Origin of the sequence: Dethiobacter alkaliphilus AHT 1, from assembly GCF_000174415.1 — a bacterium.
Taxonomy (GTDB): domain Bacteria; phylum Bacillota; class Dethiobacteria; order Dethiobacterales; family Dethiobacteraceae; genus Dethiobacter; species Dethiobacter alkaliphilus.
In genome coordinates this window covers 1-56,766 of record NZ_ACJM01000015.1, presented here as the reverse complement: position 1 = coordinate 56,766, position 56,766 = coordinate 1, and the positions used below count along the sequence as shown (strand labels likewise).

Annotated in this window: 59 protein-coding genes, 1 tRNA gene, 1 other RNA gene and 2 pseudogenes (1 of these 63 only partly in view); 6 read left to right on the top strand and 57 right to left on the bottom strand. The window is 49.7% G+C overall.

Annotated elements, in window-relative coordinates:
• The 6 genes from ispE to DEALDRAFT_RS12710 all read right to left on the bottom strand — a co-directional run.
• A protein-coding gene (ispE, locus tag DEALDRAFT_RS12735; RefSeq protein ID WP_008518126.1) for a 4-(cytidine 5'-diphospho)-2-C-methyl-D-erythritol kinase crosses the window boundary here: on the bottom strand, positions 1–468 show its 5' portion. 402 nt of this gene lie to the left of the window's left edge; only the first 468 of its 870 coding nucleotides appear in the window; it begins with the start codon at positions 466–468; its stop codon lies beyond the left edge, outside the window.
• Positions 469–503: 35 nt separating this feature from the next.
• Entirely contained in the window at positions 504–3,200 is a 2,697-nt protein-coding gene (cphA, locus tag DEALDRAFT_RS12730) for a cyanophycin synthetase (protein WP_008518125.1), read from the bottom strand.
• A gap of 3 nt (positions 3,201–3,203) precedes the next feature.
• On the bottom strand, positions 3,204–4,022 hold the full coding sequence (locus tag DEALDRAFT_RS12725) for a cyanophycinase (protein WP_008518123.1): 819 nt from the start codon (positions 4,020–4,022) through the stop codon (positions 3,204–3,206).
• Positions 4,023–4,160: 138 nt separating this feature from the next.
• On the bottom strand, positions 4,161–5,795 hold the full coding sequence (locus tag DEALDRAFT_RS16210; protein WP_008518122.1) for a two-component system sensor histidine kinase NtrB: 1,635 nt from the start codon (positions 5,793–5,795) through the stop codon (positions 4,161–4,163).
• A 15-nt stretch (positions 5,796–5,810) separates the two neighbouring features.
• Positions 5,811–6,845, bottom strand: a complete 1,035-nt coding sequence (locus DEALDRAFT_RS12715; protein ID WP_008518121.1) for a nicotinate phosphoribosyltransferase — start codon at positions 6,843–6,845, stop codon at positions 5,811–5,813.
• 235 nt (positions 6,846–7,080) lie between these two features.
• Positions 7,081–7,260 carry a small, acid-soluble spore protein, alpha/beta type gene (locus DEALDRAFT_RS12710; RefSeq protein WP_008518120.1) on the bottom strand — a complete coding sequence of 60 codons (180 nt, stop codon included), beginning with the start codon at positions 7,258–7,260 and terminating at the stop codon, positions 7,081–7,083.
• Between the two features lie 185 nt (positions 7,261–7,445).
• Here DEALDRAFT_RS12710 and DEALDRAFT_RS12705 point away from each other — a divergent pair, with 185 nt between their 5' ends.
• Complete coding sequence (locus tag DEALDRAFT_RS12705; RefSeq protein WP_008518118.1) at positions 7,446–7,964, top strand: L,D-transpeptidase family protein; 519 nt, start codon at positions 7,446–7,448, stop codon at positions 7,962–7,964.
• 240 nt (positions 7,965–8,204) lie between these two features.
• Here the strand turns inward: DEALDRAFT_RS12705 and DEALDRAFT_RS16205 are convergent, their stop codons facing one another.
• The 5 genes from DEALDRAFT_RS16205 to yabG all read right to left on the bottom strand — a co-directional run bounded on the left by DEALDRAFT_RS16205 (position 8,205) and on the right by yabG (position 14,339).
• Positions 8,205–9,080, bottom strand: a complete 876-nt coding sequence (locus DEALDRAFT_RS16205; RefSeq protein ID WP_008518116.1) for a CAP domain-containing protein — start codon at positions 9,078–9,080, stop codon at positions 8,205–8,207.
• Between the two features lie 189 nt (positions 9,081–9,269).
• A complete protein-coding gene (locus DEALDRAFT_RS17275) occupies positions 9,270–10,814 on the bottom strand; it encodes a LysM peptidoglycan-binding domain-containing protein (protein WP_008518114.1) in 1,545 nt (514 codons plus the stop codon).
• Between the two features lie 112 nt (positions 10,815–10,926).
• Positions 10,927–12,579 carry a DUF3794 and LysM peptidoglycan-binding domain-containing protein gene (locus tag DEALDRAFT_RS12690; protein ID WP_008518111.1) on the bottom strand — a complete coding sequence of 551 codons (1,653 nt, stop codon included), beginning with the start codon at positions 12,577–12,579 and terminating at the stop codon, positions 10,927–10,929.
• A 278-nt stretch (positions 12,580–12,857) separates the two neighbouring features.
• Positions 12,858–13,133: a Veg family protein gene (locus DEALDRAFT_RS12685; RefSeq protein ID WP_008518109.1), complete on the bottom strand. Its 276-nt coding sequence runs from the start codon at positions 13,131–13,133 to the stop codon at positions 12,858–12,860.
• Between the two features lie 354 nt (positions 13,134–13,487).
• Positions 13,488–14,339, bottom strand: coding sequence for a sporulation peptidase YabG (gene yabG / locus DEALDRAFT_RS12680; protein ID WP_008518108.1), 852 nt, complete (start codon positions 14,337–14,339; stop codon positions 13,488–13,490).
• A 135-nt stretch (positions 14,340–14,474) separates the two neighbouring features.
• Between yabG and DEALDRAFT_RS12675 the strand changes: the two genes are divergently transcribed.
• Positions 14,475–15,284: a glycosyltransferase family 2 protein gene (locus DEALDRAFT_RS12675; RefSeq protein WP_008518107.1), complete on the top strand. Its 810-nt coding sequence runs from the start codon at positions 14,475–14,477 to the stop codon at positions 15,282–15,284.
• 39 nt (positions 15,285–15,323) lie between these two features.
• Here the strand turns inward: DEALDRAFT_RS12675 and DEALDRAFT_RS12670 are convergent, their stop codons facing one another.
• The 6 genes from DEALDRAFT_RS12670 to metG all read right to left on the bottom strand — a co-directional run bounded on the left by DEALDRAFT_RS12670 (position 15,324) and on the right by metG (position 21,978).
• Positions 15,324–15,800, bottom strand: a complete 477-nt coding sequence (locus DEALDRAFT_RS12670) for a ribonuclease H-like YkuK family protein (protein WP_008518105.1) — start codon at positions 15,798–15,800, stop codon at positions 15,324–15,326.
• Positions 15,801–15,824: 24 nt separating this feature from the next.
• Positions 15,825–16,685, bottom strand: coding sequence for a 16S rRNA (adenine(1518)-N(6)/adenine(1519)-N(6))-dimethyltransferase RsmA (gene rsmA, locus DEALDRAFT_RS12665; RefSeq protein WP_050780825.1), 861 nt, complete (start codon positions 16,683–16,685; stop codon positions 15,825–15,827).
• A gap of 74 nt (positions 16,686–16,759) precedes the next feature.
• A complete protein-coding gene (locus DEALDRAFT_RS16195) occupies positions 16,760–17,842 on the bottom strand; it encodes a 3D domain-containing protein (protein WP_008518102.1) in 1,083 nt (360 codons plus the stop codon).
• 299 nt (positions 17,843–18,141) lie between these two features.
• On the bottom strand, positions 18,142–19,128 hold the full coding sequence (locus DEALDRAFT_RS17445; RefSeq protein ID WP_161598031.1) for a septal ring lytic transglycosylase RlpA family protein: 987 nt from the start codon (positions 19,126–19,128) through the stop codon (positions 18,142–18,144).
• Between the two features lie 115 nt (positions 19,129–19,243).
• On the bottom strand, positions 19,244–20,017 hold the full coding sequence (locus tag DEALDRAFT_RS12650) for a TatD family hydrolase (RefSeq protein ID WP_008518099.1): 774 nt from the start codon (positions 20,015–20,017) through the stop codon (positions 19,244–19,246).
• 2 nt (positions 20,018–20,019) lie between these two features.
• Positions 20,020–21,978, bottom strand: a complete 1,959-nt coding sequence (gene metG, locus DEALDRAFT_RS12645; protein WP_008518097.1) for a methionine--tRNA ligase — start codon at positions 21,976–21,978, stop codon at positions 20,020–20,022.
• A gap of 207 nt (positions 21,979–22,185) precedes the next feature.
• Here metG and DEALDRAFT_RS12640 point away from each other — a divergent pair, with 207 nt between their 5' ends.
• The gene (locus DEALDRAFT_RS12640) at positions 22,186–22,440 is read left to right on the top strand and encodes an AbrB/MazE/SpoVT family DNA-binding domain-containing protein (RefSeq protein ID WP_008518095.1); all 255 of its coding nucleotides are present in this window, start codon (positions 22,186–22,188) and stop codon (positions 22,438–22,440) included.
• 16 nt (positions 22,441–22,456) lie between these two features.
• Here DEALDRAFT_RS12640 and rsmI read toward each other — a convergent pair whose 3' ends face one another.
• Complete coding sequence (gene rsmI, locus DEALDRAFT_RS12635; RefSeq protein ID WP_008518093.1) at positions 22,457–23,281, bottom strand: 16S rRNA (cytidine(1402)-2'-O)-methyltransferase; 825 nt, start codon at positions 23,279–23,281, stop codon at positions 22,457–22,459.
• Between the two features lie 95 nt (positions 23,282–23,376).
• On the opposite strand from rsmI, the gene DEALDRAFT_RS12630 reads away from it, so the two are divergent.
• Positions 23,377–24,609, top strand: a complete 1,233-nt coding sequence (locus DEALDRAFT_RS12630; RefSeq protein WP_008518091.1) for a Mur ligase family protein — start codon at positions 23,377–23,379, stop codon at positions 24,607–24,609.
• A gap of 7 nt (positions 24,610–24,616) precedes the next feature.
• Here the strand turns inward: DEALDRAFT_RS12630 and DEALDRAFT_RS12625 are convergent, their stop codons facing one another.
• The 25 genes and pseudogenes from DEALDRAFT_RS12625 to pckA form a co-directional block, all read right to left on the bottom strand.
• A complete protein-coding gene (locus DEALDRAFT_RS12625; RefSeq protein ID WP_008518089.1) occupies positions 24,617–25,327 on the bottom strand; it encodes a PSP1 domain-containing protein in 711 nt (236 codons plus the stop codon).
• Entirely contained in the window at positions 25,299–26,183 is an 885-nt protein-coding gene (locus tag DEALDRAFT_RS16185; protein ID WP_008518087.1) for a DNA polymerase III subunit, read from the bottom strand. The genes DEALDRAFT_RS12625 and DEALDRAFT_RS16185 overlap by 29 nt, the downstream gene beginning before the upstream one ends.
• A 40-nt stretch (positions 26,184–26,223) precedes the next feature.
• On the bottom strand, positions 26,224–26,853 hold the full coding sequence (gene tmk, locus DEALDRAFT_RS12615; RefSeq protein WP_008518084.1) for a dTMP kinase: 630 nt from the start codon (positions 26,851–26,853) through the stop codon (positions 26,224–26,226).
• Positions 26,850–28,271, bottom strand: coding sequence for an aminotransferase class I/II-fold pyridoxal phosphate-dependent enzyme (locus tag DEALDRAFT_RS12610; protein WP_143753457.1), 1,422 nt, complete (start codon positions 28,269–28,271; stop codon positions 26,850–26,852). The genes tmk and DEALDRAFT_RS12610 overlap by 4 nt, the downstream gene beginning before the upstream one ends.
• 108 nt (positions 28,272–28,379) lie before the next feature.
• Positions 28,380–28,562 (bottom strand): sigma factor G inhibitor Gin, encoded by a 183-nt coding sequence (locus tag DEALDRAFT_RS12605; protein WP_008518081.1) that lies wholly within the window; start codon positions 28,560–28,562, stop codon positions 28,380–28,382.
• A 91-nt stretch (positions 28,563–28,653) separates the two neighbouring features.
• Positions 28,654–30,111, bottom strand: a complete 1,458-nt coding sequence (gene guaB, locus DEALDRAFT_RS12600) for an IMP dehydrogenase (protein WP_040379076.1) — start codon at positions 30,109–30,111, stop codon at positions 28,654–28,656.
• Between the two features lie 59 nt (positions 30,112–30,170).
• Positions 30,171–30,668, bottom strand: a complete 498-nt coding sequence (locus DEALDRAFT_RS12595) for a DUF523 domain-containing protein (protein WP_008518077.1) — start codon at positions 30,666–30,668, stop codon at positions 30,171–30,173.
• On the bottom strand, positions 30,669–31,067 hold the full coding sequence (locus DEALDRAFT_RS12590; protein WP_040379074.1) for a NusG domain II-containing protein: 399 nt from the start codon (positions 31,065–31,067) through the stop codon (positions 30,669–30,671).
• A 131-nt stretch (positions 31,068–31,198) separates the two neighbouring features.
• Positions 31,199–31,471: a 4Fe-4S dicluster domain-containing protein gene (locus DEALDRAFT_RS12585; RefSeq protein WP_008518073.1), complete on the bottom strand. Its 273-nt coding sequence runs from the start codon at positions 31,469–31,471 to the stop codon at positions 31,199–31,201.
• Positions 31,471–32,154: a 2-oxoacid:acceptor oxidoreductase family protein gene (locus DEALDRAFT_RS12580; RefSeq protein WP_008518071.1), complete on the bottom strand. Its 684-nt coding sequence runs from the start codon at positions 32,152–32,154 to the stop codon at positions 31,471–31,473. The genes DEALDRAFT_RS12585 and DEALDRAFT_RS12580 overlap by 1 nt, the downstream gene beginning before the upstream one ends.
• A 3-nt stretch (positions 32,155–32,157) precedes the next feature.
• Positions 32,158–32,910 carry a thiamine pyrophosphate-dependent enzyme gene (locus tag DEALDRAFT_RS12575; RefSeq protein ID WP_008518069.1) on the bottom strand — a complete coding sequence of 251 codons (753 nt, stop codon included), beginning with the start codon at positions 32,908–32,910 and terminating at the stop codon, positions 32,158–32,160.
• A 15-nt stretch (positions 32,911–32,925) separates the two neighbouring features.
• On the bottom strand, positions 32,926–34,014 hold the full coding sequence (locus DEALDRAFT_RS12570; RefSeq protein ID WP_008518067.1) for a transketolase C-terminal domain-containing protein: 1,089 nt from the start codon (positions 34,012–34,014) through the stop codon (positions 32,926–32,928).
• A 94-nt stretch (positions 34,015–34,108) separates the two neighbouring features.
• The gene (locus DEALDRAFT_RS12565) at positions 34,109–34,756 is read right to left on the bottom strand and encodes a hypothetical protein (protein ID WP_040379091.1); all 648 of its coding nucleotides are present in this window, start codon (positions 34,754–34,756) and stop codon (positions 34,109–34,111) included.
• Positions 34,757–35,037: 281 nt separating this feature from the next.
• Positions 35,038–35,310 (bottom strand): pro-sigmaK processing inhibitor BofA family protein, encoded by a 273-nt coding sequence (locus DEALDRAFT_RS12560; protein ID WP_008518063.1) that lies wholly within the window; start codon positions 35,308–35,310, stop codon positions 35,038–35,040.
• A complete protein-coding gene (locus DEALDRAFT_RS16570; protein WP_008518061.1) occupies positions 35,297–35,623 on the bottom strand; it encodes a DUF2508 family protein in 327 nt (108 codons plus the stop codon). Before DEALDRAFT_RS16570 ends, DEALDRAFT_RS12560 begins: the two co-directional genes overlap by 14 nt.
• A gap of 371 nt (positions 35,624–35,994) precedes the next feature.
• A complete protein-coding gene (gene recR / locus DEALDRAFT_RS12550) occupies positions 35,995–36,591 on the bottom strand; it encodes a recombination mediator RecR (RefSeq protein ID WP_008518057.1) in 597 nt (198 codons plus the stop codon).
• A gap of 21 nt (positions 36,592–36,612) precedes the next feature.
• Positions 36,613–36,933, bottom strand: coding sequence for a YbaB/EbfC family nucleoid-associated protein (locus DEALDRAFT_RS12545; RefSeq protein ID WP_008518054.1), 321 nt, complete (start codon positions 36,931–36,933; stop codon positions 36,613–36,615).
• A 14-nt stretch (positions 36,934–36,947) separates the two neighbouring features.
• A complete protein-coding gene (dnaX, locus tag DEALDRAFT_RS12540) occupies positions 36,948–38,525 on the bottom strand; it encodes a DNA polymerase III subunit gamma/tau (protein ID WP_008518052.1) in 1,578 nt (525 codons plus the stop codon).
• Positions 38,526–38,586: 61 nt separating this feature from the next.
• On the bottom strand, positions 38,587–39,450 hold the full coding sequence (gene ablB, locus DEALDRAFT_RS12535; RefSeq protein ID WP_008518051.1) for a putative beta-lysine N-acetyltransferase: 864 nt from the start codon (positions 39,448–39,450) through the stop codon (positions 38,587–38,589).
• Complete coding sequence (gene kamA / locus DEALDRAFT_RS12530) at positions 39,434–40,705, bottom strand: lysine 2,3-aminomutase (protein ID WP_008518049.1); 1,272 nt, start codon at positions 40,703–40,705, stop codon at positions 39,434–39,436. The genes ablB and kamA overlap by 17 nt, the downstream gene beginning before the upstream one ends.
• A 373-nt stretch (positions 40,706–41,078) precedes the next feature.
• An RNA gene (ffs, locus tag DEALDRAFT_RS16565) (signal recognition particle sRNA large type) lies at positions 41,079–41,342 on the bottom strand.
• A gap of 22 nt (positions 41,343–41,364) precedes the next feature.
• Positions 41,365–41,455, bottom strand: a tRNA-Ser gene (locus DEALDRAFT_RS12525).
• A 116-nt stretch (positions 41,456–41,571) separates the two neighbouring features.
• Positions 41,572–41,721 carry a hypothetical protein gene (locus DEALDRAFT_RS17585; protein WP_395858051.1) on the bottom strand — a complete coding sequence of 50 codons (150 nt, stop codon included), beginning with the start codon at positions 41,719–41,721 and terminating at the stop codon, positions 41,572–41,574.
• Positions 41,722–41,778: 57 nt separating this feature from the next.
• Positions 41,779–42,135 (bottom strand): annotated as a pseudogene (locus DEALDRAFT_RS17580) (peptide-methionine (S)-S-oxide reductase MsrA); the annotation flags it as partial.
• Between the two features lie 213 nt (positions 42,136–42,348).
• Positions 42,349–43,929 (bottom strand): phosphoenolpyruvate carboxykinase (ATP), encoded by a 1,581-nt coding sequence (pckA, locus tag DEALDRAFT_RS12515; protein WP_008518044.1) that lies wholly within the window; start codon positions 43,927–43,929, stop codon positions 42,349–42,351.
• A gap of 366 nt (positions 43,930–44,295) precedes the next feature.
• On the opposite strand from pckA, the gene DEALDRAFT_RS12510 reads away from it, so the two are divergent.
• On the top strand, positions 44,296–45,342 hold the full coding sequence (locus DEALDRAFT_RS12510) for an ammonia-forming cytochrome c nitrite reductase subunit c552 (RefSeq protein ID WP_008518043.1): 1,047 nt from the start codon (positions 44,296–44,298) through the stop codon (positions 45,340–45,342).
• A gap of 42 nt (positions 45,343–45,384) precedes the next feature.
• Here the strand turns inward: DEALDRAFT_RS12510 and DEALDRAFT_RS12505 are convergent, their stop codons facing one another.
• From DEALDRAFT_RS12505 to DEALDRAFT_RS12440, 14 genes and pseudogenes are all read right to left on the bottom strand, one after another.
• A complete protein-coding gene (locus tag DEALDRAFT_RS12505) occupies positions 45,385–47,082 on the bottom strand; it encodes an acyl-CoA dehydrogenase (protein WP_008518041.1) in 1,698 nt (565 codons plus the stop codon).
• Positions 47,083–47,244: 162 nt separating this feature from the next.
• Positions 47,245–47,544: pseudogene (locus DEALDRAFT_RS12500) on the bottom strand (arsenate reductase family protein); the annotation flags it as partial.
• A gap of 119 nt (positions 47,545–47,663) precedes the next feature.
• Positions 47,664–47,870, bottom strand: a complete 207-nt coding sequence (locus tag DEALDRAFT_RS12495; protein ID WP_008518037.1) for a YwbE family protein — start codon at positions 47,868–47,870, stop codon at positions 47,664–47,666.
• 110 nt (positions 47,871–47,980) lie between these two features.
• Positions 47,981–48,472, bottom strand: coding sequence for a YajQ family cyclic di-GMP-binding protein (locus tag DEALDRAFT_RS12490; RefSeq protein ID WP_008518034.1), 492 nt, complete (start codon positions 48,470–48,472; stop codon positions 47,981–47,983).
• A 74-nt stretch (positions 48,473–48,546) separates the two neighbouring features.
• Positions 48,547–49,566, bottom strand: a complete 1,020-nt coding sequence (locus DEALDRAFT_RS12485; protein WP_008518032.1) for an ABC transporter substrate-binding protein — start codon at positions 49,564–49,566, stop codon at positions 48,547–48,549.
• 94 nt (positions 49,567–49,660) lie between these two features.
• Positions 49,661–49,960, bottom strand: a complete 300-nt coding sequence (locus tag DEALDRAFT_RS12480; RefSeq protein ID WP_008518029.1) for a hypothetical protein — start codon at positions 49,958–49,960, stop codon at positions 49,661–49,663.
• Between the two features lie 129 nt (positions 49,961–50,089).
• Entirely contained in the window at positions 50,090–51,343 is a 1,254-nt protein-coding gene (locus DEALDRAFT_RS12475) for an FMN-binding protein (protein WP_008518027.1), read from the bottom strand.
• Positions 51,344–51,499: 156 nt separating this feature from the next.
• Complete coding sequence (locus tag DEALDRAFT_RS12470; protein ID WP_008518026.1) at positions 51,500–52,138, bottom strand: response regulator; 639 nt, start codon at positions 52,136–52,138, stop codon at positions 51,500–51,502.
• On the bottom strand, positions 52,122–53,528 hold the full coding sequence (locus DEALDRAFT_RS12465; RefSeq protein WP_008518024.1) for a sensor histidine kinase: 1,407 nt from the start codon (positions 53,526–53,528) through the stop codon (positions 52,122–52,124). Before DEALDRAFT_RS12465 ends, DEALDRAFT_RS12470 begins: the two co-directional genes overlap by 17 nt.
• A 135-nt stretch (positions 53,529–53,663) precedes the next feature.
• A complete protein-coding gene (locus DEALDRAFT_RS12460) occupies positions 53,664–53,993 on the bottom strand; it encodes a carboxymuconolactone decarboxylase family protein (protein ID WP_008518021.1) in 330 nt (109 codons plus the stop codon).
• Positions 53,994–54,004: 11 nt separating this feature from the next.
• On the bottom strand, positions 54,005–54,376 hold the full coding sequence (locus DEALDRAFT_RS12455) for a helix-turn-helix domain-containing protein (RefSeq protein WP_008518019.1): 372 nt from the start codon (positions 54,374–54,376) through the stop codon (positions 54,005–54,007).
• A 35-nt stretch (positions 54,377–54,411) separates the two neighbouring features.
• On the bottom strand, positions 54,412–54,828 hold the full coding sequence (locus DEALDRAFT_RS12450; protein ID WP_008518017.1) for a MarR family winged helix-turn-helix transcriptional regulator: 417 nt from the start codon (positions 54,826–54,828) through the stop codon (positions 54,412–54,414).
• A gap of 193 nt (positions 54,829–55,021) precedes the next feature.
• On the bottom strand, positions 55,022–55,495 hold the full coding sequence (locus tag DEALDRAFT_RS12445) for an FMN-binding protein (RefSeq protein ID WP_008518015.1): 474 nt from the start codon (positions 55,493–55,495) through the stop codon (positions 55,022–55,024).
• 147 nt (positions 55,496–55,642) lie between these two features.
• The gene (locus tag DEALDRAFT_RS12440) at positions 55,643–55,909 is read right to left on the bottom strand and encodes a hypothetical protein (protein WP_008518013.1); all 267 of its coding nucleotides are present in this window, start codon (positions 55,907–55,909) and stop codon (positions 55,643–55,645) included.
• 134 nt (positions 55,910–56,043) lie between these two features.
• Here DEALDRAFT_RS12440 and DEALDRAFT_RS12435 point away from each other — a divergent pair, with 134 nt between their 5' ends.
• Positions 56,044–56,544 (top strand): hypothetical protein, encoded by a 501-nt coding sequence (locus DEALDRAFT_RS12435; RefSeq protein WP_008518011.1) that lies wholly within the window; start codon positions 56,044–56,046, stop codon positions 56,542–56,544.
• Positions 56,545–56,766 lie beyond the last annotated feature (222 nt).

The following is a 56,766-nucleotide window of genomic DNA, read 5'->3' as shown; positions in this document are numbered from 1 at the left end:
CGGCTGCAAAATCTCGCCCCTCCCGCTTCCCAGTGCCGTACCGCCCTGCAGGCAAAAAGCCACATCTGAGCCCAGCTGCGCCGCCAGAGCATACAGTACCTCCGACTCCCATGGAAGGTGCCAGAAGCGGACCAGCCCCCGCAGCGCTGCGGCGGCATCGCTGCTGCCGCCTCCCAGGCCGGCAGCCACCGGTATACGTTTGTGCAGATGAATATGTACACCACCGGATACACCATAATGGCTCTGAAGCAAGTGCGCCGCCTGCCAGATAAGATTATCTTTGTTTAGCGGCAGGGCAGGGGCATTGCTGGATAACCCTATACCCTCAGACCTGCTTTCAAAGGTTAGCGTGTCTGACAGGTCCAGACTCTGAAAGACGGTGCTGATTTCATGGTAACCATCGTCCCGTTTTCCCAGGACATCCAAAACAAGATTAATTTTTGCATTCGCTTTTTCAGATTTCAACATATCATTCCCTACATTGGCATTTTTCTCGCTTTACTTTATGTATTCGCCCGGGAACCGGTGATTCCTGCCGGGGGAGGATGAATAGCAGACCTGTTTTCTTCTCCGGCAACACAGGCCTCCTGCACCGGCTGCTTCACGCTGCCCCGCTCCATGATTTCTGCCAGGACTGCAGCCAGGTCCTCATAAAAAATGACCACCAAATCACCGGGACGGCTTAAAGCCAAAGCTTTCTTTACCGCCCGGCGTTCATTCGGTTCCACTTTCAGGGCAGCTCTGTCCCTACCGGCATTTAAAGCCCCGCGCATTAAAAGCCCGGCCACTTCGCGGGGGCGCCTCCCCCGCAAATCATGATCCTCCTTTATAACTAACAGGTCAAAAAAGCCGGCCGCTGCCTGGCCTGCCTGCATAACCAGTTCATCACTGCGGTCTCCCGGCACCCCTACCACGCCAATAAGGCGCTCTGCCCCCAGCTTTTTGGCCAGCAGCCCGGTTTTTTCTATCCCGTCGGCGTTATGGCCGTAATCCACTAAAACACGGATATCCCCCACCTGGTACAAATTGCACCGCCCCGGATTATCCCCGGGTTGTGCCGCAAAAGTACGTAGATATGCTGCTGCCTGGCGGGGAGAAAGGCCAAACCCCCAGCAGGCAGCAAGGGCGCCAAGCAAATTTTCCACCTGATGCAGGGCTCGACCTCCATGGGTAACAACAAAACTGCGCACACGCCCCACCGGTACTACGCCACTGCCGTGGGCAGCCAGCACCAGTCCTCTCCGGACAAAAACGGCACGCCCGCCTTTACCCAAATGGTGCCGCACCACAATATTGTCACTTTGCATGCTGACATAAATCACTTCGGCCCAGACCCTGGCGGCCAGTTCATTAACATGGGGTTCATCGGCATTTAGCACAACACAGCCGGCGGGATAAACAGCTTCCGCCACCAGGCTTTTTACATGGGCCAGGTCATCCAGGGTTTCTATGCCGTCCTGGCCCAGATGGTCGGCTCGTATATTGGTAATCACCGCCACATCAGCCCGGTCATATCCCAACCCGCGGCGAATCAGCCCCCCGCGTGCCGTTTCCAGCACCGCCACCTCAATATCAGGATGGGCCAAAACGGTCCTGGCGCTGAGCGGCCCGGTTAAGTCTCCCTTCTTAACCTGTTGGCCGTTAAAATATATGCCGTCGGTGCAGCAAATTCCGGTATACAGGCCGTGGCGCCGCATGACAAACTCCAACATCCTTGCAGTGGTGGTTTTGCCGTTTGTGCCGGTAACACTAAAAACCGGGACCCGAACCGGACTTCCCGGGGGAAAGAGCATGTCTACAATGGCTTTGCCCACATCCCTGCTTTTTCCCCGGGAGGGATGCAGGTGCATACGCAGTCCCGGCGCCGCATTTACTTCAATAATACCCCCGGACTGCGACTCCGGGGAACTGGTAATATCCTCCATCACCACATCTACGCCGGCAATATCCAGACCCACTGCCTGCACCGCCGAAACAGCCAATGCTTCCTGCAGAGGATGGACTTCATCGGTCACATCAACGGCTGTGCCTCCGGTGGACAGATTGGCATTTTCCCTCAGCAGGATCTGTAAGCCCGCCGCCGGCACATCTTGGGGAGAAAAGCCCTGTTTCTCCAAAACACGCAGTGCAATCTGATCCAACACAATTTTAGTAAGCGGCTTTTCATGACCTTCACCGCGCAGGGGATCCTTGTTGGCTTGCGCTATTAACTGGTGTATGGTACTTAAGCCGTCTCCTGTGACGTGGGCAGGAATTCTTTCTGCAGCAGCCAACATGCTGCCGTTAACCACCAACAGCCGATAATGCCGGCCCTTAAGGTAGGATTCCACCATAACGGCTTTTGAGCAGACAGCTGCAGCCTGAAAAGCATTGGCCACCTCTTCTGCTGTCAGTAAATTCATGGAGACACCTTTGCCCTGATTGCCGTTATCCGGCTTAATCACCACCGGATAACCAATCCGCTCAGCTGCAGCCTGTGCATCCGCCAAAGTATAGACAACTTCACTTGCGGGGACAGGTAGCCCTTCATTTCTCAGCAAATCATTAGTCAATGGTTTGCTGCCGGCAATGTCCACAGCTACACAGCTGGTATGTTCGGTAATACTGGCCATGATTCTTTTTTGGTACTTACCGGTCCCCAGACGATAAAGACTGTTCTCTTCGGCCAAAGGCTGAATGGGGATGTGCCGCTTTTTTGCCGCAGCCAGAATTGCTGCGGTGCTGGGCCCGGGCATGTGCCGGTCCACCGCTTTTTTTGCCTCCGCCAGCCAATGGCCAACATCAGCAGAGGAGCCTTCCAACGCGGCCAAAACAGCGGCAACGGCGGCCTTGGCCAGCAACTCTGCCGCCGGGCGGCAGCGGTATTCACAAATAACTTCAGTCAGCCCATCCGGGGTGTTAATGGTCTTACCGTACTTTGTACCTACACCGGCCATGTTTTGCAGCTCGAGAAAAACATGCTCCACCACATGGCCAAGATAGGTTCCCTCTGCCATTCGTTCCAAAAATCCGCCGGGCACTCCCCGGGAACAATGGTGATCTGCCAAACCTGGAAGCATGTCCCGCAGGCGGCGGGCAAACTCAGGGTCGTTATCGGTACGAAACAGGCGTCGCTCCGTCAAATCCAGTATCATTTTCATCACCGGGCGGTGACTGTAAATATTTCTTCCGCAAAAAAATGATAATTCCCTGATTCTCACAGCTTAAGTATCCTCCTTCAAAGGATGTATCCTTATCTGCCGGCCGGTTATCTTAAAAGCATAGTTTCTGGAAAGAATATGCAATCTTACATTGGTTAAAACCAGCGGTTCTTCGGCAGTGGATTCCGATACGTTGGAACAGGCCACTTCCCGACCGTCAATGAGAGTGACAGACCCGGAACCCACAACTTCATACTCCCCCACAGGCTTATATATTATGGCGGTGTCCTCATCCAATCCGATGCCCAAAATAACGGGGTTATGCGCAACTGCAGCCAGGAGGCGGCCGATTCTGCCCCGCTGGGCAAAGTGCTGATCAATCACCGCTCCCTTTAAGAGCCCCAGACCGGGTGCCATACGGATGATTTCTTTTTTGGGTGTGGCATCATTTGCCCCTCCCACCAGCATGGTCTCACTCATTACAGAAGCACCGGCACTGGTTCCGGCAATGACCACTCCGTCCCGGTGGGCTTTAAACAGCGCTTCACCCAACAGGCTGCCACCCAGTATCCCGGTGATGCGCAGTTGATCTCCCCCGGTAAAGAAAATACCGGTACACTCCGCAAATATACGGGCATATTCCGGTGAATTTGCTTTTTGCCGGGACTGTACGGCAAGAACCCTTACCTCGGCTGCGCCCATAGCTGAAAAAATCTGCCGGTATTGCTCTCCGGCATCAGGATCGGTACTGGCCGTAGACAAAACCAGCAACCGGGCATCTCTGCCTTTGGCCAGTGAAAAAAAATGCTGCAAAATTTCACATTCCCCGTCCTTGTCTTCGGCACCGCCGATAATAACCAACTCACCTGCAGCTTGCTCCAAAAGTTATGCACCTCCGCAGAAAATTACGCAGATATTATAATTTCCCAAGCGCCAAATCCTATACAGATCAGGGGTCCTGGCACTTTGGGCAAAAAAAATAAACGCGCTGCTGCAGCGCGTCTTCTCGTACAAAAGGATTTATTTTTTCAGCCCAGGCAACTCCACATAAAATGTGGTCCCTTTGCCCGGCGTACTGTCGGCATGCAGCCGCCCACGGTGACCTTCTATAATACGGTAGGAAATGGTCAGGCCCAGGCCGGTTCCCTGTTCTTTGGTGGTAAAAAAGGGGTCAAACAATCGGGCTAACTGGGCTTCCTCAATGCCGCATCCGGTATCGGTAAAGCGCACAACTACGGTGCCGTTGGATACCGAAGTAGCAATGGTAAGCTCCCCGCCGGCGGGCATGGCCTGAATGGCATTGGTGGCCAGGTTTAAAAAGACCTGTTTAATCTGAGCCGGATCGGCCTCTACCAGCGGTAAACTTTTGGCATAGCGCTTATTTAGCTTTACATCTTCCAATAATGACTTGCTCTCAATAAGCATAAAAATTTCTTCCAGAATCACATGTAAATCACATTCACGCAAATTAGGTGCCGCCGGCTTAGTTAATAGTAAGAATTCCTTAATAATGGCATTGGCCCGGTCAATTTCCTCAATCATCAATTCACAATATTCGTAACCTTTGGTCCCTGACTTAAATTCTTTGGCCAGGATTTGCAAAAAACCGCGCATTGTGGTCATGGGATTGCGAATCTCATGGGCCGTTCCCGCCGCCAGTTCCGCCACCAGGGAAAACTTCTCCATCTGCAGCATCTCGGCTTCCAGGATTTTTTGCTCCGTAACATCCTGAAAAACACTGACCGCACCTGTAACTTCCCCATCTTCACCCAACAGGGGCGCTGTGTTAACGGAATAATAGCGGGTACCTTCAGGAAAAGGGACATTTAAAATATATTGGTTATGACGAGTATTTTCATGCAGTGTTCCAGAAAGCAGTCGCTGAAACTCCTGAGTTACGGCGGTATCCCAGTGATTTTCCGCATGCAAAAGATTCTGTGCCGTTTTGTTCATATAGGTTATTTTTCCGGAAACATTGACGGTCAGTACGCCCAGCTTCAGGTCGGAGAAAATCTCGTCCCTTAACTGATTATACTCAGTCTCCATTTCACGGTGGATTGTTTGCAGGTTTTCCAGGCTCTGGACATAATTTCTATAGACATTGCTGGTGGAAACGGCGTCTTCACTCATAGCCTGAATTTCATTTCTTGTCAGCATATATGCCCTGGGTTCATTGGGGAAAAACGTACCCTCCGCCTCCGCAGCGTCCTGGGTCTCCTTGATATAAACAGTGATTGTACAGTCACATGATTTATGAGCAACGGAGCGCTCCGGACTGACTTTGCTGTAGCTGAAATTTCTTGCTGCCATACCGCCCAGCACACCGGCAGAAACCTCGCAAAGAGCAGGAGTTTTTAAGACCATATGCCCAAAAGGGCACTTGCGGCAGGTAAAAATCACTTTCTCCCGATCCCATGAGGACACCTTATATTCTCCGCCCAAACTGCTGAAAAAATCTGTTACCAGCTGTGCATACTGCTCAACGGATAGTTCTTTTTGGTTTTCCTGCTCAGACCTGAACTGATCTTCAATTTGCATACCATACTTGATGCCAATCTTTTGCAGGCACTGCTTTGTTTGGGGACCGGTGAGAATCTCATTTAGCAGCACAAAGTCCCCGAAAAATTGCAGCAAAACATCTTCTTTGAGATCCATAACTTCATCCCCTGGTTATAGAATTTCTTTCAGGCGCAGGGATTCCGTGATGCCGGGAATACGGCCGCGCTTGGCAATGGGCTTACCGTCCAGTTCCTTAATATCCATGGTCATATCAATGGCCGGTGCACGGGAGATAAAACTTCCCACACCAAAGGCATCGGTTCCTGCCTCCATCAGTGCAGGCATGCGCTCTTCGTCTATCCCTCCCGACACAAACAGTTTAACATGGTTATAACCGGCCTGATCAAGCCGGGCCCGGATTTCCCGTACCAACCCCGGCCTCACTCCGCCCCGCTCACTGGGCGTATCCAGCCGGACACCGGTTAACTTATCCTGCAGAGCCTCGGCTACCCGCAGCGTTTCCTCCGCCTCGTCCTTAAAAGTATCCACCAGCACAATCCGGGGATCTTCTGTGGGCATAATGCGGTCATAAGCCAAAGCTACTTCAACGGTATCACCTACGATAAGCATCACCGCATGGGGCACAGTACCGGACGGCTTGCGGCCGGCCAGCTTTGCGCCAAGAATACAACTGCACCCGTCGGCGCCGCCAACAATGGCGGCACGCTCCATTACCGGCGCCACTGCAGGATGAACATGACGGGCGCCAAAACAAAATACAGCTCTGTCACCGGCAAGCTCCTTACAGCGCCGGGCTGCAGTTGCCCAACCGCTGGAACTGGCCAGCATACCAAGGATTCCCGTCTCATAAATGCCAAAATCGCTGTAGCGGCCTTTAATGCGCAAGACCACTTCTTTTTGTGCAAATTCTTCGCCTTCTTCCAAAGCCCATACCTTCACATCTTTGGTTTTTAAAAGCTGCACAGCTTCTTCAATTCCGCAAAGTACTCCGGGACGGCTGGCAAAAACCTCTGCGGTGACAACGGCGTCACTGCGGTTGGTAGCATTAAGAATCTCCAGGGTGCGGATAAAATAAATATCAGTGGTAGCCCCGGCCAACACCTCTTCATGGGTAGCTGAATTCAGCTTACGGCCCGAATTAACCTCCATATTCTGAACATCCTGTAAACTTCTAAGCTCTTTCATATGTACCCTCCATAACTAATCGGCATCTGTCACAACATATTCTGCCCAAATTCTACAAATCTAAATTTATGCTTAACTATTCCACATTCGGTTTAGAATTCCTTTATAATCGGCAAATTTCTCCAAAACAGCCCTTAAATTGGTAGGTTATCCAGCGTAGCAGTGTCAAATCGCCAGGAGTTATAATTTCCGGCCCAAAAAAACAGGCATGCTTTTTTAAGCATGCCTGTTTTCCTTACTGTCCATTCATCAGAGCTTTTTCTGCACGTTCAATGGCCATCTTCACCAAGTTACCACAGTCCCTGGAAGAAACACTGCCCCAACCATCCTGACGCACCACATTAGCTACTCCCAGCTCTTCGGCTATTTCCTCTTTAAGAGCATCGGACATAATCGGTTTACGCCTCGGACTCATATAGCCTCAACTCCTTGTTTTTTTTTAAACAATGAAGAGACATTTATAATTTGCCCGAAAAAAACAGGACTATAGCTGTTAATTTATTTATAATTCGATAATTTTTAATAAAATATACCACTAAATTAACAAAAAAATTTCCGCCACATATGATGTTATACCAACTAATGTACGGAGGCTTTAAAATGACACGCATAGAAATAAACCGGCTGATGAAGAAATTAACTTTCTACCATCAGGGCCAGTATTACAAAACATACCCCATCGCCATCGGTAAACCTGACACACCCACCCCTCTGGGCGAGTTCAGTGTTTACGAGAAAAACCCGCGTCCTCACCAAATGCTGGGAACCCGCTGGATGGCATTTACATACCAGCGGCACGGAATCCACGGCACCTTTAACCCCTGGACCATCGGCACAGCAGCCACCGCCGGATGTGTCCGCATGTATAACGAAGACGTGGAAGAGCTGTTCCCGCTTACCCCCATCGGAACACCGGTCATCATCTTTGAAAAAGAAGAAAAAGTCAAAATTCCGGAGCATATCGGCAAAGAGGTTTACCAGGTCCGCCCCGGCGACACGGTGGAAACCATTGCCCGGCGCTTCCGAATCACCCCGGAACAATTAATCCACTTCAACAAAATCAAGTTCCCCAAATACCTGCACCCCGGCAAATTGCTGGTCATCCCCAAGTTTGAATAAGAAAAAAGAGATAACGCCTTCTAACCGGCATGTCTTTAGTTTAAGCCGGCAAGATTGAATCAAGAAAAAAGCACGCTTATTTCAGGTGTCTACTCAAAGGGGAGCATATCATCCCTTAACGCGTGCTTTTGATACTGGTTTCCTTAGCAGCTTTGCTAACTGCAAAGCGTTATAATTTCCAGTAGAACAAAGAAAAGTGCCTGAGTCGCTAAGATTCAGGCACTTTTTGTATTTCTACGCTTATCTGCCCACAAACATCTGGGTAAACATCTTACCATAGCGGCCGCCGGTGATGATGCCTATACCGATATGGGTGAAATCAGGGTTTAGGATATTTGCCCGGTGTCCGGGAGAATTCATGAGAGCGGTATGGGCTCTCTCCACCGACGAGTTTCCGGCCAGGTTCTCTCCTGCGGTACGGTAGCTAACCCCGGCATTGCGCATCATATCAAAGGGGGAACCGTATGTGGGAGACTGATGTGAAAAGTAGTTGTAATCAATCATATCCTGACTTTTCAGCCTGGCAAGCCGGGTCACCTCCAGATCGGCCTGCAGTGCCGGCAATCCCCGGCTTGTCCGTTCGTGATTTACCAAATCCAGCATCTGCTGTTCTTCTTGGGTCAGACCGCTTACCGGCTGCTCAACGGGATCCGGTTGTGGCTCCGGCTTAGGCTCGGGCTTGGGCTCAGGTTGTGGTTGTGGTTCGGGCTGCGGCTCCGGCTGCGGTTCCGGTTGTGGTTCCGGTTGTGGTTCCGGCTGCGGTTCCGGTTGCGGTTCCGGTTGCGGTTCCGGCTTGGGGTCAGGAGTCCGGACAGGAACCAATAACAGCTGCCTGGCACGAATGCCAGTGCCGGAGAGACGATTTAAGCGCATAAGCTCTGTTACGGTGGTATCATGCCTTTTGCTGATGCGGAAGAGATTTTCACCGCGTTCTGCCTGGTAAAAAGCATATGTAACCCGGTTGTTATTTTGGGCCGGTGAAGAAATTCGCTGCCATCCGTTGGATGTGTAACGGAAAACAAAACGGGTGGTGGTTGCTTCCGCCACAGAGGAGAAACCAATCATCAAGGTGATAAATAGTGCCAGGGAAAAGATGCTTGTCCATTTCTTGTGCAAAACAATACACTCCTTCAGGCTAAGATGTTAACATAACTTAATATTGTTATGATTTCATTATAATTAGTGATGCGTTTTTCTTCAAAACCCATTGCGGAGTGCAGCGCGGCAACAAATTATGTTAATTAGAAAAACAGCGGCTTCATCAGCCGCTGTTTCCTAAATTCGCACAGATGGTCAAATCTGCCATTAGCGGGGGATAATCAATTGCTGGCCGGGAAAGATCAGATCGGGGTTTTGCAGATTGTTGGCTCTGATGATGGACTCCATGGAAACACCAAACATATTGGCAATCTTCCAGACCGAGTCGCCGGAGCGAACTGTATAAACTCTTTTCTCAGGCTTTGCCGGAGGCTTGACAGGCTTGTGCGGCGGGCTTATGGGGCTTACCACCACATCCTTTTTCACCGGACGGGTCACCTTGACCCGAATCTCGATGATGGTTACCTGGCGGGCAGTCTCTCCCCCCGGATGAATATCTACTTTTACAAACTCTACCCTGGCGTCCACGTGGGCTCGCATGCCCGGAGAGGCACCGGGTACGTCTACAAAATGAACAAAATCCTCACGGACATCCTGGGAAAATACCACACTGGTTTCTGCATCCACAGCCATTATCTGCTTATGCAGTACGCCCCGGACGATGACTTTGTTGGGGATAATTTCATGGCGCAGGTTTCGGACTCTGGCATCCACCGGCTCCCGTACTTTTCTGGCCCGCCTGACAAAAATAATTTCCCGCTGAATCAAAGTCTGCGAAGAACCGGTGCCCACCACCTGCTCTAACCAGAAAGGTTTATCATGGGGGTACTGGTGAGGTTTATGGCCATGGTAAAAAGACTGATGACTGCGAGCCTGCAGAGCAACATTAAGGGGTTCAAGCCGTGACAAACGTCCCTGGATATGCAGCAAACCGCGCAGTGTCCCTGCTTTTTCCCCGTCTTCATGCTGGCAGGTAAATATCTCCACCCTGCCACCGGGCGCAACCTCCATATCCGGCCGCGCTTCAGGCACCTCCAGATATTGTTTTACAGGATAGACAACCATCTCCTCACAGGGCTGGCCCTCATTGTTTAGGTAAGGTAACTGAGCTACCACTTCCCCCTCCACTTTAACCCAGGCAAAGAGACTGGTTGCTTTAACATTAACCAGTTCTGCTTCAATTTTTGCCAAACTGGCGGGTGCTTCTGTAAACTCTGCCGGAATTGCCAAATCGATGGTTCGCGCAAACCGGCTGTGGATGGACTCAACGCTCAACGACTCTGCCAGAATCTCGCCATCCAGCTGCGCGGGCTTATAAAACATTACCTCCTGCTGCTCCTGTACGGTATAGCCCACTGACAAACGGCAGTCTCCTTTAAATGATGTACCGTCCTTGCTGCGTACCGCTTGCCAGTTTCCCCGCAGGTCTGCTGCCACATCAACTTGAACCAGATCGCCCGGCTTTATGTTGTCCACAGGCAAAAGACGGGTTTGCTGATGGGTGGTGGATGCTTTCTCCACCAGGCCTGTTTTCTCGTCCACGTAGTAGGTTTCCTGATTAATGGAAAAACGTATACAGATCTGATTTTCAAGCGCCTGGGCCTCCACATCCATAACTGTCAGTTCCGGCTCATTATACTCACTAACATTTCCGGGCAAAGACCACAATAACGAAAAATCCAACTCTGTTTCTCCCGCCGCCAATATTAACGGCAGAACACGACTGATGTGTTCAAACTTTTCATTTCCCATTTTTCACGCCTCCCCGTTTTATCGTATGTGGAAAGCAAGGAAAAGTTTACTGTCCAATGATGGGGGACAGGCACAAAAAAAATGTAGCATCAGCGATGCTACATTTTCCTGGTTATTTTCTTGGAATAAAGATCTTCTGACCCGGGAAAATCACGTTAGGATCGGTGATGTCCGGGTTTGCCGCCAGAATTTCATCAACTGTAACACTGAATTTTTTGGCGATCTTAAAGAGTGTGTCGCCGGGCTGAACCACATAAATGGTCACTGAAGGAACGGGAGCCACTTCACAGTCTGTTACAACTTCCAGCTGGACAAACTCCGTTACCTTAACAAATACTTCAATCACTGAAGTCTGACGGATTTGTGTGCGATCCTGGGGATCGATTTCAAAATCGGTGAATTCCACACGGGGATAAACCTGCACCACATGGCCGGGCATGGCCCCGGGGATATCCACAAATACAGTGAAGCGTTCAGTTACCTCGAACTCCAAAACTTCAGGAACTTCCCCATCCCGGACAAAAAAGATTTGTTTGACCAGATCGCCCTCGACAATAACTTTGTTCTCTATGACTCGCGCTTCCACGTTTTCAAAACGGGTGTCCGGCGGACCGGCAATCTTTCTGGCCGGAGCAGGCGCCTGAAGATTGGCCACAATAGTTTCCTGACGTGCGCCTTCGCCTATAACCTGGGAAACCTTCAGCAATTCTTTTGTTACCGGCACATCTCTGATATCGGTAACTACATCCACCTGAACCGTTTCCGTCACTTTGACGAATATGTCGATGATGGCGGTCTGAACTCCCATGGTAGGATCATAGTTGTCAATTACAACATTGACAAATTCCACCCTGGGGAAGACCTGCACATTGGCGCCGGGAAAAGCTCCGGGAATATCCACAAAGTGGGTAAACGGCTCATCAACGGAAACTTCATACACTACATCATCATCGGCACCCACAAAGAAAATCTGTTTGTGGAGCACACCTTCCACAACCACTTTGTTTTCAATGACCCGGGCTGTGACATTTCTGACCTCTGAATCTATCCGTTGAATCTTGCGCGCCGGACGGTCAAAATCGATGTCGGCCCGCACTTTTGCCTGCGCTGCGCCCTCACCTATTACACTATCCACCTTGAGTAGTTCGGTCATTACCCGGTCTTCCGGAATGCCAACTGCATCCACAACAACATTGAGCTGCATGGTCTCAGTGACCTTGGCAAACAATTCCAGAACCACTGTCTGCCTAAACAGAGATTCTACCCTGTCGGGCTTTTCAGGCTTGCTTGGGAAACCCGGCTTACCCCAGTTGGCGTCAACTTCCTGTGCTCCGGTCTCCTCACTTGCCGAACCCTCGTCGGCCCTGCCTTTTTTCTTGTTATCCACTATTTCCTTGATAAAGTCATGGCCAACAAACTCAATTCTTCCATGTACCTGCACATTCATGCCGGGCATTGCACCGGGCACATCCACAAAATGTACAAATCTTTCTTCCGGTACCGTAAACTCCTTCAACTGGCCGGTATCATCATCCACATAGAAAATTTGCTTATGGACGATACCTTCCACTACCACCTTATTTTCAATTACACGGCCCCGGACATTGCGAAGGGTGGCGTCTACTTCGGTGATTTTACGAACTCTGTCCGGCAGGGTTACATCTCTGATGACAGAGGTCTGTGAGGCGTTTTCACCAACGACCTGCTCCACCTTCAACAGTTCGCTGATACATTCCAGCGCAACAACATGATCATCTTTACCCATGTTCGGCCTCCTTTCATCTAATTTACTACACTATATGCAAAAAACGGAAAAATGTATCCCACGCCCCCTTTCCCGTGGCATCGCCCGTTAAATAATATGAGATTACCGCGGAAAATGTGACCAAGGCATGCATATCTTTAACATATCTATTTTCTCGCAGCAGCAAATATGTCTTTTTTTGCTTATTTTAAGCTTCGCAAAACTGTGAAACTATAACACTGGCAGCAAAAAAAGAGAAAGCACAGCTTTGTAAGCTGTGCTTTCTCTTCGTTTCAAAATTATGCCAGATTTTTCGTCTTACTTTCCCGTGCTTTTTGCATCAGTGTCAGCTCGACAGTTTCCGTTAAAACGTCTGCATAGGAAAAGGAAAGTCGCTGATTATAGTTGGGCTCATCAATTCTTACCACAAAGATAGAGGGATAGGTATTCTCAAGTACACCAACTTTTTCCAGCGTTTTCCGGCGACCCCGGTGGGCTCGCAAGCGTATTTGCTGTCCCACGTGAGTTTCCAGGCTGCGCCTGATTTGTAAAAGCGCATTGGTGGCTGCCAACATTTATCACCCCAGATAAGGTTTACTTTACAAGAAAAGCACGCTTATTCGGTTCCCTTAACGCGCGCATTGTGCCAAGTTCTGCTATCTCTTGTGCAAGCTACAGACATGTAATTTTCTACTCTAAAAGTATAGCATGTTCTGCGCTTTTTGTCAAATTATGAAATTTTTATTATACCAGCATAGATAATCTTAGTCAACCATCAATACCGGCGGTTTGCACGCAGACAGTGGCAGTTTTCTTTAGCACAAGAGCAATAACTCCTTTTTTCCAAAACTCCTCACCTTAACAGTGTGCCCATGGATTTCTCTAATATCCGCTGCGATGCAACAAAAAAATATCTGGCTCGGCTTATTTTAATAGGGAGATTTTGGCAAACCCAGGCGGAATTTTCCCTTGGTCTCTACGCCACCAATTCCATCCAGGCCGGTGATAGTGTTTTTGATAACTTCATAAATATTAACCGATTCATTTATGGAGGTAAAGGCCACCTTTTCAGTAATGAAAACCGGGTCCATGGCATGGATCAAAACACGCTGCGGAGCACTGGCAAAATTGGCACCGGCCGCCAGAATGGCCTCGTAATGGGACTGACAGGCGCCGGCAAAAATTATCAGATCATCTTTTGCCGGTTCATATTGCCTGGCCTTACGCGTGGCCTCCACAAAGTAGCGGGAATTGGAATAGCTTTTTAAATCGGTAAAATCCTTTTTGTTTTTTTTGAAGGCATCATGCCCTGTGAGAATCAGGATATCGGGCCTGTGCTCATGCAAGAGTCCCCAGATTTTTTCGGGCTGTTCTTTTTCTGGAAAATAATAACCCGCCGCATCCAGCTGTAGCGCTCGGTATGCCCGTAAACACTCGTGAAGATAGTCTTCATCTCCATCCAAATGCAGTATTTTCCCGGGGAGTTCAAAAAACTCATCGGGGGAACGTCCGCTCTTTCCCCGCAACCGCTCCCGCTCCAGGCTTCTCCTTTTATAAATTTTACTAATACAATCTTTTTGCGCCTTCTCTGAGCGAGATTTGTATTCCTGTAAATCCCCGGAATCGGGAGAGACCAGGTCATCCAAAGGAGCGTCTGCCAGCAGGCGCATATCCAGCCCTTTTAATGTGGCGGTTTTTTTACGCATATCGATCTGGACAATTTTAAAAAGGATATCCATCCCATAGGATTTGCGCCCCACCACATCTCCTACTCTAAACATATGTTCACCTACCTGTTTATTGAAGTATCAGGAACACGGTAGTTCCATGCTATAGAGTATGTGCCGGGCTAATTTTTTGTGCGCTCCAGACCCTTTTTATAATTGATGCAATATACTGAAGCAGGAGGGATACATATGCTAACAGCTGTGGTACCGGCATTAAATGAAGAGCAGCGCATAGGCTGTGTGTTAAGGCGGCTGCTGAGGATTGATGACATCAAAATAATCTATGTTATTCTTAACGGTTCAAATACTGCTACCCGTCATGAGGTTGATGAACTTTACCGGCAAAACCGGCAGAAAATCACCGTTGTTACATTTACTGAGCCCTTGGGGATTGATGTGCCCAGAGCGGTAGGGGCAAAGCTATCCTATTGCGGCGGCGCTACCTATACCATTTTTGTGGACGGTGATCTGGTGGGAGACATCACAAAAGATCTTTCCCTGTTCATCAACAACTCCGTGAAAAAACAACTGGACCTGGCCCTGATGGACTGCTACCCACTCAAGCCCATTCCCAATCTCCTAAATGAACCGATGTTTTTTTATCGCAGATACCTTAATCAAACACTAAAAATAGAGCACAAAATTAACATAGCATCACCGTCACATGGCCCCCACATGGTGTCCCGCAGACTTCTTCGCCTGGTTCCCTGGGAAGATTTTTGCATACCGCCCACATTACTGGCTTATGCGGTACTGCATAAATTGCAGATCAACATCGCCGGTAGAATCCCCCATGCCTGTCTGGGCTCACAAATAAAAAACGGTACCCACACCCACTTAATTGTGGATACCATTGCCGGAGACTGCCTGGAGGCCGCCTGCATTGCAAAGAACATCAGTCGCAGCCGAACATATGAAGGGAAAACATACCTTGGCTATCATCAGCAAAGACGATTTGACCTATTGCATCAGTTCCTGGCCGGCAGGTTGATGTGCTAAAAAAAAACGCCCAACGGCGTTTTACCAAGCGCATCTTTCTTATTTTGTGTACTTGTCGGCTACCTTGGTGGCGCCGTAAGAATCCGGTTTAATGCAGGCCTGGAAGCCGCTGCCAATCACCATGCCAACCACTTCCCGAATCAGTTCTTTAGTGTCACCCTTCTCACCCACGTCCAGATGAATTTCAATGTTTAGTCTGGAATGGCCGTTTTCTGCCAGCTTGGCTGTGACCAGTGTGGCCACTTCCAAACTCAAAAAAGTTTCATAATAAATGCGCTGCCGCAGACTCTCCATATAACGCTGTCTCTGGCGCCGAAAAAAATAGCGGGCGCCTTTACCTACGCGGTGAATAATGATAGCCGTTACAAAACAAACATCCTCACGATAGTTTGGCTGTGAGTCGGTACCGATAATCAGCTTATACTGTTCCTTAGGGTTTGCATCCATATAAGCTGTTATATCCGCATAGGCTTGATCCAGTGTAAGTTCACCCCGGGACGGGCTTTGAAAGTTCATTTAGATCTGCACCTTTCTGACGTATCAGAGGCCGCCGACTTTATTATAGAGCACCCTCGATAATTTTGCAAACTCCTGCAAAGTAAGCGTTTCCCCCCGGCGGGATAAATCAATTTCCACAGCGGAACAAACGGCAGTAAGCTGTTCCTTAGTTAAAGGAAATGCCGCATTAAGAGTATTTAACAGGGTTTTTCTGCGCTGCGCAAATACCGCCTCCACCACTTTAAAGAAAAAGGCATCATCAGCCACATCCTCAGCAGGGACGTGGTAGGGAATCAACTGAACCACCGCCGAGGAAACATCGGGCCTGGGAAAAAAAACTGTTCTTGGCACATCAAAAGCAATTTCACAACGGGCTGCATAATTGCAGATAACAGAAAGTGTCCCGTAAGCTTTACTGCCGGGTTTGGCCACAATGCGCTCCGCCACTTCTTTTTGCACCATACAAACAAGGCGCGAAAAACAGTTCCTGGAATCTTTAAGCCACCGGTATAAAAGAGGAGTGGCTACGTTATAGGGCAGATTGGCCACCAGCTTAACCGGGCCTTCCTCACAAACCGGAGCCGGATCAAAATCCATGGCATCTCCGTGAATGATTTCAACATTATCATATTCAGCCAATGTTTCTCTTAGCACCGGAATTAAGCGGGTGTCGATTTCCACAGTAAGCACCCGGGACGCATTTTCCGCCAGCTTTTGTGTCAGGGATCCTATCCCGGGCCCAATCTCCAGTATTCTGTCACTCTTTTGCACATCTGCTGCAGATATTATTTTTTTAAGGATGTTTTCATCAACCAGAAAATTCTGGCCCCATTTTTTTTTCAACTTAACACCATGCTGCTCCAGCAACCGGGAGACATGACCCGGACTTGACAATTTACTCACTGGCAAAATCCCCTTTAAATTACCTTGCATCGGTTTAGTCTTCCCTGCCGGGAAAAAAGCCGGGAACCCCCGGCTTAAGGCAGCAAATAAACACGAAGGTTTCTGCGGCCAAATTGCAGCGCTTCCTGATGGGTACCAAACAACAGGTCGATTTTGTTACCCACGATGGCACCTCCGGTATCGGCGGCAACGGCATACCCGTATCCATCGATGTACAGCCGGCTGCCCAAAGGAATAAGATTGGTATCCACCGCCACCAGATGGGGATTGTTCTCACTGCCGGTACCCGCCACCGCTTTTTGACCCGAAGCTGTAATCCCGTTGTTATTACTTCCCGTGCATTGGCTCCGCCCATTTGCATCAATGGGGCAGCCCGTTCCTGCCGTTCCACTGCAGTAAGCGGTGGCCTCCATCTGAAATACACGGTCAAAGCTGACTGAGCGCCCCCCCCGGGCAAGTACCGTATTGTCGCCATACTCCACCACACGGTCTTCTCTGGGCTGAACCATCTCAGACTGCATAACCTTCACCGAAACTTCCTCTCCGTCTTCTGAAACTATCTCCACCGTATCCTCCCTGAGACCGGCCTGTCCCTGCGACAATACCCGGGTCTCACCTCGGTCCAGCTCTGGGTTGGAGCGGCGAATTTCCCGGTAAGGAAGTTCGGTTTGCTCCGTAACCAACTTTCGCTCAACACGTACCACGCGAACAGAGTCTCCCGGGACCAGCAAATGATCACCGGCAGGTTCTACCCGGTCCATCTCCGTCAATTCTATTTCCAGCGCAGCCAGCACCTGGGCCACCGTTGCATCGGCCACCTGGTGCTCATACTCGGCTCCGTCTGCCAGCACCGGCACGGTAAAAGCACGTCTCAGTTCAATGACCATGCCCTGCTGTAAGTTTTGCTCAAGCCCGGGAGAGAGGAAATCTGCCTCTCCCACCACCACACCTGTTTCCTCCAGCAATTCAGCCACATTGTGACTGAAGGTGGAAATGGCCTTGCTTTCTCCGTCCACAACCAACTCAACATCATGACTGGCAATGTTAATGACCAACAACACTAATACTGCGGAAACAAACAGAAAAACCACCGGAGCATATCGTGCTGAAATAGGTGATTCAGCACCTGTCCGGGCACGCAAGGAAACTTGCTCCATCTTTATTCCTCCCCGCGGCTTCTTTATTTTACCCAAATCCCCGAAGTTTTGTCAAATTAGCCGCTTTTTTAGAATTAAACTTCCCCGCACATATTATTTCCATAATTTTCTTGACCTATACCCCTTGGGACAAGGGGACAGGTTCCTTGTCCCACTTTTCCAGCCAACAAAGAATAGTCTCGTGTTATATATTTCCATTTTGGGACAGTTGACCTGTCCCCTTGTCCCACTTTCGGGCATAAAAAAAGCCGCAGTCCGTTTGGACTGCGGCGTGATTAGCCTGTTTCGGTTTTTGGTTTCTATTCCAGAACTTCCACTTTTACGTTGGCGCGGCCGGCGCTGACCATACCGATGGCCTCCGCCGCTGCTTTGGATAGGTCTATGATGGCACCGGTACTGGGGCCGAAGTCATTTACCCTCACCACAACGCTACGACCGTTACGGGTGTTGGTGACCCGCAGGTTGCGACCCATCATGGAATGGGAGGGAAATGCCGCGGTCAGGGCGTTTTGATCAAAGATTTCACCATTGGCGGTACGGTTTCCATGGAAACCGGGGCCATACCAGGTTGCCTCTCCTTCAATCACCTCTCCTACCCGGCCGCTTCTGGCACTGGCGGTAATAACGGGCTCAGGTCTTTCCACTTTGGTACCAATCCGGACCACGCGGTTGACCGGCTCCTCTGCCAGCTCTTCATCTACCAGAACCCGCTTCTCTTCCTCGCCATCGGCCACGATAACCTCATAGGTTTTAATCAGTGTGCCGGGCTTACCGTCCACTTCTACATTGCGGCGGCCCTGAGCCAGGCTGGAATCATTTTTCTGCTCTGTTTCATAGGGGACGGATTTCTCTTCGGTGACCAGTTTTCTGTGGACCCGGGTAATGGCAATTTTATCTCCGTGGGTAAAACCGGCGCTCAAGCCTGGTTCCACCCGGTCTTCTTCCTCTACCGAGACATTTACCTCGCCAAGGAGACTTTCCACGTTGTCTGCTGCAGAATACACCAGACGGGTTTCTCCATCAACCTCTACAAAGACAGGCACTGCTCTTTGCAGGATGATTTCCATCTCGTTTACCAAAGATGTTTCTTCTTGGGGCTCAAGGATATCGTTACCTCGGACATAAAGTCCTTGCTCTTCCAGAACCTCACCCACATTTCCGGCACGGGTAGCAATAACTTCCGCTTCCCCGTCCACAACCAACGTTACATTTTTTACGGTAACCTGGGGATAAACCACCAGGAATAACGCGACCAGCAGGAAGACAAGTACGATTCCCTTTCCCACGGTCCGTGTGCCTGAAAATCTGGAACACAAGCCGGGAAGGGTCATGCACATCACTCACTTTCTTAAGATATTTGTGCCTAGTGTATATTTATAGCTCTTTTTTCTGTAATTATGACTATTCTCCTAATTTTGGTAAATTAAAAAGGCGTTTGGCATTTTCCGTGGTTTGCCTGGCTATTGAAGCCACATCAGTTTCCCGGATTTCTGCCACCTTTTGCGCCACCACCGCCACATGAGCCGGTTCATTGCGCTTGCCCCGGTAGGGAACCGGTGCCAGATAAGGCGCATCCGTCTCCAACAACAGCCGCTCCAGCGGAACTTCCCGGGCCACCGCCGCCAAATCTTTGGCATTTTTAAAGGTCACCGGCCCCGCCAGCGACAGATAAAACCCCAGGTCCAGACACTGCCGGGCAAAGGCTACATCACCGGAGAAGCAGTGCATTACCCCCTTAACGGCCCCTTCCTCACGCAGGATGGTTAAAACATCATGGTGAGCATCCCGGTCATGGACAATCACCGGCAAGTCCAATTCCAGAGCCAGCCTGATCTGCCGGCGAAACATTTCCTGCTGAACCGGCCGGGGGGAGTGGTCGTAGTAGTAATCCAAGCCCATTTCTCCCAGGGCTACCACTTTATTTTCTACGGCCAACCTCCTTAATCCTTCTAAACTGCCCTTAGGTGTTTGTGCCGCTTCGTGGGGATGAATGCCGACCGCTGCATACATCTGCGGGAATCTGTCCGAAAACTTCAAGGAATTTTCGGAAGACGCCAAATCATACCCCACATTAATGATGATTTCCACTCCCGCCGCTTTGGCCCGCTCTAACACTGAGGGCAAATCATCACTGAATCGTTTATCGTTTAGATGGGCATGGGTGTCAATAAGCATGCCTACTTAACTTTGCTCCCGGCGGCAATGGAGTCCTGCGGGCCCACAAGCACCAGCTTGCCTTCGCTGTCTGAGGCGGCCAGAAGCATCCCTTCGGAGCGAATTCCCCGTAATTTAACAGGCTTTAAGTTAGCTACAAAAAGAACCTGTTTGCCGGTTAGGGTTTCCGGTCCGTAATGCTGGGCAATACCAGCCACCACCTGGCGCTCTTGTTCACCCAGGCTGACGGTGAGTTTCAATAGCTTATCAGCGCCTTCCACTTTCTCTGCGGTTTTTACCTCTGCTATGCGCAGATCAACCCGGGCAAAATCGTCAATGGTGATTAAACCATCTTTTTCTGCCATTTTCTTTTTATCCTCCTTGGGGGCCGGGGCAGGCTTATCCTTTTTGGTAGCCTGACGTACCGGACCGCCTCCCTCTGCAGTTAATTCCAGGCGGGGGAACAAAACCTCCGCCGCTTTAGTCTGGGCACCGGCGGGCAGCGCACCGAACTCTTGTATGCTGTCCCAGGTATGGATCTTGCCTTCATGGGCAATCCCCAACTGCTGCCAAATACGCTCCGGTGTCCGGGGCATGAAAGGTAACAGTAACACGGAAACAATGCGAATACTTTCCAGTAAGTTGTACATTACCGTGGCCAGACGCTGTTGGTTACCTTCTTTGGCCAGCGTCCACGGTGCCGTCTCGTCAATGTATTTATTGGCGCGGGCAATAAATTTCCACAGCTCCGAGAGAGCATTGGAAAACAGCAGTTGGTCCATGCGCTCCGTCATTTTCTGCGGCAAATCCAGCGCCATGCTTTTTAGTTCCTCATCAATGGCTTCATCCAAGGAGGGTGTGGGGACTTTACCTTGGTAATATTTATTCAGCATGGCCAGTGTCCGGTTGAGCAAGTTGCCCAGGTCGTTGGCCAGGTCAAAATTAAGCCGCTGAATCAAGGCCTCTTCGCTGAAATGGCCGTCGGCTCCAAAAGGAATTTCCCGCAAGAGAAAATAGCGGATGGCATCAGAACCATAGCGCTCCACCAACACTTCGGGATCAATGACGTTTCCTTTGGACTTGGACATTTTGCCCTCTTCCAGAAGCAGCCAACCATGGCCAAAAACCTGTTTAGGTAGCTCCAAACCGAGAGCCATGAGAAAAATTGGCCAGTAAATGGTATGGAAGCGCACAATTTCCTTGCCGATTAGCTGCACATCGGCGGGCCAGAAAGCTTTCATTTTGCTGTCATCTTCTGAGAGGTAGCCTAAAGCGGTGATGTAGTTGCTTAAAGCGTCAAGCCAGACATAAATAACATGATCGGGGTCAAAAGGAACGGGAATCCCCCACTTAAAGGTGGTGCGGGAAACACATAAATCCTCCAGGCCCGGCTTTAGGAAATTATTAATCATCTCGTTTTTTCGGGATGCAGGCTGAATGAATTCCGGATTGTTCTCAATATGTTCAATGAGACGATCAGCATATTTGGACATCTTAAAGAAGTAGCTTTCCTCGGCCACCAATTCCACCGGCCGCTTACAGTCGGGGCAGTTTCCTTCCTCCACCTGACGCTCTGTCCAAAAAGCTTCACAGGGAGTGCAGTACCATCCTTCATATTTGGACTTGTAAATATCACCCTGTTCGTAAAACTTAGTAAAAATTTTCTGAACCGAATCTTTATGCCGCTGTTCGGTGGTGCGGATAAAATCATCGTAGGAGATATCCAGCACTGTCCACAGCTTTTTAATCCAATCTACTATTTCATCCACAAACTCCTGCGGCTCTTTACCCGCTTCCTGTGCCCGTCGCTCGATTTTCTGGCCGTGTTCATCTGTACCGGTGAGAAAATAAGCCTGGTGCCCCGTCAGCCTTTTAAAACGGGCCATGGCATCAGCTGCAACCGTTGTATAAGAATGGCCGATATGTAGCTTGTCACTGGGGTAGTAGATGGGAGTAGTAATATAAAACGATTTTTTTTGCATATCTATCTCTCCTCTTTATATCCAAGGGGTTCTATAACGTCTGTATATTATACCAAAGATAGGGTACTCTGGGCAAGTGTACCGTCCCTCCACGGAAAAGCTAGTAAATTTCAGGAATTTAATAAAATAATACTTGTTTATTATGGGAATTGCTGGTATAATGGCAATGTCGAAATCATGTCGAACTATGTTGAACAGGGGGAATTGTTGTTGAAATCAACGGGGATTGTACGTAAAGTAGATGAATTGGGCCGTGTAGTTATTCCCATTGAATTAAGAAGGACTTTAGGGATTGATATTAAAGATTCACTGGAGATATATGTGGACAGTGAAAAAATCATCCTCAAAAAATATGAGCCGGCATGTTTGTTTTGCGGCAATGCCGACCATGTTAAGCACCACAAGGGCCGGATTGTCTGCGAAGACTGCGTAAAAGAAATGGCCGGAGAAGAAAAGGAATAAGGGCAGCTAGCTGCCCTTATTTTTTTTGTAATATTAAGCTGTAGAGCTCATTGCGGGAAATATCCAGTGTCTGGCTGACCTGACGCATAGCTTCCTTTTTATTAAGGCCGGCGGACATTAATTTCTCCAGCAACTCCAGGGGATCTTCTGTTTGTAATACTTCAGGCTCTGCCGGTGCCAGCAGTACGGTACATTCTCCACGCGGCGAATTCTCCCGATAGTATGCCAGAATTTCCTCCAGTGAGCCGCGCTTAAATTCCTCATGCAGTTTGGTTAATTCCCGGGCCACCACCGCCGGTCGTCCGGGCTGCCGCTCTTCTAAAGCCTGCAGCGTTTTTACCAGCCGATGAGGAGCTTCGTAAAAGATAACCGTCTTATCTTCACGTGCGATTTTGTCCAGCGTCTCTTTTCTTTTGCTTCCCCGCACAGGCAAGAAACCATAAAACGTACAAGGCGAAGCAGGCAAACCTGAAGCTACCAGGGCGGTAATAACAGCAACGGGGCCCGGCAATGGCACAATGGGTATTTCATGCGCTATCGCTTCTTTTACCAACTCCTCACCGGGGTCGGCGATTCCCGGCGTTCCCGCATCGCTGACCAGTGCTATATCCAGGCCGGAGAGCAGCCAGTCAATTAAAACCGGTGTTTTTTTTTGCTTATTATGCTCGTGGTAGCTGGTGAGAACTGCACGGATTTCAAAATGACTGAGGAGCTTTCTGGTATGGCGCGTATCCTCGGCGGCAATTTTATCCACAGAACGCAGTACCTGCAAAACCCGCAGCGTAATGTCATCCAGATTCCCCAGCGGTGTGGGGCAAATATATAAGGTGCCCAGACTCATCTACACTCACTCCAAACCTAGCCTAATACATAAAGATGCAACGGTTCACAAACACTATAGCCGATTCCATATCGCCCAACAAAAGGAGCTTTCATATGAATAATACTTTTGCACGTCCTCTCATTGGCGTTACGGGAAGTAGCGGAAAAACCAGCACCATTCTGATGCTTAACTCCATTCTGGAGCAGTGCGGTAATAAACCTGCTATGCTGGAGAGCTGGAAAGGACCGGCATCATTCACTAAGCTTGTGAAAAATAACACAACAGGCAGCCGGCCCTTACTGGCGGAGGTGCCGGTGGAAGCTCTGCGACAGCGGCAGGTCAAAGGCGAAATCTTTCAATGTGCCGCACTCACCAATCTGACGGTGGACCATTTACCCGCCTGCGGTACTCAGGAGCGCTACCATGAACTTAAATCGGAATTTTTTAACCAACTGCCCCCAAGCGCAAAAGCGGTGCTAAATGCCGACGACCCGCGGTCCTTAACCTTAGCCGGCGACGGTGGATTGGACACCATCACCTTTGCCCTCCATTACCCTAATGCCATGATTGTGGCCAAAAATATCCGTACCAAAAATTTTTCATCGGTCTTTGAATTATCTGTAAACACTGACATACCTACCTTTTCAAACCGGGTTATTTCCCCCCAGACGACCAAGGTGCACCTACCCATGCTGGGCGAGCAGAATATTTATAATGCCCTGCTGGCGGCAACGCTGGCCTTGCTGCTGGATGTGGATCTGGAGTCCATAGCCCGGGCGCTGGGCCGCTTTCCCGGCATTCGCCGTAATATGGAAATCATATCTGTTGACAAAGCTTTGGTATTAGACGATGGAGCACGTAACCCGGCGGCCATCAGGGCCGCCTTGGCCGGGGCAAAGCTCTTGGGGAAACGGCGCACCCTTGTTCTGCACGGCATTTACGGAAAAGGCGGTCAGACCATCAATCGTTGCAATGCCAGGGAGCTGGCCCACTGGCTGCAGCAATCGCCCGGCTCTCAACTTATTGTAACCCGCAGTATGTACCATACCAAACACAAATATCAGGTCCGGGTCAGTGAAGAAAAAACATTTCTCACAGAGTTAAAAGAGAGCAAAACGGAGGCAGCCTATTTTCCCGATCTTCCCGATGCGGTGGAAAGTATCCTCTCCCACGCCTGTGAAGAAGATCTGATTTTATTATTGGGAGGGCCGGTCTTAGACCGGGCCAGGGAAATTATCCTGCAGTCCATTGGTGAAAACCGGACCAGCCTCACCCTGGTGCCGTCCGGGCTTGGCGGCATAAGGACCCATTCCAATCTGCAGCCCCTTGCCGGTAACCCTACCTAATATACAGTTATTCCTTGGAATCGGCGGGCTCATCCCCAGCGGGCTTATTTTCCTCCGCTTTTGCCGCAGCCCGGTTTTGCTCATAGGTGTCGGATTCGTAACGCAGGCAGCACATCAGGCGTCCGCACACTCCTGAAATCTTTGTGGGGTTAAGGGAAAGGTTCTGGTCCTTGGCCATCCGAATTGACACCGGTTCAAATTCACCCAAAAAGGTATGACAGCAAAGAACGCGGCCGCATGGCCCCAACCCACCAATCATTTTCGCTTCGTCACGAACACCGATTTGCCGCAGCTCAATGCGGGTTCTAAAGACCGCAGCCAAGTCTTTGACCAGCTCGCGGAAATCCACCCGGCCGTCCGCCGTAAAATAAAAAATAACCTTGGAGCGGTCAAATGTGTATTCCACATCAACCAGCTTCATATCGAGGCCATGCTCCTGGATTTTTTCCAGCCCCATAGCAAAGGCCTCTTCTTCTTTTTGCCTGTTTTCCAGGATTTTCTGGCAATCTTCGTCTGAAGCGATGCGAACTACTTTCTTCAGCGGCGGTATCACTTCATCGTCGGGGACTTGCTTAGGTGCCACCACCACCTCACCAAACTCCATCCCGCGGGATGTTTCTACAATGGCAAACTTGCCCGGCGTCACGTCGTTATCACCGGGATCAAAGTAATAAATTTTTCCCGCTTTCTTAAAGCGGATACCCACAACGGTCTGCATTTCCAAAAACCTCCTTTAGCCTGCGCAATGCGCCTTCCAGTGCCAACCGCACATTGACCGGGCTTTGTAAATCCTTCTGCAGTTTTAACAGGACTGCCAGCGCTTCCCGGATATCTTCGGCAGGCCACACAGATAAAAACGGTTGCAGCAACCCTTCATCCCGGCCCTGGGTAAGCAGGCTTTGCTGGCCAGTTGTCTGTAAAATCAGTAAATCACGCAAAGTAAGCAGCAGTGTATCACAAAAATCCGTTAACTCCTCATTTTCCGCCAAGCGGTCCAGCAGATCATTTATGCCACCGTTATTTTTTAAAACCTCAAGCAGTTCTACGGCCTGGTGGTTCAAAGCTGGGATGCTTTGCTCGCCGCCACCCTGCAAAGAAAATACCTGACAGCGTGATACCACGGTGGGCAGCAGCATGGCGGGATTTTTTGCCAGCAGGATAAAGACGGAGGCAGGGGGCGGCTCTTCCAACACCTTCAACAGACTGTTGGCACCCTCGGTGGTAAGCTGCCCGGCATCGGTGAGAATAAAAACCTGATACCTGGCTTCATGGGGCAGAAGATAAGCCTTTCGCTTCAGAGAGCGCACCTGCTCAATCTTCAATGATTTACCTTCAGGGTCAACCCAGTGCAGATCCGGGTGTGAACGGTTAGCTGCCTTTTTGCAATGGGCACAAATGCCGCAGGGCTCCTTTGTCTCACACAGAAGCGACGCGGCAAAAACTGCAGCCAGCTTCTTTATCGCCGCCTCGTCGGCACCGCAAAATAAATAGGCATGGGCAATGCGGTCCGCTTGTACCGCTGCCTGTAATACACGGGTAATTTTTTCACTTCCTGAAACTTCGTCCCACTTCATAGATAACCTCATAAATGTTATTATACCACAAAAATTAACACTAACGCAGCTTCTCCAAAAGAGGAGCCACCTGATTCCATATTACTGCAAACACCTCATCCTCGCTTTGGGTGCCCTTTACCACCTTAATTCGCTCCGGAAACTTATCCGCCAGGGACAAAAAACCGTCCCGGACCCGGTGGTGAAAAGAAAGTGCTTTTTGCTCCACCCGATCGGCGGTCCCTGACCCCCGCCGCTCTACCCCCACCGAGGGATCAATGTCCAGCACAAAAGTTAAGTCGGGCAACCGGTGGCTCACCGCCTGCAGATTTGTTTCCAGCACAAAAGAGAAATCCATTTCACCGCCATAGGACTGATAGGCCAGTGTGGAGTCAATAAAGCGGTCGCACAAGACCAACTGACCCTGCTTGAGGGCCGGGCCAATCACCTGGTGAAAAAGCTGAGCCCGCGCTGCAGCATAAAGAAATACTTCCGTCAGGGGAACCATTTCGCTATAGGCAGTGTCAAGTAAAATCCTGCGGACAGCATCTCCCACCGGTGTCCCCCCCGGTTCCCGGGTACATACCACCTGGATTCCCATTTGCCGGGCAGCGTCGGCCAGACGGGTCAACTGTGTTGTTTTCCCGGCGCCGTCGGGCCCCTCCAGGGTTATAAAAAATCCTTTTTTCATCGTCCCACCTCTTGTTTAACAAGCCTGAGCCGGCCTGCGTTGTCCAGTCCACGAAAGCTTATTCCTGCGGCACAGGCATCCTTGATATATGAGGCCACATCCGGTGTCACCACTTCCCCCGGTGCCAACAGCGGCACCCCGGGGGGGTAGCTAACCACCGTTCCCGCCGAAATATACCCCACCGCCTCAGCGGCAGTCAAAAAACATGCCGGTGCAAAAAAGGCTTCGCCGGGTGCCATGGCCTGCTGCGGCTCGGGCAGAGGCGGTACCTTTTTTCCGGGAGTGCACTTGTCCAGGGTGGCAATAATTTGTTCTGCCAGCTCCACATTTTCCGGTGGGCAGAAGCCGGGGCCCATTATTGCCAACAGGTGCCCGGGCTGCCCAAACTCCACATCTATGCCCATACCTGCCAACAGAGCTGCTGCTTGCCTGCCACAGCAACCCATCTCCCCTGTGAGCACAGTAAGGCGCGTAAGGTCCAGGGAAAATCCCAGGCCTTCCACATCACCTGGCGTCAAAAGCGGCAGGCTATCTGCCAGCTGCCGGCGCAGCTTCTGGGCCTGAGCCAGCATTTCACCCGCTACCTGTTGGCCGTATAAGGCCATCTGCTTTCTTGCCGCATCCAGCGATAAAAGCAGCGGATATGGAGGACTGCTGGTCTGTACCATCTGCAAAGAGGAGCGCAGCCTCTCCTGATCTATACCGTTTCCATGCCGGTGCAGCACTGCTCCCGGCGTAAGCGCACCCAGTGTTTTATGCCAGCTTTGCACCCGCAAGTCCGCCAGGTGGCCCCTGTTTTGGGGAAATCCGGAGTGAAAGCCAAGATGGGCTCCATGCGCCTCATCCAAAAGCAGCAGTGCATTATGCTGCCTGACTACCTCATAAATCCCGGCCATATCGGCACACACGCCGTAATAGTTGGGACTGGTGAGAAAAACTGCTTTTGCTTCAGGATAGTTGGCAAAGCCTTGTTGCAGGGCATCTGCCGTGATGTTCAGGGGCACGCTTTTATACTCTGCCACCGGCAGGAAACGGGGTGTTGCGCCACAGAGGATTAATCCATGATAAAAAGAACCATGAGCGTTTCGCGGCACCAAAACAATGTCCCCGCGACCACAGGTGGCCATTAGCATGGCCTGTACACCGGCACTGCTGCCGTTTACCAGAAAGAACGACTCTTCTGCCTGCCACAGTTCCGCAGCCAGCTGCTGCGCCTGAAATATCGCCTCCCGTGGGGCAAACAGATCATCCAGGCCGGAAAGCTCGGTCAGGTCGTAGCGGGCAACAGAGCCCAGCCTTTCCCGGACTTCCGGAGGCAGGCCCGGACCTCCGCCATGGCCCGGTACGTGCAGCCAGGCCTGCTTCTTTGCCGTATGCTTTTGTAGTGCTTGCCAGAGCGGCAGTTGATTTTGCTCCATAACGTTGTTATTCTTCCACAAAAAACAGCAATTACCTGTCTTTAACAAAAAATCCCGCCAAAAAGGCAACAAAAACGCCGGGCTCAGCCCGGCGTTTTTTAGCACTTGTCAATATCCCGCTTCACAGGCGGGCCATATCCGCTTTAGCTTCTCCACGTATTCAGGGTAACGCGGGTGCGTGGTGTCGGTGCGTATAAGGGTTCCTTCACACTCTCGGCAAATAACGGCCTGGAAAATATGCAGGCCTTCTGCTGTTTCTTTTGTGCAAAACAGACAAATTTCAGGTTTCATGCCGCTTCGCTCCTTTTACCAAGGTTCGAACATTTATTATTTCACTTCTGCTGATATTTTATGCATGAACCTCTCAAAAGGAGAAAAGAAATCAGGATAAGCTGTAATTGGGAGCTTCCTTGGTAATATGCACATCATGGGGATGGTTTTCCCGCAGGCTGGCGCTGGTGATGCGCATAAATTCAGTTTTGGTTTTTAATTCTTCAACATTTTTAACGCCGCAGTAGCCCATGCCTGCCCGCAGGCCGCCAATCAACTGATAAACGGTATCGCCGATGGTGCCGCGATAAGGAACACGGCCTTCAATTCCTTCCGGCACCAACTTCTGCTCGTTTTCCTGGAAATAGCGGTCTTTACTGCCGTCTTTCATGGCAGACAGGGAACCCATACCGCGATAGACTTTATAGCTTCTACCCTGGAAAATTTCGATTTCCCCGGGGCTTTCCTCGGCACCGGCAAACAGACTGCCCACCATAATCACATCGGCGCCGGCTCCGATGGCTTTGGTAATGTCACCGGAGAATTTAATGCCGCCGTCGGCCACAATGGGAACTCCGTAGGCTGCCGCTGCATTAGCTGCATCGTAAATAGCAGTAATCTGCGGCACCCCGATGCCGGCCACCACACGGGTAGTGCAGATGGAACCGGGACCCACACCCACTTTAACCGCATCGGCACCGGCCTCAATCAAATCCTTGGTTCCGCTACCGGTGGCCACGTTGCCTGCCACCACGTTAACCTCAGGATATGTATTCTTTATGGTGTTTACGGTTTTTAAAACTCCGGCGGAATGGCCATGAGCGGTGTCAATTACCAGCACATCCACACCGGCCTCAACCAGCGCCTTTGTCCGCTCCATGGTATCATGGGATACTCCCACCGAAGCTGCTGCCAGCAACCGGCCATTGGCATCCTTGGCCGACCGGGGGTACTGAATGGCCTTTTCAATATCTTTAATGGTAATCAGGCCTTTGAGCATGAAATCATCATCCACAATGGGCAGCTTTTCCACCTTGTGCTGCTGCAGAATCTCCTGAGCCTGCTGCAGCGTGGTTCCCACCGGCGCCACCACCAGCCTGTCCTTGGTCATCACATCTTTAATCAGGCGATCATAATTTGTTTCAAACCGCAAGTCACGGTTGGTGATAATGCCCACCAGCTTACCCTCTACCGTAATAGGCACACCGGAAATACGGTATCGCTCCATAAGCGCCGCCGCATCATGGATCTGGTGCTCAGGGGACAGATGAAAAGGATTGGTGATTACCCCATGCTCGGAGCGTTTAACCTTGTCCACTTCCGCAGCCTGAAACTCCACCGACATGTTTTTATGAATTACACCAACGCCGCCTTCCCGGGCCATGGCGATGGCCATACGGCTTTCGGTTACGGTATCCATACCCGCACTCATTAAAGGTATGTTTAACCGGATATTTTTAGTTAACTGAGTGGTAACATCCACATCCGAGGGGAGAACTTGGGACTTTGACGGTATGAGCAAAACATCGTCAAAGGTTATGCCCTCTTTCCTGAATTTTTCCGGAAACATCTTAATCGTCCCCTTTTCTTGTAAAATTTGCTTAATCGTAACAAAAATCAGGACAGGTGTCAACTGTCCTTAATTTGCTTCCATTCTTGCAGCCTGAACACCTCTTCTTCGGTAAAGACAGAAATTCCCTTTTGCTTCAGCAACGCCGTCGTAACTCCGTCTCCTGGCTGCAGGGTTCCAGCAAACGAACCGTCATAAACCCTGCCGCAACCACAAGATGGGCTGCGAGCCTTAAATATTGCCGCCCGTACGCCATAGAGCTCAGCTAATGATAGCGTTTCCCGGGCACCGCGCAAAAAAGCTTCGGACCTGTCCTGGCCGGCGGCGGTACACACCCGGGCTCTGCCCTGCAGAACCTGCTCACCCGCTCCGCCACTGATTTCCGCCGCAGGCCGCGGCGTGGGCAAACCTCCCAACTGCTCAGGGCAGACAGGGAGCAAATTTAACTCCCCGCTTAGAGCCAGCACAGCGGCGTTGCGGTTGTTACCGGCATTATACTTGGCGTTAACCCCCAAAAGGCAAGCGCTGACCAAAATCCATTCTTTATCATGCTTCATCTACTTTGTTACTCCGTCAAGGGAATCCCATAGCTCATTGGCTTCTCCGCCCACCACCGTCAGAATCAGACGATTTGGTAAACAGACAATGGCATCGCCGGAGCGCTCCACCCAACCAACAGACGAACAGATGCCCAACGGACAGATATCATTAGGCATGGGCAGCACCCGAACCCGGCCTGCCACAATTTCCACCTCCGCCTCACCGGCGGGAAACTCGACAATAATAGTGTCATCACCGTCTTCGTTGATGGGAATTTCATCAAGTATTTCGCCGTCCAGCTCCACTCGCAAAAAACGGTTACCCGAAGCTGCAGGCATAGCCTGCAGGCCAATAAGCCCAAATGCTACCAGCAAAACCACCACAACAACAACCAAATCCCCTTTTTTCCAGGTCACTGGCTACACTTCTTTCGTTAAGAGTATAACCAATATTGTACCATATAACGTACCTGCATAAAAGGGGTCCATTGTTTTAAATAATGGCAAAGCGGCCGGGCACAAAGCCCGGCCGCACAGAAAACAAACTATTACTTATTAGCTGCCTTTTTCTTGTCAAACTTCTCAATGAGAATGGCCGCATCGGGGCAGACCATCTCACAGATGCCACAGGCAATACACTGCTCCAGGCGAGCAGGCCCCATAATGGGAGTGCCGTACACGCCCAACTCTTTTGCCCAGTCCAGCACATCGGTGGGACACTTTTCCTTACAAAGGCCGCAGCCTTTGCACAGGTCGGGCGAAACGTTAAACATGCCTTTGGGGCCCTCGTAGCGCAGGTTTCGGAATTTTTTCTCAGCCATTACTTCCCCTCCTCCTGCAGCGCTTTTTCCACAAGCTCAATGCCCTTTTGCAGCGCATTGTAATTTAGCTCGCGCAGCTTGGGATTATCTTCGAACTTTTTGCCCAGCTTTGATTCCAGCGCTTTCTTAATGGTTTCAATGTCCACCACATCTGTACCGGCAGCCCGCACTGTGGCTCCCAGAATAATCATATTGAAAACCCGGGGATGGAGCTCCTGTTGGGCAATATCGGTGGCCGGAATACCCACTACCTGTTTGGCATGTTGGGGCAGTTCCACCTGACCCGACTTAGGCTGCTCACTGCCGGAGTCGGCCATAGCCTCGGGAGCTACGGTATCGTAGGTCTGCACACCCACCGCCTCATCATCCACCTCAGGAGGTGCAATCAAAGAACTGTCATACACAAACAGAGTATCTTTGGTCACGTACTGCATGGTCCTGGCCACGGCCCGCTCACTGAGAGCAATTACAATATCACCGTGCTTAAACTTAGGTGAGCCGATTTGCTCTTCAGAAATCTGCACAAAGGCCACGGAAACCCCGCCGCGCTGTTCAATACCAAAGTTGGGAATATATAATGCTTCCTTGCCTTCCTCATTACCCGCTTCCGCCAGGATGTCGCCAATAGCCTGTACGCCCTGGCCGCCTTCACCTGCAATTGCGATTTTTACCAGTCTGGCCATCGTCTACCCCTCCTTGTTTTCATCCGGTGTCCGGAGTTCGCCCGTTTTGAAGTAGTTGGCCATGTCCTCTTCCATGAAAGCCCAGGTCTGCTTCGCATTGGTGCGCCAGTTGGTCGGACAACTGGAGATAACTTCCAGGAAGGAGAAGCCGTTACCAGCGATTTGGTTTTCAACGGCTTTCTTCATAAACCGCTTTAACTGCTTGGTGTTGGAAACGGTAGCCCGGGCCACATAGGCGCCGGGAGAAGCAATGGCCGCCACCATTTCCGGCCCCAGGGTGGGGTTACCTGTTTCTTTGGGATCACGCCCATATGGCGAGGTCTCCGTTTTTTGGCCGGGAAGAGTGGTGGGGGACATTTGTCCGCCGGTCATCCCGTAGTTACAGTTATTGACCACAATAGCCATAATCTTCTCGTTACGGAACGCAGAGTTAACCAAATGCTGTGAACCAATGGCGTAACCGCCGCCGTCACCCATATAAGCTATGGGCAGCAGTTCGGGATTGGCCCGCTTAAGCCCTACCATTACCGGGTTTGTCCGTCCGTGGTGTGTCTGAACGGTATCCACATCAAAGAAATCCCAGGCGAGCAGGGAACAGCCGATATCTACACCAAATACCATCCGGTCCTGGATTTCCAATTCGTCTATTACTTCACCCAAAATCTTCAGCACAATACCGTGTCCGCAGCCGGGGCAGAATTTATGCGGCTTGGACTCCAAGTGCCAGGATTTGGGCATTGCCAAACGTTCAGCCATTTCTCTCCCACCTTTCTACCGGGTTTTCTGGATATGTTCCACAAGTTCTTCGGCGGTAATGCCGACACCCGGCTTATAAATTGTATCAAAGTTTTCAACGGGAATATTAAACAACGCATCTTTTACCAAACGTGCCAACTGTCCTAGCGCAGATTCAACCAAAAGGAAGTTGCTGCACTTCTTTGCCACTTCACGGAGCTGCTGATTCGGGAAAGGACGCAGTGTAATGGGGCGGAAATAACCTACTTTAACGCCTTTTTCCCGCAGCCGGTTCATGGCGGCAATTGCGGCACGGCTTACCACACCGTGGGAAATTATAACCACATCTGCATCTTCGATGTTTTCTTCTTCCCACTCGGTAATCTCTTCGGCCATTTTCTCCCACTCTTCCTGAATGGGCATCGATGCCTCATACAGTTCCTCTTCCACACTATAAGCATTACGGATATGACGTGCGGGGCGATCCTTGCCGGGCACACCTTCCTGTCCCAGGGTGGCCTCCGCCTCAACCAGCTCAATGCCGCGGTCTTCCGGATTGTACATTGTTACCGGCTCGCGCATTTTCGCCTGATAACCGTCACCCAGCAAAAATACGGGGAAGCGGTACTTCCAGGCCACATTGAAAGACTTAATGGTGTAATCATAAACTTCCTGATGCGTTGCGGTGGAATACACAACACGCCAGCCTTCGCCGTTTCCGCCAAAGGTCACCATATTTACTTCCTGCTGGGAGTAAATAACGGTTGCTGTGGAAGGGCCTCCACGCTGCTGCACCACCACTACCATTGGAATCCGCATCATTTCAGCCATGGAAACCGGTTCCTGGAACAATGTGGTACCGGGTCCGGCGGTGGCCGAAAATGATTTTCTTCCTGCCAGTGCTCCACCAATGGTGGCAAAACCGGCGGACAGTTCATCTTCGGTCTGCAAAAACTTTTTGTCAAACTTCGGTGCCAATCTGGTCCAGTAATGCATGACTTCGTTTTGGGGTGTGATCGGGTAGCCATACATAATATCGGCCCCCGCGGCCACAGCTGCCCAAGCCACGACCTCATTCCCCGTCATGAAAACTCTTTTTTCCTCCTGTACGGGCTTGTCCGTCATCCAACACACCTCCTGAAAGCTAAGTACTTATCTTATCTATTTATTAGAAATGCGCGCTTATTCAATTTCCTTAACGCGCTTTTCAATACTGACTCTACCAAAACGCTCTTTCCATAAACCGTTTAATATAGCGAACCGGATTGCCGCGGTGGTCTTTCTCACCCAACTGGCTCTTAAAGCGCTCTTCTGCAGAAGTGGCAATTACGGGAACGCGCAGAGCCTTTGCCGCATCACTGACGATATCGGCGCCCCGACGGATTATATCCAAATCGGTCTCGGCCCCCAGATGGCTGTTGTTGATGACACCATCCAGCTTGGGAAAGCCCTGCAGATAATGCAGTATATCTTCCAACGTAGCCGTCATGGGCCGGGCAACATTTAAAACGGCAAACACTTTCAGATCCGACTGGTCAAAACCTTCCAACAGATTAAATACCTGGCTGCCGCCCACACCGTAGCCCACATCCAGAATTACATGGCCAGGCCTTTTTAAAACCCAGCGCATTTCCGGCTTAATAACAGAGCCGGCCTCACCCAGGCCAAAAGCCTCCTTTGTTTCCCAGGCAATTACTTCCAGGCCCTGCTTTTCCAGCTCTTTTTTCAGAGGACGCAGGGTATAAAACGGCTCCACCAAATCCAGATCCACCAACGTTACCGGTTCTTCACCGCCAACCAGCTCCAGTGCGCGGTTTATTGCATTTTCACTTTTACCGCTGGCGTATTCTCCCACATAGGCTTCCATTATTCGCAAAAAAAAGTCCCCTTTACGCTGTACGTAGGTACAAAAATAGCTTGTCCACAAAAAAAGAAAACCCTCGTGACGAAAGTAACGGCCCGGGAGCCATATTTATCCGGGCCGTGTCAGTCTATGTATTGCTTTAAGGACCGACAGGTCCCCTTTTTCAGAATAAATGGGCAGCTACACCCCGAATTATATCACTCCCCTCAACCCAGCGTCAAGGTATTGCGCGCTTTATTGTAATAACTTTTAGAATCTTTTAATTGGTTTAGAATTTTCTAATACTACCCCAGCATGCGCTGCAAAAGTATCAACATGAGCAGACCCGGCAAACCCATATAGCCCACCACCAGTGCAGTTACAGCATTGATGCCGATGGACAGACTGAATAAACCTGCCGCCAGGTTAAATACCAACAGGACCACTGCCCCCACCGCTCCTGTCAGGATCAGCCGCAAAACAAGCAGTGCCGGCCCGGCCAGCATTTTGGCTACAAAATACAGCACAAAAAGGCCAAAGACCACAGCAAGAGCAACGTTAAAATCAAATGTTGGCACGCGCAGCCCTCCTTTCCCGCAAGGCATCCAGCGTAGCCGGCAAACGATACCCTTCCCGACGCGCCTTTTTTAACAGGTAGGTGTATTTTTTCTCCGCAGCTTCCATGGCATGAATGGCGTGATCCACCAAATCCGGATCTGTTACCTGATTAAAATGGGACATGGCTGCCTGCCATTCCTGACGGGCATCCTCTACCAAATCAAACAAATCCTTCTCCTGTGGAGTTGTGGCAGCGGCCTCCGACATGGAAAGCTTGGACACCACAGTTTCCCAAAACATATAAAGCTGCTTTTGCAATTCCGCCCTTGTCACGGTAATCCCTCCCGAAAGAAATGATTATTTCGTATTAATAAACTATATGATAACCATATCTTTCCTATGCCTATTCATGCTTTTTGATATTCACATCATTTTCCGGCATCAGTATGCGCATTTTTTGGGAAACTATTTATAGGAGGTGTGTAAATAATGCCCGACCTGACATGCAATAGTGACTGCAAGTTTCAAAAGGAGGGTAAATGCACACTGGAGAGGGCCGACTGGGCAAAAAGCAGCGACGGCGCAGAGTGCATGTCCCATTTGTTTGAGAAGGAAGATTCTTGCCGATTCTGATCTTGCCGGAGGGACCTTCTGCCGGCGCACAAAAAAAAGACGGCTGTGCCGTCTTTTTTCTTTATTGTTAACTATACATCCCGGCGCCCTTCCAGAGCACGGGACAATGTGACTTCATCTGCGTATTCCAAATCTCCACCCACCGGCAGGCCATGAGCTATCCGGGTCACCTTCAGCCCCAGCGGTTTTAGAACTCTGGCCACATACAAGGCAGTGGCCTCTCCCTCCACATTGGGGTTTGTGGCCAAAATAACCTCACGTGCCCGGCCTTTTTTGATGCGCTCCAACAACTCACGCATGCGCAGCTGCTCCGGGCCGATGCCGTCCATGGGAGAAATGGCTCCTCCCAGTACATGGTACAGCCCTTTATACTCCCGGGTTCGTTCCATGGCCAGCACGTCACGGGAATCCTGAACAACGCAAATAACCGTGTTGTCACGCCGCTTATCCCGACAAACAGTACAGGTTTCATCATCACTGAAATTTCCGCAAATCCGACAGTACCGCGTCTTGTCCCGGGCATCCACCATAGAACGGGCAATGGCCACCACCTGGTCCCTGGGCAGGGAAAGGAGGAATAAGGCAAACCGCTGGGCCGTTTTGGGCCCCACTCCAGGTAGTTTCTGCAAGGACTCTATTAGCCGGGAAATCGGCTCAGGGTAAATCACAAACGTTCCCTCGCCTGCACTTTAAAATAACCCTGGGGGCAAATTCATGCCACCGGTTAGCTTCTTCATTTCCGATGCGCTCAACTCATCCATTTTACGCAGGCCCTCGTTTACCGCAGCCAAAATCATGTCCTGCAGCATCTCCACATCTTCAGGATCAACGGCTTCCGGGTCAATGGTCAGACTAACCATTTCTTTTTTGCCATTTACCTCCACACGAACCATGCCGCCGCCACTGGTGGCTTCAACCACCTTTTCCTGAATCTCTTCCTGCATCTTGGCCATTTGCTTTTGCATCTTCTGAACCTGTTTCATCATATTGCCCATGTTACCACCATACATTGCTTTTTGCCTCCTTATGTGCCGGACTCATCAATGACCCGTCCGCCAAAAATTTCCACCGCTGAACTTATCAGTTCGGCAGGGTCTTTTTCCTCAGGTTGCTGCTGCTGCAGTGAGCCGTTTTTTCCCACCACACAACGGATGGCCGGCTCCACAGCAAAAACTTTTTTCAGTACCTTTTGCAAAGACCGGCGGTTCTCCGCACTCTCCATCATTTCACAATGAAACGGTCCGGAAAACTGCAGCTCCAGCACTTTTTCATCGCAGGAAGACACCTCTCCCGACAATAATAGCGCATGTGTTTTCACGCTTTCCTTGCGCACCAGCTCCAAAACCCGGGGCCACAACCTGGGAAGGTTCTCAATGGATGCCGTTTCCCCTGCGGGCTCTGCCGCCCGTTTTTGCTCCGGAAAAGAATTCTGGGCTGGGGTTTCTTTAACCACAGGGGTATTATCCGGCTTAACATCTGCCGGCTTGGATACAGGAAGCTCCTGCTGCCGGTCTTCTGCCTGCGGCGCCATAATACGAAAGATGGCCAACTCCCACAGCAGGCGGGGGCGCGAAGCCCAGCGCACCTCGTTTAACAGCCCGTGTAATTCGGAAAGGATATGGCCGATGGTGCCCATACCCAACTGCCGGGCCTGTTTATGTAACCGGCCCGCCCAGTCCGGCGCAATACCCAGAGCCACCGCATCATCACCACAGGTCAGAGCCACCATCAGATCCCGATAGTAACTGATGGCCTGCCGGGTAAAATGGTGTAAATCCTTACCGCCGGCGGCCACTTCCTGCAAAAGAAGCAGCGCCGCCGCCAAATCACGGCGCAGCAGAGAATCTGTAAACCGGTAATACACATCTCGGCCCACGGCACCCAGGACAGCCAAGACATCTTCATCGCTAATATTACCTTCGCTATAAGCCATAATTTGTTCCAAGAGGGACAAAGCATCCCGAAGTCCGCCCGCCGCCTCTTCCGCTATGAGATAAAGTGCATCATCCTGGATTGAACGTCCACTGTCGTCAACCACACTACGCAGCCTTTCGGCAATATCGGTCATGCCGATTAAGTGAAAATCCAGCCGCTGGCAACGGGAAATGATGGTGGCCGGCAACTTATGAGGTTCAGTGGTAGCCAGCACAAACAGAACCCGTCCCGGCGGTTCTTCCAAAGTCTTCAAAAGCGCATTAAATGCTTCCTGAGTCAGCATATGCACTTCGTCAACAATATACACCTTATGGCGGACTTCCACCGGTGAATAACGAGCCTTTTCCCGCAGCTCCCGTATCTCATCGATGCCGCGGTTGGAAGCGGCATCAATTTCCTGCACGTCCATCACCCGCCCGGCCTGAATGCCCCGGCAGGCCGCACATTCATTACACGGTTCACGGGACGGACCTTTTTCACAGTTTATGGCTTTGGCTAGGATTTTAGCCGCACTGGTTTTCCCTGTTCCACGGGGGCCGCAGAAGAGGTACGCATGTGCCAGCCTATCCTGCTCCAAAGCATTTTGCAGTGTTCTGGCCACATGCTGCTGCCCCACCATATCGGCAAAAAACTGCGGCCGCCACTGTCGGTATAGCGCCTGATACATTTTAACCACCCGTATCCTTTTTTATCTATTTCCCTAATTCAGCGTCGGCGCATAAAATCCTTTAGCCTGAAATGAATTTTTGCCAAATATTCATATCCTCGTAGCCGCCGCAAATACGGCAATTATTAACCAGCCGTCCGTAGTACTCATACCCGGCGGCGGAGAGAACAATATTTATGCCGGGCAGAAGCGCCCGGGACAAGCTGTAGAGGCAGGAAAGACCCAACTCTTTTCCCACATCTTCCAGCTGCACCACCAGGTCTGCCAAAAGGCCCTGGCCGCGATAGGCCGGATCCACCGCACAATCGGTGACCTCCGCATTGCGCATTTCACGGTCTGTATCCAGGGATGCGGCACCGCATAAAGTGTCGCCGTCTGTGGCCAGCCAGAATACCGTCCCTGACTGCATGGCATCCTGGACAAAGCCCGGATCCGACAACGGTGTGGGATATGAGTCCCCAAAAACCGAGTAATACAGCCTGGCCAGCGACATACTGTCTGCCGCCGTTGCCCGGCGAAAAGAAAACTTTGGATTTATTTTGCCGCCGGCCTTCTCTTTGGCCAGCGCCATACTTATAATTTTATCGGCTTTCTCGCTGTCGCGGGGCTTTTTTCGTGTAGAATCAAGATATGCGGACATACAGTACGCATCCACTCCATTAAAGAAGCCGGGAATTTTCCCTTCTTCCACAAAGGCATCCTTAAACGCAGGCCGCTCCTCATTACGAATATAAGCTATGGCCTTGCCGTAACCTAAAGACTTGGCACCTTTTAGCAAAGCTTCTGCGGACAGCCGGGTGCTTCCGTCGTGTGACATTAACTTCATTCTGCTATTGTATGGATCGGCAAGAAGTACGCTGCGGTACCCTTCACCGTCCCGCCGGATGGTATAAGGACTCCGCCGTTGATCATGATTTTTTAGCATCACCGTTTCTCCTTTTTTCTCTGATATTACCCCTGGGAACCAAACTCACTTTCCGCTCGGCAAACAGCTTGGCCAGACCCACCTTGTCTGCACCGGGCAGCAGGCGGCTGCAGTTCTCACAATGCATGCAGGGGCTGCTTTTCTCCTTAGGCTCGGTATAAGCAGCAATTACACCTTCATAATTGCGCAAAATAACTTTTTCATCGGACATGGAAATCATATACTGCGGACTGACAGGAATTTTACCGCCGCCACCGGGCGCATCCACCACAAAGGTGGGCACAGCCAAGCCGGAAGTATGGCCCCGCAGGTGTTCAATAATCTCAATACCTTTGGCCACCGATGTTCTAAAGTGCTCCAAACCGGGGGACAAATCGCACTGATACAGATAATAGGGACGAATCCGGTTCATCAAAAGCCGCTGGGCCAACACTTTATAAAGGTAAGGACAGTCATTAATACCCCGCAGCAGTACCGACTGGTTCCCCAGCGGTATACCGGCATCGGCCAGCATGGACACCGCTTTCTTGGCCTCATCTGTTAATTCTGTGGGATGATTGAAATGGGTATTAATAAACAATGGATGGTGTTTTTTCAGGACATTACAAAGCTCGGGGGTCACCCGCTGCGGCAGCACCACCGGCGTTCTGGTCCCGATGCGGATAATCTCCACATGCTCAATGGCCCGCAGTTTCCCTAAAATATCATCCAGATAATCATCAGAAATCAACAGGGCATCGCCGCCGGAAATCAGCACATCCCGGATTCCCGGGGTATTGCGGATATAATCCAGCGCCTTGTCCACGTCGCTGCGGGGCAGGGCCTGATCATTTGTGCCGGCCATGCGCCGTCGCGTGCAGTGGCGGCAGTACATGGAGCACTGGTCGGTTATTAAAAGCAGCACCCGGTCAGGATACCGGTGGGTCAGGCCCGGAGCCGGTGAATCCACATCCTCAAACAAGGGATCCTCCGCCTCACACTCACCACTTTCCAGTTCGGTGGCGGTGGGAATAGCCTGCAGGCGTATAGGACAGTTGGAATCTTCCGGATTCATCAACATGGCGTAGTAGGGCGTAATAGCCATCCGCAATGTATCCAGGCAACTGGCCACCCCTCTTTCTTCAGCCTCGGTCAGAGCTACCACCTGGCGCAGTTCTTCAACGGTGGTTAGCCTGTTTTTTAGTTGCCACCGCCAATCCCGCCACTGTTCTTCAGTTACATCCTTAAATAAAGGTACCTCTTTATAATTTCTCATGGTTCCCTCCTCTGGGTATGGGCAAAAAAAACGCTTAAAAATTTTGGAGTATTTCCCCAAAAGCTTTAAGCTTTCTTCCAGCCCTGATTTTTTCTCTGCCATTTATTGTATCATTTCCACAGAGCTGAAGCAAATGGGGTTATACTCGCTACTGCAATCTTCATAGTGCACACCCGGCTACCATGGCCGTTATGCATATATCATCCCCAAATCCTACGAATAACAACAATAGATGGACAAAAACACCCCAAGCCAATTTATTACCTGTTGTAGTAAATGTGGACAGATAAACCTGCCTGTCCTCGCAGAGGGTCCCTCTGTCCACACAAAAAATCCCACTCGTGTGAGTGGGATTTTTAATCCAAAATTCTGGCCGCGCACCTGCCTTTGACTCTTTCTCCCAGGCGTTACCCCGGCAGTTAGCTCAGACCAGGCTATCCCGTGGCACCCGCAAGGACTTGCTTACCGCTGCTTCCTTCCGGACCTGACGGGGTTCACAAGCTTACGCCGCACAGGACCCGGTCGTCGACACCACTTACCTGGGTCAGACCCCAAGATCCAGAGCCGGGGGCAGGAATTCAACCCTGCTATAGCGGGTTGCAGGTACAGGGCACCGCTACCTCCCCGTCTAGCACGGCCAAACTTTTTTATAATAAAAATGGCGGAGAGAGAGGGATTCGAACCCTCGAGACGCGTGAACGTCTACCCGCTTTCCAGGCGAGCGCCTTCGACCAACTCAGCCATCTCTCCGTACAAACATAATAACGTATTTAATTGGTCGGGAACATTGTCTCGACAATAATATATTCTACTACTCTTTGAATCTTTTTTCAAGTGCTTATTGTTGCCAATTTTGCGCAAACCATTCAACCCAGCTTTGCCACATGCTTCAGCAAGGCTTGCCGGCCCTCATCTGTCAGGCCAAATCTGTCTATTTCGGCCTCAAGCATCTCCATTGTCCCGTATCCCGCCACATAGCCATTGATTCTGGCAGCCACCGAGGAGCGCACAAACATTTCAAAGTCTTTGTAACATGCCCGCAGCTCGTTTGTCAATTGCGCAAATTGTTGCAGATAATACTTTTGATGGTAATCTTCTGCAGCATAAAACTCTCTTGCCGCCACAACCGTGGTATAAAGCTTACCGTTTTTTGCTTCCCTGGCAGTCAGAGTTTTCCGGGCCAGCGCTGCCTGCTCTTCATTATGAAAAAAAACAATTGAAGTATACTGAACGGGTCGGGCTAAGGCCGGATTATGGCTTTCCCAAAATATATCAAGGAGCTGGGCATAGGTAATCTGTCGAGGATCATATTCCAATTGAATGGTTTCGGTATGGTCACCAAGATTATGATAGCTGGGGTTTTTCTTGCTGCCTCCTGCGTACCCCACACATGTCCGGAAGACACCTGTTAAGAGCCCGAACCGGGCATCAGGGCCCCAGAATCATCCCAACGCAAATGTAGCAGTTTCCAGTGCACCGGGAACATCGGCGTCCAACGGCAACCGGCCTGCATTACACTTACCGCTCATGTAAAACACCTTCCTTTTAAAAGATATGTTTAGCATACCCCACAAAGGAAAAAAAGAAATTTACAGATTGTTAATAAGAAGAAAAATGCCGGCGATGGCCGGCATTTTCAGCTGCTATTTTGTTTTGGGCCCGGCGCTTCGCACCTCTTTGGACACATCTGTAAACTTGGTAAAATTGTCAGCAAAGCGGGCGGCCAAATCAGCGGCCCTGGCATCATATTCTTCCTTATTTTCCCATGCTTCCCGTGGCTGCAGCAAGCGGTCAGGAACGCCCTCCACAGTTTCCGGCACCAAAATATTGAATACTTCATCGGCAGTAAACCCGCTTTCTTCAATACTGCCGTTTAAGATGGCTGTAATAATGGCCCGTGTGTAATCCAAATCAATCCTTCTGCCCACTCCGTACGGCCCGCCGCACCAGCCGGTGTTAACCAGATATACTCTGGCATTGTGGGACTCCACCTTTTCACCCAGCATTTCAGCATACACACCGGGGGACAGCGGCAAAAACGGTGCGCCGAAACAGGCGGAAAATGTGGCTTCCGGTTCGGTTACGCCTCGCTCTGTACCGGCCAGTTTTGAAGTATAGCCGGACAGAAAATGGTACATGGCCTGCTCCTTGGTCAGCCTGGCCACCGGAGGCAGCACACCGAAAGCATCGGCGGTAAGAAAAACAATTACATTGGGGTGCCCTGCAATACCGGGAACCACCGCCCCGGGAATATGCTCTATGGGGTAAGCGGCCCGGGTGTTTTCCGTAATACTGGAATCGGCGTAGTCCGCCACTCTGGTTTCCGGATGCAGCGCCACATTCTCCAGTACAGAACCAAACTTAATGGCTCCCCAAATCTGCGGCTCCTTTTCTTCCTTTAAATCAATGCACTTGGCATAACAACCGCCTTCAAAATTAAAAATCCCGCGATCGGACCAGCCGTGCTCGTCGTCACCCACCAGAAAACGCTCCGGATCCGCCGACAGTGTGGTCTTGCCTGTACCGGAGAGGCCAAAAAAGAGAGCCACATCTTCGTCTTTACCCACATTTGCCGAACAATGCATGGGTAAAACTCCCTGGCTGGGCAAAAGGCAGTTCAGCACAGAAAATACCGATTTCTTCATCTCACCGGCATATTCGGTCCCGCCAATGAGCACCACCCGCTTTTCAAACGAGATGATAATAAATGCTTCTGAGTTGGTGCCGTGTACTTCCGGATCGGCTTTTAACTCCGGGATATCAATCACGGTAAACTGAGGGCAATGTTTTGCCAACTCTTCATTGGTAGGGCAGATAAACAGCTGCTGCGCAAAAAGATTATGCCAGGCATACTGGTTAATTACCCGAATGGGAACGCGGTATTTATCATCGGCGCCGGCAAAGCCGTCAAATACGTACATGTCATGCTCACGCACATAATCCATCACCATGGCATAGATGCGCTGAAAATATTCGGGAGCCAGCTTTTTATTATTATTCCAGTCGATTTGAGAACGGATGGACGGTTCATCCACAATGAATTTATCCTTGGGTGAACGTCCTGTGTACTCTCCGGTCAGGGCTCTTAGCGCCCCCGTTGATGTAAGAACACCTTCTTCGCCGGCCAGTGCCGCATCCACCAACTGCATTACCGACAGATTTCTCTGCGCCCGTTTCGGCTCGATGAGATTATTATCTCCATCCACCTGCGCATTTGCTTTCATTTTGTTTAATCCCCCTCTAACAACAAAAAACTTCCTTAATAGTTTTGGAAGAAAGTTAAGTGTATGTAACTGTAGACCAACAAAGATATTTTAACATACCTTCACCCTGTAAGGAACTCCATTTTTACGAAAAAGTCAGGAATTTTCCGATTTTTATAATAGGACTAACGATTTATTTTTAAACAATGTAGCAAGTTTTTGTCGAAATCAAGAAGGGGTTTTACAAATATGTGTCGAAATTCGCATCTAATGACATATGTACCCCGACAGCCAGGACATATGAACATTGCAGCAAGGGAGGTTTGTCCGATAAGTAAATTGTGGCTGGTATTAGTAACTTCTATGAATTAGGGGGTAAGACAAAAAATGAAAAAGCATTGGTTATTGGTAGTCATTCTGGCCTTTGCCCTGTCAGTAGCCGTTATAGGCTGTGGCGAAAACGGCAATAACAACGACAACAACAATGGTGACGTAAACGGCAATGGCAACGGCGCTGCAGTGGAAGGATTGCTGGAAGCAACCAACGCCATCACCGCAGAGTGGAGAGAATCGGGTAAGCAGTTTGCCATGGCCGGAGTTGCCGACAGGCCCGGCGCTGTCTGCGCATCCTGTCATGACGGCTTTGGCTTTGCCAACAAAAACGGAATCAACTTCGCTGACCAGTGGAACCCGGGCGGAGCCGATGAAGATATGGACATGTTCCCCGAACATATCACCGGCCTTACCTGTGAAGCTTGCCATGCCGGCGCAGGCCTGGATTACATGGAAAGCGGCACAGTAGAGCTGCCCTACGGCACCGTTGACAACGCCGGCACAGGCGCGGCCTGCATGTTCTGCCACAGCGGCAGAAGAGACACTCCGGCAGCTTTTGCCGAATACGAAGCAGGTGAAGCAACAGGCTTTACCTATCCGCACTACGGCCCCGCCGCAGTATTTACCGGCATGGGCGGCATGGAATATCCCGACATGGATTATGCCTCCACCGGCGCACACGCCAACCTGGCCGACAGCTGCGTGGCCTGTCATATGCCCGAAACAGCTGACGGCTACAAAGCACATAACTTCACCATGGATCTAGCATACATCGACCAGACCTGCGGCAGCTGCCACAGCGGCCTGGAAGATTACAACTACAACGGCTATCTTGATGAGATTCAGGGCATGATGGATACCCTGCAAGAAGCAATCTTTGAAGCAACAGGTGCTACAGGCCTGTCCTCCGCCAGAGGCCAGCTGGTCTTTGAAACCGACGGTGAGCCCCTGGGTGTTGAAGACGTTGACCTGGCAGCTTTCGTAGCAGCCTACACCTGGTATGAAATCAACTATGAAGGCAGCATGGGTATTCACAACCCGGCCTACGCCAAGTCTTTGATCGAAAACTCTTACTACAGACTGACTGGCGAAGAAATGTAAAACAAAAAATATCCTGGCCCACACGGGTCAGGATTTTTTTTGTTATGGATTCATTTCATAGACATCTTTTAGAGCATAAACATGGTTTTGCCAGACCTGATGATATCTGCTCTCATCTGTTTTGGGTTTGTGGATCATCTGCAGCAAATAATCCATCTGCTTCTGGTTGGTTGCCGGCTTGCCGTAAAGCTGCAGCGCAAATTTAGCAAAATCCCGCACCATGAAATCAAAAATCTGATCCACCAGCTCATCTTGCAGCTCATAGATGTTGGCATTTTCCAAAATGAGCTGGCCGTAAACCACCAGAGTAAAGATCTCACCCAGCGCCAGAAGAAAATCTGTATCGCGGCTTTGTTTATCATCGGGGGTGGCGGCCATCAGCATCTCTTTAAATATAGCAATCTGTTCTCTGAAAAGACGCACATTTGCCACATCACGGCTCTCATAAGCCGCTTTGTAATCATGGAACCGGATCTTACTCAAGCCGCTGGCCGGGCCCTGATTAAACAAAAATTCATCGTGCTTAGGCTGATCCTGCCGGGCAAGATCCGGATATTCCTGTGGGTTAAAGAAGTAATTGCGCATAAACTTGACAATCAGGGCGATATTGACATGAACCGTTCCTTCAAGTTTGGGCATGGCGCGAATGTCTCTGGCGGCCATCTCAAAATATGTATCCCGCTCAAACCCCTTGGCGGCAATCACATCCCATAACAGATTTATGACCTCTTCGCCCTGGGTGGTTACCTTCATCTTCACCGTTGGGTTATAAAGCAGGTAGCGCCTGTCCTGCGGTGAGGCGGCCCGCATATAGTCGGCGGTGCGCAAAGCAAACAGCTTCATGGCCACCAGGCGGGTATAGGCATCCACAAACATCTGCTTTACGTGGGGAAAATCGGTGACATACATCCCGTACAGCCGGCGGTTTGCCGCATGATTCAATGCTTCATAGAAAGCATGGGTACAAATGCCCACCGAGGCCCATCCTAAATTATACTTTCCCACATTAACCGTGTTCAGTGCGTCATCCCAGGCATCCTGGCCCCGGGATAAAATATCTTCCTCTCTTACCACATAATCGTTCAGCTTAAAATCTGCCACATACGACTGGGCATTGACCACGTTCTTAACCAGTTCATAGTTTTTATTCTTATAATTGGCCACAAAAAACACATAATCGCCGGTATCACTCATTTTGCCGAAAGTAGACACCATTTCCGCCACATTGCCGTTACCGATATAATATTTCTCCCCGTTGGCCAGATACGTCCCGTCGTCTTGCGGAGTGAGAGACATTTCCGTGGAATAAATATCCGCACCATGGTCCCGCTCAGACAGACCAAAAGCAAACACTTCACCCTTTTTCAAAAGCTCTCCTGCTCTGGCCTTTGCCTGCTCATTGTCACTCATCCAAATGGGTCCCAATCCCAGAATAGACACCTGCCAGGTATACCAGTAATGTAACCCGTAAAAGGCCAGAATCTCATTAAACTCACAATTGCGCCAGGTATCCCAGCGGCAGTCTTCCCCGCCATAGGCAGGCGGTGTCAAAAGCGTGGCAAAAATCTCATTTTCCTTGATAAATTCCAGCAAATCTTCATACCACACCCGCTCCCGGTCATCCTTTTTTAACTGACGCTTTCCCTTATTCTCAAAAAATTCAATGGTCTTCAGCATAATCTGGCGTGAACGTTCATCGGCATATTCCCTGTTGTGTTGTTTGGGATTTAAAAGAATCAAAGTCAAACACCTCCCGTTAAGATTATTTTACCTACGTAAATTTTATGCTCTGCAACAATATTTTGCAACAAAAAAATGAGACTTTTGGGAACAGTTCCCAAAAGTCTCACAAAAAAGGGACGGACCTTTTTTTGCATTCCTGTGCAAAATATTGCATACCTGCTACAGAAGCGCTTCCATCTCCTCAGGCTTAAAGCCCATGGTCAGGCGTTTACCATCGGTTAGTAACGGCCGGTACATTATCCTGGGATTGGCCGAAATCAGCTCTTTTGCCTCTTGTGGAGATACGGCTTCTGCATCCTTGCCCACATCCTTAAAAGCTTTGCTTTTAGGGTTAATTAATTCATTTACCTGTAACCCGGCACGCTTAGCCAACTCCTCCAACTCTTGGGCAGTAGGAGGTTCTTTCAGGATATTGCGGTACGTAAATTCCACATCTTTTTCCGAAAGCCACGCTTTCGCTTTTTGGCAGGTCCTTCAGGCCGGGAAACAATAAAATTCCAACATTCTTATCACTCCTAGCTTTTCTTTACTTAAGTATAGCCCGAGCCGGGTTAAATCTCCTTAAGCAAAAATTGCATTTAGGCTTCATCTTCTGCGAGAATATTTTTAACCCGCCCCACCACGCCGCTGGTCAGGCGGACTTTGATGCCGTGAGGATGGGTTTGTGATTTTGTCAGAATATCTTTAACTGTACCTTTGGTTAACGTACCCGTTGCCTGATGCTGCTTTTGCACCACCTCCACAGCGGCACCGGGCTGAATCTTGCTACGCTGTTTGTTTTCCATTTCATCGCCACTTTCTCAGTTGTGTTAGCTAAATTAAGACACTGAAGCACCTGACTCTCAACTATTTGTTGCAGCAAAGTGGGACAGTTGACCTGTCCCCTTGTCCCATTTTAGCGGTAGTTGGCAAACTGCAGTTCCAGGCCGTAGTCCTGGTCTTTGAGAAAAGCAATTACGGCCTGCAGGTCGTTTCTGCTTTTACCGGAAACGCGGACCTGGTCATCCATAATCTGCGCCTGCACCTTCATTTTTAAACCCTTAATATCTTTGACAATCTTCTTGGCCGTATCAGTTTCAATGCCCTGCTTCAGTCCGATTATCTGGCGGACTGTACCGCCGCTGGCCTCTTCCACCTTACCGTAATCCAGGTTTTTGATGGGCACTTTACGCCGAATCAGCTTGGACTGCAGAATATCAACCACACTTTTCAGGCGAAAATCATCTTCGGCCACCACTTTCAGATTACCGTCCTCCAGGCTTATTTCCGCATTACTTCCCCGGAAATCATAGCGCTGCTGAATCTCTTTATTTGCCTGGTTGATAGCATTATCCACTTCCTGCAAACTAACCTTGGACACAACATCAAAAGACTCGTCTTTTGCCATATTTATCCCTCCCTGTAACCTTTACCCTTAATTATAACCCTTTTTTGCCATTTTACAAACTCTGCTACCAGTTTCTAATTAATTGCATCTTTAACTGAGTCTGCAACCTCTGCCGGCACCCAGCCGGTCCATATTTCTTCAAACTCATTTAAAAACCAGATGGCTGCTTCCTTTTCTGTCGCATCATTTTCCTCCATGTAGGCCAGAGCTTCACTGGTTAGTTCACTACTGGTGGAGTAGTGACTAAAAAACTCCACAGCATCCGGCGCTTCTTGCGGCAAATCTTTCTGCACAGCAATGGTTATACGCTGCGATGGAAACTCTGTCCGGAACCCATCACTCCAGGCTTGCTCATTGTAAGGCTTGTCCTCCAAAAGAGTAAGGTCATACTTACCGGCAACCCAGGTGGGTTCCCAGTAGTAGCCGACCCAGGGCTCCCCCCGCTCAATGGCGGAAATAAGGGCAGTGGCCAGTGCAGTTCCGGAGCTGGGCTGGAAATAGTTGTACGTATCCGACAACCCGTAGCTCTCCATTTTTGTTTGCATTACATCCTCGGCAAACCAGCCGGGAACAGAACCGTAGATTCTTCCTTTAGCCGGATCATCAGGGTCGGCAAACAGAGCCCAGTAATCAGGCAAATCATGAATAGAGCGTAGGTTAGGAGCCAATGGCTCAATTCCTCTTTCTTCATCACCTTCAATTACAAAAGTGGGCACATACAAGCCCTGCCTGTTGTCATCATAGTTTACAGAAACCTGTACTATATCGCCATCAGCCACCAGCTGATTATATTCGTCAAAAACATTGCCTGTCCATATTTCCATGTATACATCCACATCACCATTTGACAACCCAAGCAAAGACAACTGCTCCGAGTTCGACCTGGCATCAGTCTGATACCCGTATCCCTCTTCCAGTATCATGCGCGCAATGGCATTATGCACCCGGATACTGTCCCAGTCTCCTTCTGCAAAAGTTATGCTTTCCTTAGCTTCCTGCGCCGAATCCGGGACACAACCGGCTATAAAAAACACCATCAAAAGCACAACTAAGCTTACTAATAGATATAAACGGTTACTGCTACTACCCAACATAAAAACCTCCCGGCTAAGTTGTTCTCCTCCAGTCCCATTAACTCAGCATGGTATGCGTCCTAATGCATGGAAGCCGGCTGTCCCGGCCGGCTTCTTAATTTTCATTATTGTGTTTTACCGGAAACGGAATTATTTTGGCCTTTTGCTGGGGCTCTGCCTCGCTGTCCCCACAGGAGCCGCAGCCACCACCTCCGCAGCCGGAATCATAACCTGTAAACACTTTGCGCCAGTACACATGCCAACCGTCTTCACCCTGCTCGATGCGGGTTTCCACATCATACTGCGGGCCGCCAGGTTCACTGGCCAGGCGCCCTTCGGTGGTCACCACAATTCCTGCAGCTTTTTGCGCCTTCTCCTCAGTGGCAAAAGAGCTCTTTAATTTGACCCAGCTCAATTAATCACCTCCACAAGTTCCACTTTTGTTTACCATACCATAAAACAGATTGTGGGGCAATCTGCGCTGCCATTTGGTTCATTATAAAAGGGCCCCTTCGTCTGAAGGAGGCCCTTTTACTGTTAGCTGTTAGCGGTACTGGTATACCCCTCTGGCCAGCGCACTTCTCATAGCAGAGTAAACCTTATTTGCTCTAACTGAAGCGCCGCTCCAGTTATCCACATCCTCAATGAAGTCACCGGGATAGTGCAGATCTGCCAATGCAGTCCGGATATCCTGGCCTTCCAGATACTCGATGATCTGCTCATGCTGCTCTGCCACACCATAAAAAGCGTGATCTTCTTCCAGTTCTCTGAAGTCAGTGCCACCGTAGTATAAATAACGGAAGCTCATATCTTCAATTACGTTGTCATTGAGATGGAACTGAACCCCAACCTGAATGTCGCCGCGGTCACCAAATGTGCCTCTGTAGCGGCCGTCTTCAAAGTCGCCTTCCACATCGGCAACTCCGTTACCAGGTGCATACAGGCCTCTGGCCAGCCCGTCCATCATGGCGGAGTATACTTTATTGGCTCTTACGGTAGCTCCGCTGAAACCATCAACATCTTCGATGAAGTCGCCGGGATTGTGCAGGTCTGCAAGGACTGTGCGGATATCCTGGCCCTCCAGATATTCGATGATCTGCTCATGCTGCTCCACGATTGGATACAGTGCATCTCCCTCTTCCATTTCACGGTAGTCGTTTCCACCATGATAAAGATGACGGAAGCTCATATCTTCAATAATGTTGCCGTTCAGGTGGAACTGAACTGCGATTTGCTGGTCGCCACGGTCACCAAACACGCCTCTGTAGCGGCCGTCTTCAAAGTCGCCTTCCAGGTCGGCAACGCCGTTGCCGGGGCTGTAAATACCTCTGTTCAGTGCATCTCTCATGGCAGAGTATACTTTGTTGGCACGCACTGTGGCGCCACTCATGCCGTCCACATCTTCCACAAAATCTCCCGGATTGTGCAGAGCATCAATCTCATCGATATTCTTTCCTTCTAAGTACTCGATGATTTGCTCGTGCTGTTGAACCACTGCATACAAAGCATGATCCTCTTCCAGTTCACGATAGTCCGTACCACCATACTCCAGGTGACGGAAACTCATGTCATAAATAGTGCCGTCTTCATCCAGGTGGAACTGGACAGCTACCTGCTGAACGCCACCGTCTTCAAAAATTCCTCTGTAGCGGTTAAGTACTACATCATCACCGGGCTCTTCTCCGTTGACCTCATTGTTGTTGTCATTGTTGTTTGCGGGTTCACCGCAACCAGCAAGAAGGAGAGACCCTGCCAGCAAAAATACCAATGCCAGCAGCCAAAACTTTTTGAATCTCATTGCTGTACCCCCTTAATAGTTTCCTGAATTCCGCATAATTCTCTATCGGGAAACATGAAATTGCAGAATTCAGTCTTTTTGTGACAAATTTAGCATAGCACGGGGTACGGCGGATTAGTATTCTGACATATGTCCTACTGCCCGGGTCATATGTCCCTACTCCAGATCTGAATTTCTCATCCAATAACTGGCGGCCTCAGTCCTGTTAGATACATTAAGCTTTTGTAAAATATTACTGACATAGTTCCGAACAGTCTTGTCGGAAATCTTCATAATCTCGGCAATTTCTTTGTTGGCTTTGCCCACACTGATCATGTCCAGGATTTGCACTTCTTTGGGCGTTAAATTGTGCTCCTTTTTTGGCTGTTGACTCTTTATATTATCGAAAAGAATCTCTGTGACACTGGGATCCAGCACAGATTGCCCCTTATGCACAGCTTGAATTGTGTTAATTAATTCTTCACTTTCCACATTTTTTAACAAATAACCATCCGCACCGGCTTTAATGGTTTCCGTTACCAGATGGTCGTCTGCATAAGCCGTTAAGATAATAATTTTTACCTGCGGGAACTGTCTTTTAAGGTTTCCACAACCAATAATACCGTCTCCGTCCGGCAATTTAAAGTCTAAGAGAATTACATCGGGAGCTACTTCTGCACATACAGCAACCGCACCGGTTAACGTTTCCGCTTCTCCACACACTTCCATGGTGTCATCAAGCTCCAACAAAAGCCTGAGACCCTGCCGTACCACACTGTGATCATCCACCAACATTACTTTAATGTTCTTTTTCATCTGCGGATACCTCCCAGGGAACTTGCAGCTCCATCATAGTCCCCTTTTTTGTATTCTCAACCTTTAGCGTTCCCTCTGCTTTTTTTGCCCTATGCTCCATTGCTTCCAGACCCATATGCCCGGCATCATTTCCCTTGTCATTTTCAATGCCGATGCCATCATCCACAACCTGAACCAGCAAATAGTCATATTTGGCCTCCAGCACCACTTCGGCACTGGTTGCTTGGGCATGTTTTATTACATTGCTGAGCGCTTCCTGGACAATATAGTAGATTTGAGTGGTTTTTTCCGGAGACAGTTGTCCCAGGGTAAGGAGGGGAACCCTGCATTGCAGGTCTATATTCAGGCTGCTGGACATCTTGAAGCGGTCCGCCAACTGCTGCAGGCTATCTATTAAATCTTCCACTTCAATAACTTCCAGAGACGAGGCAGCCAAAAACTCCCGGGTTTTATCAATGGTGTTGTTTAAGTCCCGCTTAATATCTTGTAATATTTCACCCTGCTTACCCTCAGGCTTGTTGCGGTTTAGATACTCTGCTTTTAGCCCGGCAGCATACAAACCCTGGATAATACCATCATGTATTTCCATCCCCAGCTTCCTTCGCTCTTCATAAGCAATCTTTTTTTTCTGCAGCTGATGCAGCTTTTCTTTTTGTTCCCAGCCAAAGGTTTGCACCAAACGGATCAGCAATATATTGATACCTATGCCAACAGCAGCTTTGGCAATCTGAATAGGAAAGCCGAAGATGCTTAAAAACAAAGTATCGTTAATGATACTGGCGGGAAAAAAAGCCATCTCCCTTACGATGGCGCCGTCAAGAACACTGTATACAAAAAAGATATAGGCAAGACTTTTGTATTTTTTTGCAATGTGGCCCAGCTTGCGCTCTTCCATCCACCCGGCATTAAGGTACAGAGCTATACCTGAAACCAACCCTCCCGGAAAACCCATGAAGTAGCGAAGCCAAACTATATTATAACGGGGATCTATTAGATGGTAATCCCAGCCATGGCGCAGCATGAGCAGCATGAAGAAAGTCAACCAGAAGATAAAAACAACCATAGGAATCAATTTGACAGGCTTTCTGTATTTATCGGGAACGGGGAGCAAACTAACGCCAAAACGCAGCAAACAGGCAAATGAAACCGCCTTAAGCAGCTGTTTGAGGATAAAGAAAAGCACATACTGCTGGGGATATAAATCGGCAATCACCAGCATTGTAACCCATTCCGAAATTCCATGGGTGATGCCGAAAAAGCCCAGGTACTTCAGTGATCTTACCAAAGCCAGGTTACTGACTTCCACATCTTTTTTTTGTAGCGCAAAAATACCCATATTGATAAATGCACTACCGTAAATAAGATACAGAAAAAAATATTCTTTAGGCATAACTTTCTCCTGATTTTTTAGTTATAAACCCGATTATACCACACATACTGCCGAATTCCTCGTAATTTGCTGAAACTCTTCACCGCTGGCCCAAATTTCCCGGTAAAAAAAGGCCGGAAAACCGGCCTTTATTTCCTAGCTGAGATCTTCATATGCTTCAAGGACCAAACTTGTATAGGCTGCGCCCGGGCCGCCGTTCATCAGGATAACAACCCCACAGGCTTCAATCATCTCCTCCAGGCTGATACCGGCCTCCATGGCGGTATTGACATATTTAACAATACAATAGCTGCACTGCTTGGACACTGCAATTGCCAGGCCAATGAGGATTTTCTCTCTGGCAGGTAGCACACCATCTTTTAGAGCCGCATCATGAAATGCCTTAAAGTTGGCCATGGCCTCCGGCAGAACCCCGGCTATTTTTTTCTGGTTCTCTTCCAGCTTTTTCAGGGTATTTAGAGTCATATCCCTGCCCCCTATGCATCAAACGGGACAATATAAATTTTGTCGCCGTCTTTTTTTGCTTTAAGCACTTCACAATGGCGCAGTACCGCAAACTGCCTCTCCAAATCGCTTTGCTTCAGCGCAAACTTTTCAGCAATTTGCGGTTTAGTGACCTGACCTTGCTCTTTGATAAAATTGACAATGTCTTTTTGCAGGTCGGTTAAACCCTCTGTTCCTGTGTGTCCCATGGCTTCCCGGTGCTTCTTGGCCGCATGCACGGCAGACACATCACAAGTCTTGGGCGGTGAGACGGACATGATATAACAATCCTCACAAACCACCTTACCCAAATAATTACATTCTTCACCTTTGGGGATTGGATCATTGCACTTTACGCATTCCATTTTGCAAACCTCCCAGTATTGTTATTAATTTTGACTCAACTGAACCTGATTTTTTTTAGCATCTCCACCAGCAACTCTACCTCATCCTGTGAAAGGTTTTTGGCCAATGACTGATTAATATCTGCAGCAATGGGGGCCAATTCATCTTGCAAACTTCTCCCTCTTTCCGTCAGAGATAACATACAGGAACGCCGGTCCATAGGGTCGGCACCGCGCTCCACCAATCCACCCCGTTCAAGCCTATCCAAAATACCGCTGATGGTTGTCCGGTCCACACCCATTAACTCGCCCAACTGGATTTGGTTTATGCAGTCTTTTTTCCAGAGAAAAGCCAGCGTGGCAAACTGCGGCGGTGTTAGATGGTACGGCTCCAGATTTTCCTTAAAAAGAGCAAAAGCTTTCTGATGGCATTTGGCCAGCAAAAAATTAATGCTGCTGTCTATGTTAAACATTAATTACCCGCCCCCTTTATCAGTATACATATAATCAGTATACTGATTATATTTTAACAGAAATACTTCTAACAGGCAACACAAGAAGGGCGCGCTTTTGCTGTACTGCTCATATTAGCAGCGTCGCTATCTGGGAAGCGTTATAATTTTCTCAGTATTAGAAAAGCAGGCCGGATAAGCGGCCTGCCTGGTGTTACTCACTATAAACTCCGCGGTTTAGTGCATCCCGGACAGCGGAAATAATCTTATTGGCCCTGATTGTGGCCCCCGAAAAACCGTCTACGTCCTCTACAAAATCCGGCGTATACAAATCGGGCAAAGTTTCTCTGATATCATTTCCTATTAGATGCTCCGCAGCTTCTACATATTGTTGGTAGATGGCCTGGATTGTTTCATCTTCGGAAGTACGGTAATCTGTTCCGCCATAGGCCAGATGCCGGAAACTAATTTCATCCACAGTATTGCCTGTAAGCGCAAATTGTACATTCACCTGCACCTCGTCCCTGTCGATGAATACCCCCCGATAAGTACCGTCGTCATAATTTAACACGGTGTTCTCTTCCGGGGCTGTTGCTCCATTGCCGTTTTGATTATCCTGGGCCGGGCAACCTGCCAGCCCTACTAACAAAAGCATGACAAATGATACTACCACTACGTTTTTCAGCATTAATATCTCCTCCTTTGCCAATATATTCTCCAACTTGATTTATTTTATTAATCTATAACCTTGTTTGTTGCAGCAAGTCTGAAATCAAAAAAGCCTGCCTTCTATTGAAAGCAAGCTTATTAGCATCAAATCGATCTGTCTTCCCCGCTACCGGTTCCTGATATCCAGTACTATTGCCGTTACCAAGCCAAAGCATGCCCCGAAAAAAAGCAGTACCGCCAAGATGCCTCTGGCCAGAGCATCAAAGCCTCCCGATGAAATGCGGGCTAAAATGATATTATATACCGCAATAATTACTGCCAACCCGGCGGGAAGGTATTTGATGGCCCTGCGAGGCACAAACCGGTGCAGCAGCCAGGTCACAACTGCAAAACATGCTCCCAAAATTAATACTACCATCAAAAAACGGTCCATTTTGTTCTCCTCTCCTGTCCAGAGCGCATTTCATGCTTATCAACTTTTTGGGGATGATGAAAGATGAAGTTATTTTCCATTCTAATACTGTCCTGGCAGGACTTCAATATTTTTTTAAATAAAGAGGTGTAGAAATGAAATTGGCTCTTACACTCCTGATACTGACCTGCCTGCTTGCCATTCCCGCCAAACCGGCGGAGGCGCACCAACCCAGACTGGTCACAGAAGATACGGTGACCATAAAAAAACCTGAAGTGTCCCAGGCTTTCTACGGGACACTTCAGGGAGAACCGGCTAAATTTTTAATTGACGGGCAAGAGGAGTTTAATTTGTTCGTAAGCATTCTGGTCCCGGATTTGCCCGATTCCCGGCGGGATTTTATGGTGGATGTCTTCCGGGTAAACAACGAAGATGCCACACTTCTCTTTGGCCTGGACGGGAAGGAATATAACTGGGAGCCCTTTTTTCGAACCGGTTTGTGGGCCGACAACTACTTTTCAGGGGGCCCGAGAAAAAAGGAAAACTGTACCCGCCCAGGGCCTTTACAAATTAAGTGGGGAACCCATCCCGGGACAAACAGCGGGAAAAAAACTTGCTTAACGGGGGGGGGAGGGAGGAATCTTTTCCTCCCTTAACAGAAAACGGGACAAAAAAATTTCCCCCCCCTCCCCCGCTTTTTAAAGGGGTTTTTTTGAAAAAAAAACCGGGGAACCCCTTTTTTTTAAATTTGGGGGGGCCGGTTTTTTGCCCCCAACCCCGCTTTTTTTTGTTTACCCCCAATTTTTGGGGGCCCCCCCGCGGTTGGGGAAAACGTGTTAATGTGAGAAAAATTTTGGCCTCTCTCCCCCCGAGAAAAA

What these genes read in the sequence shown, in the direction of transcription:
- DEALDRAFT_RS12675 (WP_008518107.1), top strand. Translation starts at nt 14,475, where the DNA reads ATGCTAACAGCTGTGGTACCGGCATTAAATGAAGAGCAGCGCATAGGC.
- DEALDRAFT_RS12470 (WP_008518026.1), bottom strand. Translation starts at nt 52,138, where the DNA reads ATGAAAAAGAACATTAAAGTAATGTTGGTGGATGATCACAGTGTGGTA.
- DEALDRAFT_RS12575 (WP_008518069.1), bottom strand. Translation starts at nt 32,910, where the DNA reads ATGGCTGAACGTTTGGCAATGCCCAAATCCTGGCACTTGGAGTCCAAG.
- pckA (WP_008518044.1), bottom strand. Translation starts at nt 43,929, where the DNA reads ATGAAAGCAAATGCGCAGGTGGATGGAGATAATAATCTCATCGAGCCG.
- DEALDRAFT_RS16195 (WP_008518102.1), bottom strand. Translation starts at nt 17,842, where the DNA reads ATGGAGCAAGTTTCCTTGCGTGCCCGGACAGGTGCTGAATCACCTATT.
- DEALDRAFT_RS12610 (WP_143753457.1), bottom strand. Translation starts at nt 28,271, where the DNA reads ATGGAGCAAAATCAACTGCCGCTCTGGCAAGCACTACAAAAGCATACG.
- DEALDRAFT_RS12545 (WP_008518054.1), bottom strand. Translation starts at nt 36,933, where the DNA reads ATGTATGGTGGTAACATGGGCAATATGATGAAACAGGTTCAGAAGATG.
- DEALDRAFT_RS12490 (WP_008518034.1), bottom strand. Translation starts at nt 48,472, where the DNA reads ATGGCAAAAGACGAGTCTTTTGATGTTGTGTCCAAGGTTAGTTTGCAG.
- DEALDRAFT_RS12605 (WP_008518081.1), bottom strand. Translation starts at nt 28,562, where the DNA reads ATGAAACCTGAAATTTGTCTGTTTTGCACAAAAGAAACAGCAGAAGGC.
- DEALDRAFT_RS16210 (WP_008518122.1), bottom strand. Translation starts at nt 5,795, where the DNA reads ATGGATCTCAAAGAAGATGTTTTGCTGCAATTTTTCGGGGACTTTGTG.
- DEALDRAFT_RS12435 (WP_008518011.1), top strand. Translation starts at nt 56,044, where the DNA reads ATGAAATTGGCTCTTACACTCCTGATACTGACCTGCCTGCTTGCCATT.
- dnaX (WP_008518052.1), bottom strand. Translation starts at nt 38,525, where the DNA reads ATGTATCAGGCGCTATACCGACAGTGGCGGCCGCAGTTTTTTGCCGAT.
- ablB (WP_008518051.1), bottom strand. Translation starts at nt 39,450, where the DNA reads ATGCTAAAAAATCATGATCAACGGCGGAGTCCTTATACCATCCGGCGG.
- DEALDRAFT_RS12475 (WP_008518027.1), bottom strand. Translation starts at nt 51,343, where the DNA reads ATGAGATTCAAAAAGTTTTGGCTGCTGGCATTGGTATTTTTGCTGGCA.
- DEALDRAFT_RS12485 (WP_008518032.1), bottom strand. Translation starts at nt 49,566, where the DNA reads ATGTTGGGTAGTAGCAGTAACCGTTTATATCTATTAGTAAGCTTAGTT.
- DEALDRAFT_RS12705 (WP_008518118.1), top strand. Translation starts at nt 7,446, where the DNA reads ATGACACGCATAGAAATAAACCGGCTGATGAAGAAATTAACTTTCTAC.
- rsmI (WP_008518093.1), bottom strand. Translation starts at nt 23,281, where the DNA reads ATGAGTCTGGGCACCTTATATATTTGCCCCACACCGCTGGGGAATCTG.
- DEALDRAFT_RS12630 (WP_008518091.1), top strand. Translation starts at nt 23,377, where the DNA reads ATGAATAATACTTTTGCACGTCCTCTCATTGGCGTTACGGGAAGTAGC.
- DEALDRAFT_RS16185 (WP_008518087.1), bottom strand. Translation starts at nt 26,183, where the DNA reads ATGAAGTGGGACGAAGTTTCAGGAAGTGAAAAAATTACCCGTGTATTA.
- DEALDRAFT_RS12580 (WP_008518071.1), bottom strand. Translation starts at nt 32,154, where the DNA reads ATGGCCAGACTGGTAAAAATCGCAATTGCAGGTGAAGGCGGCCAGGGC.
- DEALDRAFT_RS12445 (WP_008518015.1), bottom strand. Translation starts at nt 55,495, where the DNA reads ATGCTGAAAAACGTAGTGGTAGTATCATTTGTCATGCTTTTGTTAGTA.
- DEALDRAFT_RS12585 (WP_008518073.1), bottom strand. Translation starts at nt 31,471, where the DNA reads ATGGCTGAGAAAAAATTCCGAAACCTGCGCTACGAGGGCCCCAAAGGC.
- DEALDRAFT_RS12460 (WP_008518021.1), bottom strand. Translation starts at nt 53,993, where the DNA reads ATGACTCTAAATACCCTGAAAAAGCTGGAAGAGAACCAGAAAAAAATA.
- DEALDRAFT_RS12715 (WP_008518121.1), bottom strand. Translation starts at nt 6,845, where the DNA reads ATGAAAGAGCTTAGAAGTTTACAGGATGTTCAGAATATGGAGGTTAAT.
- DEALDRAFT_RS12565 (WP_040379091.1), bottom strand. Translation starts at nt 34,756, where the DNA reads ATGGAAGCCTATGTGGGAGAATACGCCAGCGGTAAAAGTGAAAATGCA.
- DEALDRAFT_RS12595 (WP_008518077.1), bottom strand. Translation starts at nt 30,668, where the DNA reads ATGAAGCATGATAAAGAATGGATTTTGGTCAGCGCTTGCCTTTTGGGG.
- DEALDRAFT_RS12625 (WP_008518089.1), bottom strand. Translation starts at nt 25,327, where the DNA reads ATGCAGACCGTTGTGGGTATCCGCTTTAAGAAAGCGGGAAAAATTTAT.
- metG (WP_008518097.1), bottom strand. Translation starts at nt 21,978, where the DNA reads ATGCAAAAAAAATCGTTTTATATTACTACTCCCATCTACTACCCCAGT.
- yabG (WP_008518108.1), bottom strand. Translation starts at nt 14,339, where the DNA reads ATGTTTAGAGTAGGAGATGTGGTGGGGCGCAAATCCTATGGGATGGAT.
- DEALDRAFT_RS12650 (WP_008518099.1), bottom strand. Translation starts at nt 20,017, where the DNA reads ATGCTTATTGACACCCATGCCCATCTAAACGATAAACGATTCAGTGAT.
- DEALDRAFT_RS17275 (WP_008518114.1), bottom strand. Translation starts at nt 10,814, where the DNA reads ATGGGAAATGAAAAGTTTGAACACATCAGTCGTGTTCTGCCGTTAATA.
- DEALDRAFT_RS17585 (WP_395858051.1), bottom strand. Translation starts at nt 41,721, where the DNA reads ATGTTTGTGCGCTCCTCGGTGGCTGCCAGAATCAATGGCTATGTGGCG.
- kamA (WP_008518049.1), bottom strand. Translation starts at nt 40,705, where the DNA reads ATGAGAAATTATAAAGAGGTACCTTTATTTAAGGATGTAACTGAAGAA.
- DEALDRAFT_RS12690 (WP_008518111.1), bottom strand. Translation starts at nt 12,579, where the DNA reads ATGGGTAAAGATGATCATGTTGTTGCGCTGGAATGTATCAGCGAACTG.
- DEALDRAFT_RS12710 (WP_008518120.1), bottom strand. Translation starts at nt 7,260, where the DNA reads ATGAGTCCGAGGCGTAAACCGATTATGTCCGATGCTCTTAAAGAGGAA.
- DEALDRAFT_RS12495 (WP_008518037.1), bottom strand. Translation starts at nt 47,870, where the DNA reads ATGGAAAACAAACAGCGTAGCAAGATTCAGCCCGGTGCCGCTGTGGAG.
- DEALDRAFT_RS12685 (WP_008518109.1), bottom strand. Translation starts at nt 13,133, where the DNA reads ATGTTGGCAGCCACCAATGCGCTTTTACAAATCAGGCGCAGCCTGGAA.
- DEALDRAFT_RS12510 (WP_008518043.1), top strand. Translation starts at nt 44,296, where the DNA reads ATGAAAAAGCATTGGTTATTGGTAGTCATTCTGGCCTTTGCCCTGTCA.
- DEALDRAFT_RS12455 (WP_008518019.1), bottom strand. Translation starts at nt 54,376, where the DNA reads ATGGAATGCGTAAAGTGCAATGATCCAATCCCCAAAGGTGAAGAATGT.
- DEALDRAFT_RS12465 (WP_008518024.1), bottom strand. Translation starts at nt 53,528, where the DNA reads ATGCCTAAAGAATATTTTTTTCTGTATCTTATTTACGGTAGTGCATTT.
- guaB (WP_040379076.1), bottom strand. Translation starts at nt 30,111, where the DNA reads ATGTTTCCGGAAAAATTCAGGAAAGAGGGCATAACCTTTGACGATGTT.
- DEALDRAFT_RS12570 (WP_008518067.1), bottom strand. Translation starts at nt 34,014, where the DNA reads ATGACGGACAAGCCCGTACAGGAGGAAAAAAGAGTTTTCATGACGGGG.
- DEALDRAFT_RS12670 (WP_008518105.1), bottom strand. Translation starts at nt 15,800, where the DNA reads ATGAACTTTCAAAGCCCGTCCCGGGGTGAACTTACACTGGATCAAGCC.
- DEALDRAFT_RS12450 (WP_008518017.1), bottom strand. Translation starts at nt 54,828, where the DNA reads ATGTTTAACATAGACAGCAGCATTAATTTTTTGCTGGCCAAATGCCAT.
- DEALDRAFT_RS12440 (WP_008518013.1), bottom strand. Translation starts at nt 55,909, where the DNA reads ATGGACCGTTTTTTGATGGTAGTATTAATTTTGGGAGCATGTTTTGCA.
- tmk (WP_008518084.1), bottom strand. Translation starts at nt 26,853, where the DNA reads ATGAAAAAAGGATTTTTTATAACCCTGGAGGGGCCCGACGGCGCCGGG.